We start from the raw sequence: 57,671 nt of genomic DNA, 5'->3' as shown, positions 1-57,671 counted from the left end.
CAAACTTCTTTACCGCGCAACAGTTTATCCAGATCGCCTTTTCCTTTGGTAGCGATGGTCTCTTCTATCTGCATGCTCATCACATCTTCATAGCAGGCACGGTCTGTTTCAAAGAACACACCGAAGGGCCGGGGATAATGGCCGCCTTCTTTATTGGGGTCATCGAACAAACGAACCAGTAACTGTGCTTTGAAGAAATCACGCTCATCGTGTATCCACAGGTCATCAGCGCTGACGCCGTTGCCTAATTCCACCACCACAGGTTTTAAACCATCCAGTTTGATACCCTTGTTTTGGGTAGCACCAAATACCAGTGGTTTTCCCTGTTCGAGGAACAAAGCCTCATCGGCTTTTGATGATTTTTCAGTGAATACCTCAAAAGCGCCATCATTGAAGATGTTACAGTTCTGGTATATTTCCAGGAAAGAAGCGCCTTTGTGCTGGTGCGAACGTGTGAGCATATATTGCAGGTGCTTGGGATCACGGTCCATACTGCGGCCCACAAAGCTGGCATCGGCTCCCATAGCCAGTGCAGCCGGATTGAACGGATGATCGATACTTCCGAAAGGCGTACTCTTGGTAATCTTTTGCTGCTCGGAAGTAGGTGAATACTGCCCCTTGGTTAAACCATAGATCTGGTTATTGAACATCAGTACATTCACATCGAAATTCCTGCGCAGCAAATGAATGGTATGGTTGCCGCCAATGCTGAGACTATCCCCATCACCGGTTACGATCCAAACACTCAATTCGGGCCTGGTGGCTTTTAACCCACTGGCGATGGCTGTTGCACGTCCGTGGATGGAGTGCATGCCAAAAGTATTTATGTAATAAGGGAAACGGCTGCTGCAGCCAATTCCACTGATAATAACAATATTTTCTTTGGGTACGCCTATCCCAGGCATTATTTTTTGTACCTGTGCGAGTATAGAATAATCACCACAACCCGGACACCACCTTACTTCCTGGTCTGTTGCAAAATCTTTCGCGGTGAGCGGAACGCTCGTTGCTGCTGCTGCTGACATCTTAAACCAATTTGAGTCCGCTAAGTTACAAAACCATCAGGCTTGTACTGTCATTTCTTTGTATTTTAACCGCACAAACTGATATATGAAAAAATTAATACTTCTGTTGAGCTGCTGCTACTGCGGTCTTCTCTGTGCGCAAAAAGGTCAGGAGCCCATGAAAGTAACCGACATGCTGAAGATCAGGCAGGTGGGTGCTATTACGTTGAGTCCGGATGGTTCCAAAGCCGTTTTCAGCGTTACCGCTATTGAACCCGATGGCGATGCCAGGTGGGAATACAAGTATGTAAACCAGTTGTACCTGGTACCGGTAGATGGCTCAGCGGTTCCGCGCCTGCTCAGTTCCAAAGAGAACGCTACCCAGCCTACCTGGAGTCCGGATGGAAAACAACTGGCTTTCACCAGGGCGGTCGAAGGCAAGCCCCAGGTATTTTTACTCTCTTTCGATGGCGGCGAACCCCAACAATTGACACATTCGAGATATGGGGCCGCCTCTCCCAAATGGAGTCCCGATGGACATCAGATCCTGTTCTCTTCCAGCATCTCCCTGCGGGAATTACTGAAAGATTCCCTGCTCAATCCAGGTAAAGCCATCCCCCAATGGCCTTATGAAAAACCGGGTTTTGCCGGCAATGAACAACTCAAAGCCTCCAATACCAAGCCCGATCCCGATGGCGACCTCGAGGAGATCAGGGCTTATCTCGACCTCAACACCGTTGATAAAAAGGCCAAAGTATTCAACAAGCTCAACTTCCAGGAAGAGTCTACCACTTCACCTGAAATGTATTTCACCCATTTCTTTTTGATTGGCCTGCAGCCAGACGCGCAACCCGTAGCCGTAACGCATGGGTTTCACCGTTTCAACAATGCCGAATTCACGCCCGATGGCAAACAGCTTGTCATCAGCGGCAATGTAGATTCTGTGCGGCATCCCGACCGTGTACTGGAAAGTGAAATTTACCTGGTTGACCTGAACAGTCACCAACTCCGCAAAATACTGGGTGAGGCCGGAAAGAATTATAACAGTCCAACTGTTTCTCCCTCCGGCAAGTGGCTGGCCTTCCAATATGGTAACACTTCTTTTGTGGATGTGCCCACACTGGCCGTTATGCCGCTGCACGGAACAGCCAACGACATCATCAACATTCCGTTCGATCGCAGCAAGGGCGCACTCGGCTGGAGCAAAGACGAAAAATATTTATACTTCATCGCCCAAAGCAATGGAGGTGCGCCCCTGTACAGGGTAGACATGCAAACACGCAAAGTGGAAGCGTTGTTCGACTTCAACGTGGGCCTCAACAGCTATGCGTTGAAACCGAATGCTATTGTGTTTGCTAAAACAGAAGTGGCTGATCCTTCCGAATTGTATGTAGCAGATAGCAATGGTAAAAATGAAAAAAGGCTCAGCAACTTCAATACTGCCTGGATCAAAGACAAGTATCTAAGCTTCCCCGAGAAAAAAACTTTTGTGAACAGCAAGGGCATGACAGTTGAATATTGGATGATGAAACCGTACAACTATGAAGCCGGTAAAAAATATCCGACCATTTTAAATATTCACGGCGGACCTTCTGCGATGTGGGGCCCTGGTGAATCTTCTATGTGGCATGAGTTCCAGTATTATTGCGCTAAAGGATATGCAGTGGTGTATTGCAATCCCCGCGGATCAGGTGGTTATGGCGCTGCATTTCTGCGTGACAATATCAACGATTGGGGTACAGGCCCCACTTCCGATGTGCTCACTGCACTGGACAAAGCAGTGGAAGAAGGCTTTATCGACACAGCGCGTATGGCAGTGACCGGCGGCTCTTATGCCGGCTATCTTGTTGCCTGGATCGTATCGCACGACCAGCGATTCAAAGCAGCCTGTTCACAACGCGGCGTATATGAGTTGGGTACTTTCTTCGGAGAAGGCAATGCATGGCGATTGGTACCGAATTATTTCGGCGGCTATCCCTGGGAAGAAAAAGCGAAAGCAGTGATTGAACATGAGTCGCCCATCAGCTATGTGCAGAATATCCATACACCTTATCTCATCTTCCATGGCGAAAACGATTTACGCACGGGCGTCATACAAAGTGAAATGTTATACAAGAGCCTGAAAGTATTGGGCCGCACCGTTGAATACGTAAGGCATCCCGGTGGCACCCATGAACTTACCCGCAGTGGCAACAACCGCCAGCGCATCGATCAGATGTTACGTACGATGGAATTTTTCGAAAGATTCATAAAGCATTAATTCGACAATTTGGCAATTCGACAATTCGGCAATGTTTTTTTGATACTGTACGAGCATTTATTAACCCATTGCCGAATTGTCGAATTGGCTAATTATTTCATTGATAACAGCCATTGCGTAATTCCTAAGTATACTTTTTTAGCTACATCGTCGCGGAACTTGGCGTTCAGTATACGCTTTTCATCAGATGCATTGCTCAGGAATGCTATCTCAACAAGGCTGTTGGGAAAATCGGTGGGGCCATTCAATGCAAAATTGAAATTGCCTACGTTGCCGAATTCATCGAGTCCCAGTGTAAGCATATTGCGTAAAATGGCCGTTGTAAGCGGGCGAAAACCGATGTGCTTATAATACGTGCTCACGCCTTTCACTTCTTCGTTATTACTGGAATTGAGGTGAAAGCTGATGAGCAGATCGGGGTTCTGCTGTTGCAGGAACAATACACGGTCTTTGTTATCGAAAGTAGTATCGGTTCTGCGCGTCATGATGATTTTATGAGCGCCACGGAGCTTCAGGTATTTTTCGAATGCTTTGGCAAAAAGCAGGGTGTATGTTTTTTCTTCAGCGCCTGTTCTAACGCCCGATGCGCCTGTATTGGTTCCTCCGTGTCCCGCATCGATGGCTATTTTCAGCTTGCGTATGTCGAGCACAGCCGGTTGTCTTTTGATCCTCACCGTGAGTGCGTTCCCTTTGTAAGCAATATTGTAACCCCAATGTTGCTTGTGTTGCAGTTCAATGGTTACGCGCACCACATCATCTTCTACCTGGTTGTAATACACATTCTTCACTTCTTTCAGCGAACGAAGCTGGGTGATCCAGTTGGTATTGCTCTGCACACCATATATATCCACCATGATCCTGGCCGGATCAATTTCCATCCAGCTCTTGTAAGGCAACTTCCCGTCTACATGAATGCTTACATAATCGAACAGCGAATCGCCTTTGGCCATGAAAGAATTGGTGAGGTAAAAAGGTTTTAACTGCACAATAGTATCGAAGCGAACATAAGGTTTCTCGATATAAGCAGTGTGAGACTTCGACAGTTGTACTTTATAAAGGTCTTTGGTAGAGTCTATCACACGCAGCACAACATTTGAATCGATATAGCCCATTTTGGCGCCGCCCAGCCTGTCTTCACCCAGGCCATAGACCAGCGCAGGCAATTTGCCGGTAGCAAGTCCGGCCACATAAGAAGTATTAGTCTGTGCCTTTAGACTGCAAATACTCATCACCAGGCAGATAAAAAGAAAAAATCGTTTCATCTGTTGAAGGTAGGGAAGATGGGATGATAAAAATTAATGGCCTCACTACCATTTGGTGATGAGGCCACTGTTTGAGCAAGCAACCGTAAAACAAAACAAATATTAACAAAATTTATGAAATCCAAGAATTTTTTTGGGCCTTTTCTCAGATATGATAGCCGTTATCGGCCACCAGCCTGTCGGATATCCTCCTGCGGGCATCTTTGGTATTGAATGGCTCCAGCTTGGTAAAGCGTTTGAGGCCAATATGCATCATCCGCAGTTCATCGCCATCGGCAAAGCCGTTCAGCGCATCTTTACCGGCCTTGTTGATGCGGTCGGCCGCATCGTAGAGGTAAGTGCGTACAATATCGGCCTGCAGGGCAACTGCTTCTATCCCCTTGCTGTCGGCCAGTTTTATCAGCCGCAGCAGGGCGCTTTCGGCATTGAAGGTTTCGATGGCCATATCGGCGATGTTCATGAGTATTTCCTGTTCTTTATCGAGCTGCATCATCAGTTTCTGCACGGCGGCTCCCGCCACCATCAGAATGGCTTTCTTGAAATTGACGATGTATTTGCGTTCTTTGGCAAATGCCCCTTCTTCTTCGGCCCCGAAATCTGGGATGCTCATCAGTTCTTTTTGCACGGCAAGGGCAGGACCCATCAGGTCGAGCTTGCCTTTCATGGCGCGTTTCAATACCATGTCTACCGTAAGCAGGCGGTTGATCTCGTTGGTACCTTCATAAATGCGGTTGATACGGCTGTCGCGATAGGCTTTGGAAATCACGTATTCATCACTGAAACCATTGCCCCCGTGTATCTGCACGCCTTCGTCCACCACATAATCCAGCATCTCGCTGCCATATACTTTCAGCATGGCGCATTCGATGGCATATTCTTCGGCGGCACCCAGCAGCGCTTCGGCAAAAGTTTTACCACTGGCTTCCAGCTCCCGTTCTTTGTCATCAATCCATTTGGCGGCGCGGTATAAAGCGCTTTCACAAACCCACATGCGGATAGCCATTTCGGCCATCTTGTGGCGTATGGCACCGAACCTGGCAATGGGCAGTTTGAACTGTTCCCTTGTTTTGGCATATTGAATGGAAATATCCGCGGCACGCTTCGCACCGCCCAGTGCGGCTGCACAGAGTTTCAGGCGGCCGATATTGAGGATGTTGAATGCAATGATATGACCGCGGCCAATTTCACCCAGCAGGTTTTCTACAGGCACTTTACAATCCTGGAAATACAACTGCACAGTAGAAGAACCTTTGATGCCCATCTTGTGTTCTTCGGGTCCTTGTGTGAATCCCTCAAATCCTCTCTCTACAATGAAGGCGGTAAATTTATCGCCATCGATCTTGGCAAACACAGTGTACACATCGGCAAAACCACCATTGGTGATCCAGCATTTTTGTCCGTTCAGCAAATAATATTTTCCGTCTTCACTTAACTTGGCGGTGGTCTTGGCACCCAATGCATCGCTGCCACTGTTGGGTTCTGTTAAACCATAAGAGCCCTTCCATTCACCGCTGCCCAGTTTGGGGATATATTTTTGTTTCTGCGCTTCCGTACCAAAATACAATATGGGTAATGAACCAATTCCGGTATGTGCTGCAAGCGCAACCGAAAAAGAATGGCCGCCGCCCAATCCTTCGTTCACAATGGTAGAAGTAATGAAATCTTTACCTAAACCGCCATACTGCTCGGGTAAGGAAGTGGACAACAATCCCTGCTCACCAGCTTTTTCCAGTAGCGAAGGCATCAGGCCCGGTTCCATTTTATCGATCTTATCCAGCACAGGTATCACATCGGCATCCAGGAACTGGTGACACATATCCATCACCATATTTTGCTCTTCATTGAAATCTTCGTAGATGAAAGTATCGAACGGATTGCTTTCTTTGATCAGCCATTCGCCGCCATGCAATGCGGTTGTTTGTTTCGTTTCCATGAAATGAAATTTATGCGTTAAAGAAGATCATGCTAATTGCCCGTAAGGTTATCATATACTCTTTGCAAAACTGTTTTCACCGTTTCAATCTCTTCCTTGTTCACGCCCACCAATGCCTCGCTCATCGTTTGGTTGGCCAGTTCAATCGTACGGTCCTGCAATTCTTTGGCTGTCTCTGTTAAGCAAACCAGGTTAATACGCCGGTCTTCTTTGGAAGGCATACGCTTTACCAGTTTCTGTTTTTCAAGGTTATCAATGAGACGCGTGATACTGGGTTTGTCGCGAAATGTTCTGTTGCACAACTCTTGCTGGCTTAGGCAGTCTTCTTTCCACAAATGATACAATACACTCCACTGCTCGATGGTGATATCGAGCCCCGCCCGCCTGAAGTTCTTCTGCATACGGCGTGCCACAGCGGTAGACGCCATATTGTTGATGACGCTGTATAACTCTCCTCTTTTAAATTGGTTGTTTGACATATAGTTAGTTATGCAACTAATTCAAAGTACGGCTGTTTTTGTGATATCTCCAAGAATAAGTTTCTTTGTTCGATGTATACTGCCATAATCATTGTTACAACGCTGTTATTGGCTGTCTACGCTGTACTTATTCTCCAATATCGCAGCTGGTTTTTACGGCTGCGGCCGTTTGAGCCGGCCCCGGTACCCGGCGCTCCCACGCGTTTTTCCATCATCATACCGGCGCGGAACGAAGAAGGGCAGATCGGTAACTGTCTGGCTTCCATATTCGGACAATCATATCCAGGTACCCATTTTGAGGTCATTATAGTGAACGATCATTCTACAGACCGTACCGAAGCTGTTGTAAAAGCATGGCAGGCGCAACATGCCAACCTGTGCCTCATCAATATGGCCGACCATGTGGAGCCCAATGCTTTGAATTCTTACAAAAAAAAGGCCCTGGAACTGGCCATCGCAACGAGTAGCGGGGAATGGGTGGTGACCACCGATGCCGACTGCCAGGCAAAACCCGGCTGGCTCTCCCTGTTAGATGCATATATCAGGCAATACCAACCTGTATTTGTGGCGGCGCCTGTGATGTTCACAACAAAAGGTAATTTTCTCGATACGTTCCAGTTGCTGGATTTTATCAGCCTGCAGGGCATTACTGCGGCGGCAGTATCGGCCGGTTTTCATACCATGTGCAATGGCGCTAACCTGGCTTATCGGAAGGATGTATTTTATGCGGTGGATGGTTTTAAAGGGATCGATGGCCTGGCCAGCGGAGATGATATGTTCCTCATGCACAAGATCAAGCAATTATACCCGAACCGGATGGGATACCTGTTTGCCCAAGGGGCCATCATGGCTACGGCGCCTATGGCCGATTGGCGCAGTTTCATCAACCAACGCATACGTTGGGCCAGCAAAGCAGATGCTTACCAGGACCGGGGCATATTTCGTACCCTGGCGCTGGTATACGCCCTGAATGCCTGTCTGTTCCTGTGGCTTGTCGGTAGCTTATTCTTTACGGGGGGATGGGTGCCCTGGCTGATCTTCATCGCAATCAAGACACTCGTAGAATTGAGCTTTATGATACCGGTAAGCAAATTTTATGGCCATTTGCCTGCCATGTACTGGTTCCTTCCTATGCAGCCCTTCCATATTGCTTATACCGTTGTTGCCGGATGGCTGGGCAAATTCGGCTCTTACCAATGGAAAGGAAGGAAAGTGCAATGATTATTTCAGCTCGTGCACTTCTTTCGATTCGGGCCACCAGGCATACACGATCATAGAGACCAGGGCCAGTAGTGATAGAATAAACGCAAAAATACTTTTCATAGTGCTTAGGATTTATCAGATGATAGACAAAATAGAACTGCAAATGTTTAACCAGCTTTATTCTTTTTCGGCGAAACAAATCCCTGCATCGGTCATTCTTCCTTAATTTTCTTTTTTTACGTTAATCCTTATGCCCGGACCGTTTATTAAAAAGTTGTTAAAGAATAAAGGCGCCTGTTTTGGTATGATCCTAATTGCGGGTAGTTTGTTGCTTGCACTGTTCGCTTTTTTTATCGCGCCCGATCATTCACCCAATGCCAATCGCATGATACCAGAGATCGGCAGTAAGAAGCCGGGATTCACCATGGATCTTTTAAAAATCCGTCGCGACAAAGAATGGGTGCGCACCGGTTTTTGGCAACGATTGATCAATGGTGCGGAAGATGGATGGCAATATGTTCCCGTAACTGCTGTTGCTGTGAAAGGAGATAGTATGGTGTATCAGCAATTTGTAGACGAAGGCATCACCGAACGCAAATCGATTGCATTGTCGCGCATCGATGCTGCATCACCGGTTATACGTGTGCATTATCTGTTTGGTACCGATAAGTTTGGCAGGGATCTGCTCAGCCGGCTCATCATCGGCGTGCGCGTGAGTCTGGGCGTGGGATTGATCGCAGTGCTCATCTCACTCACCGTTGGTATCCTGCTGGGCGCGTTGGCTGGCTATTTCAGGGGATGGGCAGATGAATTGATCATGTGGCTCATCAATGTAACCTGGAGCATACCCACACTTTTGTTGGTATTTGCTATTACACTGATGTTGGGGAAAGGATTCTGGCAGGTATTTGTAGCAGTAGGGCTCACCATGTGGGTAAACGTAGCGCGACTGGTACGCGGACAGGTGCTGGCTGTTCGCGAATTGGAATACATCCAGGCCGCAAAAGCGTTGGGGTATTCAGATGCAAGGATCATTTTCAGGCATGTATTGCCCAATATACTTGGTCCGGTTATGGTGATCGCCGCCAGCAATTTTGCTTCGGCCATTGTAATAGAAGCGGGACTTAGTTTTCTGGGCGTAGGTGTGCAACCACCGCAGCCCAGTTGGGGATTGATGATCAAAGAGAATTATAATTTCATCATCACGCATAACCCAATGCTGGCGCTGGCGCCCGGTATTGCCATCATGTTGCTCGTGCTGGCATTTAATTTATTGGGCAATGGTTTAAGGGATGCATTGAGTGTGCGGAACAAAAATTAATTTTCCTGTATCACTATTACATTCCTGCAAAAGCTTTCTTCCAGCGAAATAAAAGTTTCTGTTCTTTCAATACCCTTGATCTTCTGCAATTCATCGTGCAACACAAAACGCAGCTGCTGGATATCTTTACAAACGATCTCTGCAAACATGCTGTAGTTACCCGTGGTGTAGTTGAGCCGCACGATCTGCGGTATTTTTTTGAGCTCTTTGGCAACAGTATCGTATAAAGAACTTTTTTCGAGGTAAATACCAATGAATGCGATTACATCGTACCCGAGGGCTTTGAGGTCAACCGATAATCTTTTACCTTTAACTATATTTAGTTCTTCCAGTTTCTTGATCCGCACATGGATGGTACCTCCCGACACGAACAGCTTCTTTCCCAGGTCGGCATAGGAAATCTCAGCATCCTCCATCATTTCCTGGATGATCTGGAAATCGAGTTTGTCAAGATTCAATTTTGAAGACATTTTCCTTTATTTTTTTGATAAAATCAATTATAATATGCAATTTATTGAACATTTTCGATAAATACAAAATATTTATTGAAACATTTGCAACAAATCAGGTATTTTATCTAACATTGTGCTGTCAAACAATGACAACCATCTTTAAACGATGGGCAAACGAGTTCTTATCAATACTGTGGGGTGATGAAATCTTTGGCAGACATGCCCTCTTGTCTCGGGGGTGAGGATCACAGGATAAACGTAGTGTAGAGCCGCGCGGGTAGTAATATCCGGGCGACCAGGGTCGACCACTGAACTTTGCGCTATTGCTAACTGCCTCGTGGAGGTTCGAGCCCTCCCCCTACAGCATACCTTTGAAAAACCGCCTTGTAAATCAATCACTTACAAGGCGGTTTTTCTTTTGGGGCAACTTGCGTTGATCAGTTGAGTCAGGTTTCAATATACTGAAGCAAGAACATAATTGTATCATTAATATGTGATGCGCTGCAAGTATAAGATGACGTAATTTTATGAAGAGGGTAAAATGTAGGGCAGTATGCTATTCATTAAAATGCTGGCAGTGATTGAACTTGCTGTAACTGTATGGTCTACAGGTAAGCAGGACTTATACGGTGAACACGCTTCACCCATTGCCGAAAGAGTTACCAGAGAAACCAAATTTTTAGATGACCAGCCGATTATAAATCCCTCGAAATTATTTACTAAAACAGAGGCCGATAAAATAATGGGCCAATCCACTCATTTAGCCGATAGTTCTTCAAAATTTAAAGGACTCTCAGCTTCCTACCTTTGTGCTTACTTGACGGATGACAAAGATGCCCCTACGGGGAAAACAGGAGCGATCTATTTTTTGTTTGAACAATACCGGCAAATTTCGGATGCTAAAAAGAAATACGCAGACATTATGCTGGCGAACAAACCTCATGGCATCGAAAACATAAACAACCTAGGCGATGAGGCGTATTTTCACACGGATAAGGTACACTTTTATTTTATTATGGTCAGGAAAGGTAAAAACGTGTTCAATATAAAAGTGAACAAGATAACAAGCTCCACATCTCTGAAAGAGTTTAACAAGATAGCAAATAGAATAACTGCATTGATTTGAAATACAACTTCAAACAATGTGTAATCGTCGCCAGCGGTTCAAGGTAATCCGTGTTGCTTCAGAAAAGAAGGCAGATTTGAAATATAACGGAGCTGTTGCAGGGCAGCCGTATCATATTTTTCCGGGATATACACGGCGGCATAGGGATGGCTGGAAGCTCCCGGCTCTTTAATAAAAGAATAGCGGGGGCCATGATCGCCCGTAATGATCACAATTTTATCCTTCCATGTTTGTAGCGTATCCAGCAATTGTTGCAGCAAGTGATTGCCATATTCCAGGTAACCGGTATAACATTTTTTGATCAATACACTATCCTTGCCGGTATAGGCTGGTAAAGACACCGGGCCGCCTGCACTGTCTCTGGAGAATGGTTCGTGCGGAATGGCAAGATGCACCCAAATAAAACGCGGGTATTGGGGTTGCTCCGAAAGCGTTGTCTTTAGTTTTTCATATAACCGGTGGTTGTATGCATTACATCTGGCAGCGGTAAACCGTGCTTTTTCGATCATCATACCAAAGAAGGTTCCCGAGATCAGTTGATCCAGGTAGGTACTAGGATAGCCGCTTCTGTCTTCCAGTTTATTTTCGCCGCCTATATCAAACGAACTGAGATTCACGAACCGGTATCCATCTCTTTTGATCCGTTGTATCCAGCTTGCTTTTTTCAACGCATCTATACCTGCATAAAAGTTTGCAGGCCGTATGCTGTCGTCTTCATTGAAAAGCGCATTCAATGAAAGCAAGGTATTGGGAAATCTTGTTTGGATAGAGGGGAGCAAACAAAAACCATGATGCTGTAAAATGGTATCAAAGGGATTCCTGAATGCAAACACTTTTTGTAATACTTTAGAAGATCCGTATTCATCCATCAATATCCATACAATATCTCTTTTCACTCCACTGCCGGGAAGATCAATGGCTGAGGGCGCTGTTTTGACCACATCTTTCTTCTCTTGCCCCACTGTTACTGAGCCATTCACTGCAAACACCAGGCAAATGATCAGCAAAAAAGTATTCAGTAGTGAATTCAGGTAACGCGCATAGTCTTTTTTACATTTCCTGAGCAGGTAGCGGGCTGCTATTAAACTACATAACACGAACACATAGAAAGCATAATAAAAATTCGCGGGTATATAGGCATATTCAAACCCAAGCAGCTGCGCTATTCCTATTACATGCAGCAAAGAAGCCCAGCACATAATCACAAATATTCCTGCATACGCAACCGTTGCCGCCTTTTTAAACGCTTCCAGCAAAAGCCAGGTAATGGCAATGTAAAGCACATAGAGGTTGAAAGCAACAGGCCATGCAAAAGAAGGCATGTAACGAACCGTTTTGAACAGCAAAAATGCCAGTCCGTATAAATACGGATACCATTGCCTGCGGAAAAAGTCCTTTATTTTCTGATCCATAAGAACAATTTCCTTTGAGAAGCCTTACAGCTATACTGCTCCTGCATAGTAAAATAAGTGCTGAAAGCAGCAATGAAATTGGCCTCCGTATAATCATCAAAAATATCTTCCCGGTTGCGAAGCATGGCCTGTACTTTTTCATCTGTTTTCGGAATAAACTCCACGATCGCATGTTTGGTGGTAATGTCTGCAAAAAGTTTTGCCACAAAAGCCAGGGGAATATTTTTTGAGATACATAAATGATGTACCAGTGCGAGTCCCAGTATCATATCTGCTTTTTGCTCCACCCTTTTTATCAACGCTATCTTCTCTTCGTTCTTCCAACCGGTTCCCGGTGTAGGCTGGGTAAGATCGGCAATGATGGCAGTAAGGTTGTTGATTTGCTGTTCTTTGATTTGCCCATACAATTGATCAACGCAGTCATGATCCATTTCAATGGCCATCACTTTTTTTGCATACCGGGCGGCGATCAATGAAAAATAACCGTTGTTGGCTCCTGCGTCGATCACACAGTTCGAAGAACCCGCGCTGATCCATTCAGTTACCTTATTGGTTTTATCGTTGATATAGTCCGTTGATAAGATACCCTCATCATAATAATGCAACCATTGTTGGCGGCGATGCTTACGAGGCTGCCATCGCTGAATGGACCGTTGAAGCATTTGCCACCATAGTTCCAGCTTTTGCCTGTTGAAACCGTTGGTAGTGTCCGCTTGTACAACTCCTTTCCTCTTATACCTGGCATGCAAATGAATATGTATGAGCAAAGTAGGATTCAGCCAGGTTTTGACGGGAAGGTTCCGGCTTACAAAAGGCAAATCCCAGCCGTCTATAAAAGCATTCAGCAACCGGCCCCAGTGCTTATCACTGAAGCACATCAGTGCAAAAGGCCCCAACATGAGCTCGCAAAACTGGCGGTAGGCCATCCAGGGCTGGCCATCTTCATATATCGCGAAAGAAGTAGTGTCGAAAAGCAGGCATTTCCCATCGTGGAAAGTGAAATTGTAGGGAGTGGCGTCCTTCAGTATCATGCCATGCCTGATGGCAAGCAGGTTGATGGATAAAAAACGAGCTATCACATCTTTCCATTGGCTTACCGACCATTCCGATGGATAGCTGATCACAGGAATCCATTCCGGTTCCAATATCTTGTAATAGTGCGGCATCTGCTCCGGGGTCATAGTAGATTCCTTGTGGGCAATCATCCACCCCCTGGTTACCAGTTCTTTGTACAAACCCGATTGCATCAGTAGATCGTACTCCTTTGCGTATGAATACGTTACAAAGCGGAACACAGTGCAATCGTCTGCAATTCTTACAAAACCATGCTTATCACGGTATGAAATAGCCTGCTGCATTACCCGCCCTCTTCTTCCTCTTTAAGTGCAGGACGCGCTTTTTTCAAAGAGAAAATCGTTTTCAGAAAATGGACACCTTTTTTGAAAAATACCAATACGGTAAGGAGTCCGGATACGAGTAATTGAAATAGTAAACTGCCCGATCCCGGGTCAATATACAGGATTGAAACGCTCATTGCTTAGGTAGGGTTTAAATGATAGACTCATAAAAAAGCTTGATGTTTAATTCACATCAAAAAACAAGCCTTTTCCTGTTCTTGCTTAGAATTCAACTATAAGAGGCCCAAACTAAGTAATTTTGCAGCCTCATGGGACAAAAAAAGTTGATCCGTTTCGAAGCTATCAGGCATTTTGACAATGTGCTGGAATATCCAAAGGATATGCCTGGTCAATGGAAACAGTTCTTTAAGAATGAACACCCTATTACCCTTGAGCTGGCTTGTGGTAAGGGGGAATACGCAGTAGGACTGGGCCGTCTCTATCCCAGCCGCAACTTTATTGGTATTGATATCAAAGGCAACCGCATCTGGCGGGGGGCCAAAACGGCGTTGGAGGAAGGGTTGAATAATGTGGCGTTCCTGCGTTCGCAGATCGATAAGGTGGCCGACTATTTCCAGCCCGGCGAAGTGGCCGAAATATGGATCACTTTCCCCGACCCCCAACTCCGTGCTTCCCGTGCCAAAAAAAGACTTACCCATCCCAGGTTCCTGCGTCTTTATCAACGGTTCCTGCAATCCAACGGACTGGTTCACCTCAAAACCGATAGTCCCGACCTGTATGAGTTTACCCTAACAGTGATTAACTTATTTGGCCTCGAGGTTATTGACCAGTCCGGCGATGTTTATGCTAACACAAACGTTAAACAAGAGCTGCAAATAAAAACGCATTACGAAGGATTGGATATCGCAGAAAGCAACCGCATTCACTACCTCTGTTTCCGCTTGAACAAAGAACTGCCGGTTGAGAAAGACGAAGCATTAAAACAACTCATCGGTGAGCAAGCAACTGATTGAAGGCATTGACTTCTACTACGAAGGCCCCTATATGGTACTGACCGAGAAATACCATTTAGAGAAAGGCTATTGCTGTGGCAATGGCTGCAGGCACTGCCCTTTCAACTACGAAGCCGTGCCTGAACCGAGACGGACCGTCATCCTGAGCGAGCGAAGCGAGTCGAAGGATCTGCCGAATACTTGAACAGATCCCTCGGCTCCGCTCGGGATGATGGCCTGTGCGCAATTAATCTTAAATTGCTTTATGCCCAACAAAAAGAAATCCGAAAAATTAAAGACCGTTTTACCCAGCGGCGGCGAAGACATTTCTTTTTTTGAACAGGTATATGATGTGGTCAGGCAAATCCCCAGGGGCAGGGTCACTTCTTATGGCGCCATCGCCGCTTACCTGGGTACCCGCATGAGTGCACGCATGGTAGGATGGGCTATGAGCGGAGCAGGCGCTGTTAAGCCAAAAGTGCCGGCCCATCGTGTGGTGAACCGCAATGGCATGCTCAGCGGCAAAGCCGCATTCGCCACACCTACTTTAATGGAAGAACTACTAGCTAAGGAAAAAATAAAAGTCAAGGATGATACCATCCTTGACTTTGAAAAAAAATTCTGGGATCCCGCAGTTGAACTGGCGCTCTGATCTTTAGGGATAATAAGGACTAATCATACAATATACAATAGGACCTGTTATAGCTACGTATAACCACAGAGGCCAGGTAATCTTTGCAATCTCTTTGTGGAGTGAAAACTCTGCTGTTAACCCCCTGTAAGCAGTAAATAAAATAAAGGGTAGTATGATAGCAGCCAGGAAAATATGTGTGGAAAGGATCAGGTAATACACCAGACGTAATTTGATGCCCACCGCTTCTTTCTCTTCATCACTCAAGATGCCATCATGATTGATATCACCGAACCTGGCTTCCCCGGCCAACAGGTGATGGGCGATATAAGAAAGCAGGAAAATAACAGACAGTACCAGCGCCGTCATCATTATTCTTTTGTGCAGCAGGTACTTTTTCTGTTTGACTGCAATCAGCGCAGCTATCAGCAGCAATGCCACAACGCTGTTGAGCACTGCATTGATTACAGCAAAGATGCGTACGTCGAAATCAGGGTGTACATTCAGTTTTACCCTCCCCATAATCACGACTGCGCTGAATACAACGAAAGAAACAATGGCGATCAGCCAACGGGCTTTTTTATCGTTCTTGACAATAACAGGTTCCAGCATAGTATGTATTAGTTTAGTTAGTCGTTCCCTTTTCTCTTCTTCCGAAGGTACAAGATAAAGAAAGTGATCATCAACGCCACCAACAACCACAACCAACCCAGGTCAATGATCTCTCTGAATACCGTACTGGGTTGCCGTGCATCTTTCTCCAGCATCAGCAATCCTATATCTCTCGCCAGCTTACCTATCGATACCGAATCGAGTCCGTTGTAATATCCCCGAACCACACGGTCTTTATCGAGCAACACATAGCGACTGGTATGCACAAAATCGGGCGATACCGGCTCCTCGCTGAACTTGTCTACTTTCAGTTCCTCGAATGCAAACCGATAGATCGAATCCCTGCTGCCCGTGAGCATCCACCAGTTATCGTGCTGCACACCAAAATGATCGGCATAGTTTTTCAGCACCGGAACAGAATCGCGGTCGGGATCAACAGTAAATGAAAGGAATTGAACAATGGAAGTATCGATCTTGTTGCGCACATCGCCGCCCTTGATGAACGACTGCTGCAACCTGACCATATTATGCGTTAATATGGGACAAATACTTCTGCAACTGGTGAAGAAAAAATCGGCTACGATGATCTTACCGGGATTGTCGTAGAGACTAACCGTATCACCGAGCTGGTTAACCAGGCGGATGTTTTTTGATCTGTGCCAGATGCTGTCGTTCACTTCTTTGCCTTTCTCTACCCGTGTAATCACGGTATCCAGCAAAAAACGGCGGGGCATGTCAACCGCCCGCTCGCTGGCATATTTCAATACCAGGTAACAAAACACCGGCAACAATACCGCTACACATAAACCCAACAGCGCTTTTCTATTCATGTCAGCTCATTTACAAAAGAACCACCGCCATAGCGCCGGTGGTTCTTATCAATTCAGTATGATGATGCTTCCATCAATGTTTAGGTTGTTCCACTGCAGTGCCTTTCTCTTCGGCTGGCTTGGCCTCTTTGCCTTCCACAGCATGTTCTCCTTCCTTCTTCTCTACTTTAATGGTAGCCTGCTCTTTGAAATGGGGGTCGTACGTATTACGCAGGTGACGGAATGAATTACCGTCGTAAAGGAATGCGGTGATGAACCATATAAACAGGGCCAAAGGCACCACAATGGTCATGATCATGTTCCTGATCTCGTGTTTCAGGTGCATGAAATAACCTACGATATAAAAAGCTTTTGCCAGCATCAGCACAATGATGGTTATTTTGGTAACCAGCCTTGATGTGCTTTCCAGCGGCATGCCCATCATCCAGAAACCAAGGGCCAGTTCTATGATGGTTAAAACCGTAAGGATCAGCGTTACCCTTAAAATCTCTTTGGTGCCTCCTCCGCTGTGTTCTTCTGAATGTGCCATAATAATATCTTAATCGATGTGAAGAATGTTTTTAGTTGTTTGTTGTTAGATCAGGTAAAAGCAAGTGAATACGAATACCCATACCAGGTCTACAAAGTGCCAGTACAACCCGGCTTTTTCAATCATCAGGTAATGTCCGCGCTTTTCAAATTTATCCATCAGGGTCATGGTCAGCATCACAATGTTGATGATCACACCTGAAAACACGTGGAATCCGTGGAACCCGGTAATGGTAAAGAAGAAATTGGTAAAGTTGGTAGAAGAAGCGGTACCATCATGGTTGATGAAAGGATTGCGTCCCCACCAGGCGCCTTCATGAAACAGGTGGTTCCACTCCCATGCCTGGCAGCTCAGGAAGGCCAGTCCGCCCAGGATGGTCAGGATCAGGTTTCTTACCACTCCTTTCTTATCCATTTCATGACCGGCTTTCACCGCCAGTACCATGGTAACCGAACTGATGATCAAAATGAATGTCATGATACTCACAAACACCAGCGGCGCATGCACTCCTTCGGAAGCGAAGGGGTAGCTTCTGAACACTTCATTGGGGTCAGGCCAGCCGTTGGTAGAAAAACGGATGGTGCCGTAAGAGATCAGGAATGCACCAAATGTGAAGGCATCGCTCATTAAGAAATACCACATCATCAATTTTCCATACTCTACGTTGAAGGGACTCTTCCCTCCACCCCACATTTTGGATGCTGTTGCAGTTGTTGTACTTGACATGATTACACTGAAAATTTCGTTACAAAAATATTGGGTACGGTTTAAAAAAGCTGCAGAAACCGCAACTTTTTTGGGATCTACCCGATCCAGTTATAAAAAACAAACAAGTATATCCAAAGCGCATCCACAAAGTGCCAGTAAGTGCCGGCTATTTCCAGCGGCATACTGTTGTATTGCTTGATGCGTGTGCTGAAAGCCCTTGCAAAGATCACCAGCAGGGCTATTACTCCACCCAGTACGTGCACCATGTGCAGACCGGTGATCACAAAGAGAAAAGAAGCAGATGAATTGCTTTTTTCCCCTACCAGCGCAATATGCTGTGCTTCCAGGTTGCGGAAGCCCAGGTACTGCAAGGTGATGAACAGGAGTCCCAGCAGGGCCGTGGTGCTGATGAGCATACGGTAACGCCCCATTTCCCTTGCTTTGAAGGCTTTGAGCGCCAGGTGCATGGTGAGGCTGCTTACCAGGATCACCGCGGTGGAATACCGGAATATAACTGGCAGCTGGAATTCAAGCCAGTTGCTCTGGTTCTTTTTCACGATATAAGCACTCGTGAGCCCTGCAAACATCATCACAATACTACCAATGGCCACCCACAAGGTAAACTTGTGCGGGTGCAGCCTTTGCGGCCTATTGGGTTGTTGTATCGCTGTCATCATCATCACATTTATTTTATCGCTCTTTACAATTTATTTGCCAGCAGCGCCAGCAGTACCACCGGCAGGTAGATATAACTGCTGAACATCACGCGCCTGGCAGATTTCACGTCCATTCCCTTATACAGTCGCAGGCATTGTACCACCATGAACAGGTTACATACAAGTACAATCCACATACTGGTCTTTCCTGCTATGCCAAAATAATAAGGTAATATGCCTACGGGTATCATCAGCACAGCATACATCACTGTTTGCATGGCGGTGAACCTCGTAGGACCTTTATCGGAAGGCAGCAGTTTGAATCCAGCCTTGCTGTAATCGGTATGCGCTACCCAGGCAATGGCCCAAAAATGCGGGAATTGCCAGAGGAACTGTATGCCAAACAAGGCCCATCCTCCTGCACTGAAATCATCGTTGCCCGCCACCCAGCCAATCAGGCAGGGCAGTGCGCCGGGAAAAGCTCCTACCAGCACGGCAATGGAGTTGATCTTTTTCAGCGGCGTATAGATATAGGCATAGAGGAATAAACTGAAGGCAGATAACAAGGCAGAAGAGCCGTTGAAAAAATACCACATCATCAACACACCCAATATTCCTGCGATGAGTGCAAAAGTATAGGCTTCCTGCTGCGACATGCGGCCACTGGCCACAGGGCGCCTGGCAGTTCTCTTCATCACTGCATCGGTATCTTTTTCAACGGCCTGGTTAATGGCATTGGCGCTGCCGGTGATGAGCATGCCGGCTATGAAAAGCAGCAATATCATCCACCAGTTGTATTCCACCACTTTGGGTGCCAGCAGGTAGCAAACAACACAGGAGAACACTACTGTCAAGCTCAGTGTGAACTTGGTCAGCTGCATGTAATCTTTCAACCTGGCTGACAGGGAGAAAGGAGCAGGTGTTGATGCGTCTGTTGCAACCATATCATCAGTGGTGTTCGCTTTCGTCAGATCCTACCGGGGTGGTTTGCGGAATGAAATCTTTTCCATCCTTACCATAGTCATAAGCCCAACGGTGTACTTCAGGTATTTCGCCGGTCCAGTTACCATGACCAGGACGGATAGGAGCTGTCCACTCGAGTGTGGTAGCACCCCATGGGTTCTGTGAAGTCACTTTCCTGCCTTTGAAAATAGAATAGAAGAAGTTGAACAGGAACAGGATTTGCACAGCGAATACGATCATCGCCACGGTGCTGATGAACCTGTTCAGTTCCACGAATTGTTTAAAGCTTTCCCAGTTGCTGTAGTCGTAGTAACGACGTGGCATACCGGCCAGACCCTGGTAGTGCATGGGCCAGAAAATCATGTAAGCACCGGCGATGGTTACCCAGAAATGGATATAACCCAGTGTATTGTTCAGGTAACGTCCGTACATTTTGGGGTACCAGTGGTATACACCGGCAAACATACCGAACATGGAAGCCACACCCATTACAATATGGAAGTGAGCGATCACAAAATACGTATCGTGCAGGTGGATATCCAGTGCTGAGTTACCCAGCCAGATACCGGTTAATCCACCGGAGATGAACAGGCTTACAAAGCCGATAGCGAACATCATACCGGGTGTGAAGCGGATATTACCGCGCCACAATGTGGTGAGCCAGTTGAAAACTTTGATGGCCGAAGGAACCGCGATCAACAGGGTAAGCAATACGAATACCGATCCGAGGAAGGGGTTCAATCCCGTTACGAACATGTGGTGCGCCCATACCAGGAAGGCCAGGATAGCGATAGCGAACAGCGATCCCACCATGGCCATATAACCGAAGATGGGTTTGCGTGAATTGATGGATAATATCTCCGATACCATACCCATGGCCGGTAAGAGAATGATGTATACTTCGGGGTGTCCCAGGAACCAGAACAAGTGCTGGTACAGGATGGCGCTACCGCCTTCATTAGGCAATGCGCCCACACCACTGACGAAGATATCTGATAAATAGAAGCTTGTTCCGAAGTTACGGTCGAATATCAGCAGGATGAAGCCTGATAACAATACGGGGAATGACAACACACCCAGTACGGCAGTGAAGAACAGGGCCCAGATGGTCAATGGCAAACGGGTCATGCTCATACCTTTGGTACGCATGTTCAGGATGGTAGCGATATAGTTCAAACCACCAAGCAGCGACGATACCACGAAGAGGGCCATGGCAATCAGCCATAGATCCATACCCGTTTTAGAACCGGGAGAAGCCGACCCCAGTGCGCTCAACGGAGGATAAGCTGTCCAGCCACCGCTGAAAGGACCTGTTTCAACAAACAGGGAAGACAACATCACCACGCTGGCGATGAAGAAGAACCAGTAGCTCAGCATATTCATGAAAGGAGAAGCCATGTCTCTAGCTCCTACTTGCAGGGGAATGAGGAAGTTGGCAAAGGTTCCGCTCAAGCCTGCTGTCAATACAAAGAACACCAGTACGGTACCGTGCGTGGTAACCAGTGCGTAGTATGCAGAGTCAGAAATACGTCCGCCTTTGGCCCATTTACCCAGGATATCTTCCAGCCAGGGGAAAGTGGCATCGGGATAACCCAGTTGCAAACGGAACAACACACTCATCAAACCACCCAGTACAGCCCAAACCATACCCGTGATCAGGAACTGCTTCGCGATCATTTTATGATCCTGGCTGAACACATATTTGGTGATGAAAGTCTCATGATGATGATGCTCGTGATGATCGCCATGAACCTCATGCGCCAGTCCCGGATGTGCATGCACTACTGCTTCGTTACTCATACAAATATTCTTTAAGTTCTAACTTCTGTTTTTACATCTTTGCTGTGCTCTTCACAGCAGTTGCCTCTGTTTTTACAGCAGCTGTTTTGGTGCTGTCTGCGGCCGGTTTGGCATTGGCCGGGTCTTTGTCAGGGAAAGCGGTCAGGTAAGCTGATTTTTGTTTAGCCATCCATACATCAAACTCTTCCTGGTCTACCACTTCTATGGAGCCTTTCATGGAGTAATGTCCATTACCGCACATCTGGTCACAACTGAGCTCATAAACGAAATTGGGGTTGCCGGTAATTTCACGCATTTCTTTGGTGGTGTACTTGGGGGTAAACCACAGTGTAGTAGGTGTACCGGGTACCGCATCCATTTTCATCCTGAACTGGGGCAGACCTACATCGTGTACTACATCCCTTGAACCTATGATCAATTTAACCGGTCTTCCTTTTACGAGATACATGGTCTGTGCAACCACATCGTCGTGACCCATTGCATCATCCCATAACAACCCAAGGGGGTTATTGTTCGCATCATCGATGTTCCTGAAATATTTTTTACCAAAAGTGCCGTCTTTTCCTGGGTAACGGTACATCCAGTTGAACTGGCGGCCGGTTACTTCCACTACCATGGCATTTTTAGGAGGTTCTCCGGTGAATAAGAACCAGTTACGCAAGCCAATCACCACCAATATGGTCAGTGTTACGGCCGGGATGATGGTCCAGATCAACTCCAGGGTATTGCTATGCGGGAAGAAATGCGCTTTACGGTTTTCTTTTTCCTGGTATTTATACGCAAACCAGAAAAGTAATACCTGGGTAAGGATGAATACCAATCCGGTTAAAGCCAATGTAACCCATAACATAGAGTCTACCCGCTCCCCTTCAACGCTGGCAGAGCCATGCGGCAATAAGGTTTTACCATACAATTCCTTGTTGCAGTACCACACACCTATGAGGCCCAGCACCAGGAAGGCAAGCATGAGAAAGCCATTGATCTTGTTGTTCTGCTTGCGGCTGGTTTCCGCACCTTTCAATACTGCTACATATTCGCTGGCTTTGGCAATCTGGAAGATCACAACAAAAATCAGCACGATCACAGCTATGGTTAAAAACATTGTCATAACGCTATCAATATTTTCTTAATTCTAACAAATACGCTTCTATACGGTTTATACCACGTGAATAACACTCTCTTTGATGAAGGGATGGTGTTTCTGCACCAGCGGCTTGCTGGCCAGTGACTTTCCTACAAAATATATCATCATGCCCACAAACAAACTCAGGATACCAAAATCCAGCCAACCCAGGGTTACATGCTCTTTAGACAGGCTTCCCATTACCATCTGGTAGAAATCGATCCAGTGTCCGAAGAGGATCAACACTGCCATAAAAGTCATCAGGGTATAATTTCTTTTTGCAGAACGTTTCATCAGTATCAGTATCGGGCATACAAAGTTGATGATCAGATTCAGGAAGAAAATCCCTTTATAAGGCCCCTGTACACGGTGTTTGAAATAAACAGTCTCTTCAGGGATGTTTGCATACCAGATCAGCATATACTGTGCAAACCATAGGTAGGTCCAGAAGATAGAGAAGGCGAACATGAATTTACCGAGATCCTGCAGGTGTTCCTGGTTGGTGAGTTCCAGGTAACCTTTGTTTTTGAGATAGATCACCCACAATGCGATCAATGACATGCCTGATACGAATGAACTGGCGAAAGTATACCAGCTGTACATGGTAGAATACCAGTGTGCATCGATGCTCATCATCCACAACCAGGGAACGGTAGAACCTACGGTGAGGGCGAACCAAACAATGAACAATGCCGCGCGGATGGTACCTCTCCAGATGAAGCTGGCGCCCTGTTCTGCATCCATCGGCTCATCTGCTTCATTACCCAGCTGGCGCATCCTCCAGCCCAGCAGGCTCCAGAAGCCCAGGGTGAGGGTGGTCCAGATGATGAAAAACTTAGGGTTCAGGAAACCTGATTTTCCTTTCAACAAAGAATCGTTGGCAACGGCATCGCTGTCGAGCCAGTGATAGATATGGTGTTTGTTGCCCAGTACCACATAAAGCAGTACTACAAAAGTGATAGATCCAAAAATAGGCACCATCGTAGAGATCGCTTCACAAACACGACGGAACGTTTGCTCCCATCCGCCCATGGCCAATGTGGTAGCACAGATAAAGAACATGCTCGCATTGCAGATCATGGTCCAGAAGATGGTATTGTACATCAATGTACCCCAGAAATGCGCCTGCTCGTGTTCATCGCTGCTCAAACCTTTGGTTGCCAGTCCGATCACCAATGCAACCAACCCAATGCCGATGAGCGACAATGACCAGGTTTTCATTTTTCCGGGAATCTCAAATTGCGTTCTGATAGATGATGCCATCGTTAATCTTTTATTTTGATCCTCTGATTAGTTATTTTTTCGCGGTTGCATCGGCTGCCGGAGCAGCTGCTGCAGCTTTAGCCGCCAGTTGTTTGTTCTTAATGTATTTGATTACCATCCAGCGCTGTTTGCGAGTCAGTTGAGAAGCATAAGAACCCATCATGTTCTTCCCATAAGAAACTGAATAGAACATCTGTCCTTCCGGCATCACAGAAACCACCGGGTCTCCGATAAAATTCTTGGGTGCAGCCGGATAAGGTCCTTCACCTCCTTTATACAGCGGTCCGTTACCATCCAGTTTGGTACCATGGCAGATACCGCAGTTGATCTGGTACAAACGCTCCGCCTCTTTTGCATCGGTAGTTGATAACGAATCGAAAGGACTCTTCACCTGCTTAGATGCAACATAGTTGGTAGTATCGGTACCCTGGTCTTTGGCATAAGGGAAAGGCATTTCCTCTTCACGTGCAATGGTTCCTGCTACCGGCCTGTTGTCGAAATTGATACCCTTTTCTGCCAGGTTACTGTGGTCTGCATAGGTTTCATACGCGCGGCTATAAGCCATATCAGGCATATAAATATGTCCGGGTGTGCGTTTTACATCGCTACAGCTTACAATCACCGTGGCGGCAGACAAAACAGCTATGATAGATAATTTATTCATCGTCGTTCTATATTGTAATTAAGCAACTACTGCTTGCTTGGTTTCAAAAGGCATTTCATCTTTATCGTACCTGCCCAGCCACCAGCCGGTTTCTGCTACCTGTACATCGGTCTCTACAGCGCCGTTGCTGTGCAGGAATGAACGCAGGTCGTCTACATTGGTCTTGTCGGTACACTCGATCACCATTACAAACAGATCGTCTGTAGCGCGTGGGTGGAAATGGTGCTTCTTCACAAAAGGCGCTATCTGGCAGAGATAGCAGAATGTGAGTACCATGCCCACAGCCGAGAACAATACCGTCAGCTCGAACGTAATGGGAATCCAGGCTGGCAAAGCGAAGTGTGGCTTACCGCCGAAGTTCAGAGGCCAGTCCTTGGCCAGGATCCAGGAGATACCGCTCAATGCCGTGGTGGTACCAGTGATACCATAAATGAAACCGGCGGTATGCAGACTGGTTTCCCTGATGCCCAACGCATGGTCCAGGCCATGTACAGCAAAGGGTGTGTACACATCGTGTATCTTGTAACCTGCGGTGCGTACTTTTTTCACTGCAGGAAACAGAACGGCTTCATCATCAAAACAGCCTACTACGAATTTCTTTTTTGCCATGTATTTCAGTTTACATTCTTATGCTTAGTGATGCGCTTGTTCGTGCGCAAAATGTTCCAGGCTCTGTTCTTCTATAGGTGTCATCTTCGCCTTATAATTTTCTCCCGTTGTCTTCAGCACGTACTTGATCTCGGCAATGGCTATCACAGGGAAATATTTAGCGAATAAGAAGAAGCAGGTGAAGAACAATCCGAAGGTTCCGGCGTAGAAGCCGACCTCCCAAATAGTTGGACTGTAATACACAGACCAGCTGGAAGGCAGGTAGTCGCGGTACAGTGATGTTACGATGATCACGAAACGCTCGAACCACATACCGATGTTCACGATGATACTCATGAAGAAGGTTACGAACAGGTTCCTTCTCATTTTGCGGAACCAGAATATCTGCGGACTCAATACATTACAAGCCATCATGCCCCAGTAGCTCCAGCCATAAGGACTGAACAGGTAAGCACGGCTGTACCAGAAGGTATATCCTTCGTATTTATTCTGGCTGTACCAGCCCATGAACAATTCTGTTAAGTATGCCACACCCACAATGGAACCCGTTAACACAATTACTTTGTTCATCGCTTCAATGTGTCCCATGGTAATGTAATCCTGCAGTCCAAACACTTTACGTACCACCAGCAACAAGGTTTGTGTCATCGCAAAACCAGAGAAGATCGCACCAGCAACGAAGTAGGGTGGGAAGATGGTGGTATGCCATCCGGGTATCACTGAAGTGGCGAAGTCGAACGATACGATGGTGTGTACAGAAAGTACCAGCGGCGTACTCAAACCGGCGAGTACCAGTGATAAGCTTTCATGACGCTGCCAGTGTTTGGTAGAACCGCTCCATCCGAATGAAGCGATACCGTATAAGCGTTTGCGCAGTTTGGTAAAAGCGCGGTCGCGGATGGTACCGAAGTCGGGAATCAGACCGGAATACCAGAACAGCAAGGATACGGTGAAGTATGTAGAGATCGCAAACACGTCCCACAACAGTGGTGAGTTGAAGTTCACCCACAGTGGTCCGCGTGTATTGGGATAAGGTAATACGAAGAAAGCCATCCACACACGTCCCATGTGGAAGATAGGGAACTGTCCGGCACACATTACCGCAAAGATGGTCATCGCTTCAGCCGCACGGTTCACCCCTGTTCTCCATCCCTGGCGGAACAGCAACAGGATCGCAGAGATCAGCGTACCGGCGTGACCGATACCTACCCACCATACGAAGTTGGTGATGTCCCAGCCCCAACCGATCGTTTTATTCAGGTTCCACTGCCCGATACCGTAGGTTACATCCCGGTAAACACTGTACACCCCAAACATCAGTAAGGCAACAGCAGTGAAGAACCCCACATACCACAACCGCGGGGGTTTGGCTTCAATAGGGCGAACAATGTCTTCCGTTACCTGGTGATAGTTCTTATCACCATTCACTAACGGTTCCCTGAGCTGTGATTCATACTTTAAATGCATCTGATCTTATTTTTTTATCCCTGGGCTTAAGCCCAGGACAAATTTTATTAAGCGTGTTCTTTCTTCTCTTCTTTCTCTTCTTCTTTGTTCCGCACTTTGGCCAGGTAAGTTACGTTCGGCAATACGTGCAGCTGCTCCAATGAATAGAACTGGCGGTTCGGATTGTCGATACGTATTTTGGTAATGGCGCTGTGCTTATCGTTGGCGTTACCAAAGTTGATGGCGTTGGTAGGACAAGCCTGCTGACAAGCCACTTTGATATCGCTGTCTATCATCGGCCTGCTTTCGCGCTTGGCTTTCAGCTTAGCTTCCTGCAAACGCTGTACACAGAAGGAACATTTTTCGATCACACCGCGTGAACGTACTGTAACATCGGGGTTCAGTACCATGCGGGTGAGGTCATCGCTCATGTTCAATACCACATCGTTCACAATACCCCTTTGGTTATCGGGGAAGCTGTCGGCACCGGTATAATCGGCCCAGTTGAAACGGCGTACTTTGAACGGACAGTTATTGGCGCAATAACGGGTACCTACGCAACGGTTATAAGCCATCTGGTTCAAACCTTCGCTGCTGTGGTTGGTAGCAGCCACCGGACAAACGTTCTCACAAGGAGCGTTATCGCAATGCTGACACATCAGCGGCTGGAACACCACATTCGGGTTGTCCATATCGCCACTGTAATAGCGGTCGATACGCAGCCACTGCATTTCATGTCCGCGCAGCACTTCGGGTTTACCTACTACTGCTACGTTGTTCTCAGCAGTACAAGCCACCACGCAGGCGCCGCAACCGGTACAACTGTTGAGGTCAACACTCATACCCCATTTGATACCCGGCCTTTCGTATACAGGATAGATGGTACCCTGCTTTTCATATTCGGCCAGTCCGCCAAACGGTTGCAATTCTTTATCGCGGTCTTCACGTATTTCTGAAGGATGTGCTTTGTACTCAGCCAGCGTCAACTCTTTCATCACTTCGGTACGGTTACCTTGTGTAGTATCGTAACGGCTGTGTGTTTGCGTAAGCGCAACCGGGTATTTTTCGCCTGTTACAGTGATCGTAACATCGCTGTTATCGAAGTTCACTACACCATTGCTGAGTGAAGCAAGGGCGAATGCATTCTTACCTACGTTGGCAGCGGACAAACCGATCTTCTCACTGCGGCCATATCCTACTGCAATACCGATGGTATCGGGGTGGGTGCCGGGGATGATCAGCGCAGGTAATTCAATGCTCTTATTGCCAACAGTAACTTTTACTACTTTCTTGGGTGGGTTCACTTCGTAGCTGTCTGCCTGACCACCATTGTTGAGGTCGATGTCCAGCAAAGTCCTGGCCATGGCAGGTGAAACAATCACGTAGTTATCCCAGGTAGCACGGGTAATGGGGTCGGGCATTTCCTGTAACCAGGGATTTGCAGCGCCCTGTCCGGCTCCGATGGCTATTTTTTCATACAGCACCAGTTCAACTTTCCCGCCTTTTTTAGCAGAAGCAATAGCAGATACTGCATTAGCCAGTGAAGCGCCATTATAGCTGGCAGCTTTAGCAGCTGTTTCACCAGTGGGGTTGATCACACCGTCTTGCAGCGCTTTATCCCATCCGGCAGCACCACCCAGTTTGGTGCTCCAGTAATTTTTGAGGAAGGCCAGGTAATCGGTAGCAGCGCCGCTCCATTTGAGCAGGCTGTCTTGCCACTGGCGTGTTTTGAACAAAGGATAGATCGTAGGCTGGATGAGTGAGAAATGACCGGTTTTGGCTTCTGCATCGCCCCAGCTTTCCAAATAGTGATGATCGGGCGCTACGAATTTGCAGAGCTCCGCGGTTTCATCCACCTTACCGGCGAAAGAAATAGTCGTTTTTACTTTTTTCAGTCCGGCTTTGAACTTATCTGCATCAAACCAGCTATATGCGGGATTGGCACCGTAGATCAGCAGGGTGTTCACCGCACCTGCATTCATGTCTTCCACCAGTTTCACAAAATCGGCGTCGATGCCCTGGCGGGTATTGTTCAGTACCGACCAGTCGATGGTAGTACCATTCGCATTGATGGCGTTGTTGATGGCGTTCACCACTGTTTGCACGTTCACATCGTTGCTGCCGCTTACTACCAGCGCTGCACCTTTGTTGGCGTTCAGTTCTTTGGCTGCTTTTTCAATAGCTGCTTTCAGTTTGGCATCGCTGATACCAGTTGCACCCTCGCCGTTAACGGCATTCAGCAGGGCTACTGCTACCGCACCTGTTTCTGAGGGGCGGTGTAAATATTTTTCATCTGCGTTGGAACCGGTGAGACTGGCTAAGCTTTCAAAATGAATGTGCTTGCTCATCTCAGGATTCTTCTCGTTGATCTTTTTGCCGGTGGCATATTGTTTGGCAAATTCAACCGGGCTCAACCAGGTGCCGAGGAAATCGGCATCGAGGCTTACAATTGCTTTTGCTTTGTCGAAGCGGTAAGAAGGAATACCCCTTACACCGTAAGATGCTTCATTGGCCAGCAACAGGGCTGAATAAGAAACCGCATCGTAAGTTACGTGTCGGCTGCCGGGATATTTGGCCAGCAACTGGTTGATCGCTTCTTTGGTGGAAGGAGAAACCACGGTGCTGGTAAGCACTACTACGGGACCGTTCAAAGAAGCGGCTACCGCTTTATCTATTGCTTCAAAAGTTACTTCTTTACCATCGATGGTGGGGAAACGCAGGCGTGCGGTATCATAGAGGTCGAGCACCGATGCCTGTGCACGGGCAGAAGTACCGCCCTGGGTGATAGGGCTCAGTTCGTTACCCTCGATCTTGATGGGGCGTCCGTCGCGCACTTTGGCCAGCACACTCACCACATCTCCATCCTGCACATAAGTGGTAGCATAATAATTGGAAACACCGGGAACAATATCTTCCGGTTTATTCGCAAACGGGATGGCTTTCTTTACAGGCATTTCGCAACTCGCGGCCACAGCGGCAGCGGCGGTGCTGAATCCCAGGTATTTCAAAAAGTCCCTGCGTGGCGCTTTGGCGTCAAGGAAGCTTTTGCTTTCATCGCCAACAAACGGCAGTTCTTCCCTGAATTCGTCTTTTACGTCTTTATTGTAAGCCTCAGACTGATTCAGCTCTCCAAAACTTTGCCAGTGCTTTTTTTGCTCCATAATTATTAGTTGACAGTTGGCGGCCCACCGTTACCGGTTAGCCTGCCTCGTTCTTTGTGTGTTTTTTGTTACTGTTCTAGTAGTGACATTTCTGACACTCTGTACCGCCGATCTTCTCTACGGTAATACCCTTGGCGCTGTCGATCTTTCCGCTCTTCAGGTCCTGGTGGTATTTCTCATAAATGCTGTAGAATCCGTTGTCTTTGAACTGCACCTGTGTTTCGCGGTGGCAGTTGATACACCAGCCCATGCTCAGGTCGGCAAACTGCTTCACTTCCGACATTTTGGTGATCTCTCCGTGGCAGGTCTGACAAGCAACCTGGCCTGCTTTCACGTGCTGTGAGTGGTTGAAATAAACGTGGTCGGGCAGGTTGTGGATGCGCACCCATTCAATGGGTTTGGCTTTGGTTTCGTCCCAGGGTTTACCGGACTCATAACCTGCATACTTATATAATTTCTGGATCTCTGCTGTTCCGTTCACTTCGTCGCCGGCCTCGTTGAAGATCTTTTCGCCTTTGTATTCGTTGATGGCTTTGTGGCAGTTCATACAGATGTTCACCGAAGGAATGGTGGCCTGCTTGCCCTGGTATACACCGGTATGGCAATACTGGCAGTTGATCTGGTTGATGCCTGCGTGTACTTTATGCGAGTAGAAAATGGGTTGTTCGGGTTGGTAATCTTTGCTGCGGCCCAATGCCATCGCGCCCTTCGACACAAAATAACCACCGATCACGAACAGGATCACGGTGAGCATGGCAATATAGCTCTTGTTCTTCCAGAAAGGAATGGGTTCGGCGGTATCGTGACCTTCGTGCTTATCGGCCAGTTTTTTCAGGTTTGAGTTCACCTGTAACAAGATCAGGGCTACAACGGCCAGGATCAGGGTGAGAACGCCAAAAAGGAGACTGTTATCGCCTTCACTGGTTTTGGCATCGGCAGCCGGGTTAGCGGCGCCTGCTGCGCCGGCAGCGGGAACGGTTTTGATATAATCCAGTACGGCGTCGATCTCTTTTTCAGACAGGTTCGGGAAGCCGGTCATTACAGTAGGACTGTACTCCTTCATCAGGTTGGCCGCATACGCGTCGGTTTTGGCAAAACCTGCAGGATTGTGTACCCATGCATGGATCTTTTTCCTGTCGGACCAGCGATCTTCCACACCAGCCAGGGCAGGACCGGTCAATTTTTTATTTACTGCGTGACAGGAGGCGCAATTGGTATTAAAAACGGTCTTACCATCCTGTGCGGAGGCGGGATTCACTAAAGAAAGGCCCATTAAAAGAACTGCACTGAGGAAACTGGTTTTGGCTATACGACTAAGAGATATCATATTCACAAACGTGGTTCTTGGTGTGGAAAAATATCCGTGAACGGCTGCAAAAATATGACACGTAGCTGACAAAAACCAAACCTTCTCAAAAAATTATTTACCCTTATCAGGGTTGAGTTTCAGCGAATTTGGCTGCTTTTATTTCTATTTACGGAATGTTTATGTCAGACGTTTTAGTGTAGATTTGACTCATGTCTAACTACTCTCCCATTCGTATTGCCATTTTTGCTTCGGGTACTGGCTCCAATGCCGAAAAGATCATCGAACATTTTACCGGTCACCCCCGGATCAAAGTGGCGTTGGTAGTTTGCAACAAACCTGATGCCGGAGCGCTAAACATAGCTGCCCATCACCAGGTTCCGGTATTATTGATTGAAAAAGAACCTTTTTTCAGGGGCGATGCCTATGTAGCTGCCCTGAAACAGCAGGAGATCGGGTTCATTGTGCTGGCCGGCTTTCTCTGGAAGATTCCGGCAGCCCTTATACAGGCTTATCCCAACCGCATCATTAATATACACCCGGCCCTTTTGCCCAAATACGGGGGCAAGGGTATGTATGGCAGGCATGTGCACGAAGCGGTGATTGCCGCCGGTGAAAAAGAGAGTGGCATTACCATACATTATGTAAATGAGCATTTCGATGAGGGGGCGCCCATTTTCCAAGCCGCTTGTGTTGTTGAACCCGGCGATACCCCCGAAAGCCTGGCTCAAAAAGTGCATGTATTGGAGCACCTGCATTTTCCCCGGGTGGTGGAAGAAGTGGTACGGCGGTATGAAGAATAAAAGTCTATCTTAATACCATGAAAAAAGCCATTGCATGCCTGTTGCTGGTTGTTTGTTCTTATCAAACAATATCAGCACAAACCTCCGCATCCGTAGCAATCCCCGAAAACAAAGGATTTTCTGTTGAACGTTTACAAAGGATCGACAAACTGATCCAGCGATACATCGATAGCGGGTGGATCGCCGGCGCTGTTGCGCTTGTTACCCATAACGGACATACGGTATATTATAAGGCATTGGGTTATGACGATAAAGAACAACACAAGAAGCTGGAGAAAGACGCCATCTTCCGTATTGCTTCGCAAACCAAGGCCATCACCAGCGTGGCCATCATGCAATTATATGAAGAAGGCAGGTTGCTGCTGGATGATCCTATCTCCAAATACATTCCCGGGTTTAAAAACCCTGCCGTACTCAACCAGTTCAATAAAGCCGATTCCAGCTATACCACTGTTCCCGCTAAAAGGGAAGTTACCATCCGCGACCTGCTTACCCATACTTCAGGTATCTCTTATGCGCAAATTGGTACGCCCGTTGCCAATGCTATCTATGCCAAAGCCGGCGTGGTGGGCGGCATCGGTTTGTTAGACGGCACTTCTGCCGAAAACATAGAGCGGTTGGCACATCTTCCGTTGATGCACCAGCCGGGCGAACATTTCACGTACGGATTGAACACCGATGTACTCGGTTACCTGGTAGAAGTGTTGAGCGGACAAAGTCTCGCCGAGTATTTCCGGGAACATATTTTTGAGCCGTTGGGTATGAAGGACTCTTATTTCTACCTGCCCAAAGAAAAATACACCCGCCTGGCCATGCTGCATTCGGAAGATAAGAGCAAACATGTGGTGAACATGGAACCGAAAATAGTTATCAATGGCGAGTTTTACCGCGACTATCCGCTTGACCCGGATGGGAAGTTTTATTCCGGTGGCGGCGGACTGGTCTCTACTGCTTACGATTATACCCTTTTCATGGAAAGCCTCATGAATGGCGGCGTACTCAACGGCAAAAGAATATTAAGCGCGCATTCTGTCCGGCTCATGACGCAAAACCAGATCGGCGACCTGTACGTGAACGGATCGCGCCTTACCAAATTCGGGTTGGGCTTTGAAATTGTTACCGATGCCGCCAGTGGCAGGAGCACTTCCCCGCCGGGTACTTTCAGTTGGGGTGGTATGTTCAGTTCTACTTACTGGATAGACCCGCAGGAAAAAATCACAGCGCAATTTGTATTACAGCAGTTTCCCAACAGCCATGGAGATCTTGGTGAAAAATTCAAAGTACTGGTGTACCAGGCATTGCAATAAAGTAGTTACATAAGGTGCCGCAAAATGCGACACTTTTACGTATCTCTACACTTAAAACTTCACATACATCGAAAGATTCAACACCCTTCCCTCCAGTGGCGCCCATATTTCGGGGAAACGGGGATTGGTATAGGGCGGGAAAACGACCGGGTTGTTTTTGCTCTGCCGATAATCTAACAGGTTTTCGCAGTTCAACACGAAGGAGGCTTTGCCTATTTTATATCCCAGCATCGCTGCCATGAAAACATAGGGAGTGGTGGTTTGCCCGTTGTCGAGATGCTGCACACCGGTATAGGCCGTTTCAAAACCTGCCTTGAATTTTTCAGTGAATTTATAGGCAATGATGGCGGCCAGTTTGTGACGCGCAATCAGGGGCAGTGCTGTATTTACTGCATCGTATTTTCTTCTGGCATCTGTATACACATAGCCCAGGTATAGTTCCAGCTCGTCTTCCTTCGCTTGTATATACGTTTCAAAACCGGTGGTTTCAATGGGTGCACCGGCATTTTGATACCGGAGTATCGCAGGTGTTGTTCCCATGCTATCGAGCAGCAGCGGTTGGTTGATGCGGTTGTAGAAAAACGACTGGTTGATGGTGAGGCTCCATTCGCCCATATTGCGTTTGTAGTTGATGTCGAAATTGGCGCCGGCAGACCGCTCTGCTTTGATTCCGGTTGAATAGCCAGCGAGATAATGATAATCCCTTTCATCGAGCTCTGCATTGAAGAGCGTGGGTGTTTTGTAACCGAGTCCGCCGCCCAAACGCATGGTAATGTTCCGGTTCATTTTATACATGAGCGATAAGCGGGGGAGCACGAAAGTACCATAGCTGTTGTTGACGTCTACCCGCAGTCCGCTTTGTAAGGTGAAGGCATTGGCGAACTTCCAGTCGTCTTGTGCAAAAAAACCAAGGGTATTGGATGATTCGTTGGGTATGAGGCTGCTGTCGGGGTGTTGTTTTTTAAAATCATCGCCGTTGAAGTTGATGCCCATCACATAGTTGTGTTGTCCTTTTCGCTGCGAATAGGCTACTTCACTGTACCAGCTGAACTGGTTTCCCTTCATACCAAAGACATTGGTGTTCACATCGCGGTTGAAAAAACTGGTACTCGCTTTGGCTGTGAGTTGTGCGCTGTTGGGCAGTTGTTGCTCCCAGGTAATATCGGCCACATTGCGCAGGCTTTTGTTCTGTATGAAGAATTGGTTTTGCGGGCCTGCTGTTTTGTCGAGCACTTTCATATCGCCACCTTTGCGGTCTTCGTAGTTGAGTGTGTAGCCCAATATCACGGTAGATTTTTCTCCTCCGTATAAAAACACGCGCGGGTGAATGAATACACTTTTAACATCGGGTACATCGGAGAAGCCGTCGTTGTTTACATCTACTGCATTTTGCAGTGTGCCACCTGCAAACAAAGTATAGCCGGCATTTTTATTCCTGTTAGAAAAGAAAAGGTTCGGGTTGTTCTCTTTTAAGGTAGAGCGGTTGAGTGTGAAGCTTCCTTCCGGTGTGCCCAGCTTTGGTTTTTTAGACACCAGGTTGAGCATACCGGCAATGGCGCCGCCACCATACAAGGTAGAGCTCGATCCTTTTACCAGTTCTACTTGTTGCAGATCGAGCGGTGGTATTTGTAAAATGCTGAAGCTGCCCGAGTAGCCGCCAAACAGCGGAATACCATCGCGCAGTATCTGCGTGTATTTTCCCTGCAAACCTTGTATGCGCATATCGGCATTGCCGGTAGCGGCGTTGGTTTGCTGTATTTGTATGCCGGCGATATCGCCCAATAAGCTAACAATATTGCCGGGCTTGATGCCATTCTCTTCGTGCATTTCTTCGGCACCCAGCACTTCTACTTTAGTAGGCAGGTCTTCGATGCGCGAGTTAGTGCGGGAGGAAGAAACAACGATCACTTCCGATTCGCCTTCGAATGGTTTTTTTGAGGGGGTGAGAGTTGTATCTTTTTGGGGTTGAGGGGGAATGGTATCTTTTTTTATCGGGACAGGAACTGTTTTAACGGTATCAGTTTTTTTCTGCGCAAGAATGATTGTTGTAGGCAGGAGTAAGTATAGTATTACGATTGCTTTTTTCATTGTCCATTCAATTTGATAAGGCCCTCACTTTCGCGACTTGTTCGCTACAAGCGAGGGCCGTTTATTTACATCAGTTTACCATCGGAAGCCAGTTTAGCTTCTTTGGTTTTTCCACCTTTCACCTTGTACTCGATCTCAAAATAGTTTTGTCCCTTTTTGGTTTCTATTTTATAGATTGCTGCAATGGTGGCACCGGTGTGCGCTTTTTTAAACCCATCCAGCACAGCCTGTGGTGTGGCGCTTTGCGGGATGGCCATTTCGGTTTCCAGCCATTCACCTGAAGCGGAGAAATTGGCTGATCCCTTTTTTCCATCCAGCACAAATGATGCCTCATATTCATGCTCGTTTTCTTTATCCCACTTCACTTCTTTGGCGTTGGGAAATTGTTGGCGGAATGCTTTCTCCGCCGCTTCGGTTGGTTTGGTGTTTTGTGCAAACGCAACGGTAATGAGGCCCATGTATATGAGCATCATTGAAAAAATATTTTTCATGATCTGATTGTATTAGTTGAAATAAAAGATATGCTACCACACAGCGGTGTTGCCGTTGGTATTTTTAATACAGGTAAATGGTCTTATGCGCGAGCCGGGGGATGAAATATACCGGGGCGATAATCCTGGGGAATGTAATCTGTGTTGGTAACGGGTATCAGCGTTGCGGGAACAAGGGGTTGTTCCAGGGTGATCTCGGTAACCGGCTGTTGGTAGAGGGTGCCGGTTTGTATTTGAACGACCAGGTTGGTATTATTTGGATGTTTGGGTTGAGGCGGCGTGTCTTCCTTGTCATTTTCCAGCGCCATGCCGGCCGATAAAAAGTTTTCGGCTATGAATTCCACAAAATTGGTGTCGCCATCCATGTTGAGGCAGTTGTGATAAACTGCCTGGAGCGATGTTACATCATCGTAATTGGCATAGGGCATTACCAGGATGGATAATGAGAACAATACCAGGGTGATTATGATGAGTGCCTTTTTCACTGATGGAAAGGTAAGCCTTATTTTTTAGCCAGGCATCCTGGAGATATACTTTTCAATTTCTTTAATCTGGTCGAGCACCTGTTTGGTGGTGGGTTTGCAGGCTTTGGCTCTGCGGAAGAAATCCTTCGCAGCGCGGAACTCACGCTTGTTCATGAAGATCTGGCACATGCTCAGGTAAGCCACGGCTTCGCTTTCTTTATCGGGTATGCCGGCGCGGATAGCGGCGCGGATATAGGATTCGCCTTGTTTCAGGTCGCCACGTTGCATGGCCATCATACCCAGTTGCAATTTATTGGCGCCTTCGGCTTCGGGCATGGGTGCGCCCAACTCGGTACTTTTCTTCAGGTGTTTTTCGGCGGTGTCGAAGTCCTGCTTCATCATGGCCAGGTTGCCCCTGATGGTATAGTAGGTAGAGCGTACGGGTTTGAACAGCAGGCCGGGAAACCAGATGGTGTTCAGTATTTTTTCTACTTCTTCAATATTGCCCTGCTCCATAGGTTCCTGGATAAGGCGCAGCGGACCAATGAAGAAATGACTGAACAAGCCTATTACGGCCACGAAATACAAGGGGAAAGTAGGCCAGAAACCGGTTCCGGTAACATTGAGTACCACAGCCACTACCAACAGCAACAAACTCAGCCAGAAACGGTATTTGATAATGATATTATAAAACTTCATAGTCCATTTTGAGGCTGCAAAGATATAATACTTCCGTCATCCCGGGCGTAGCCGAGGGACCTCATTAAAATTTCAGCAATTTATGATCTGTCATCATTGATCTCAATCCAATACCCGTCTGGATCTTGTAGCCATATTTGCAGGATACCGTCGGGCCTCCTGGTAATGCCTTCCTCTTTTCCTGACACATCTTCCCATTTGATATGGTATTCTTTCAGTTTTGCGGTGAAAGCCCTTACTGAGGGCACACTGAAGCAGATGTGGTTGTTCTTAAAATGTTTGATGGGCGCATCTGCTCCCTGGATGATGTGGAGGGCGGCGTGTAGTCCGATGCGCATCCAGATATGTTTGCCATCGTGGAAGGGTTCGGAAATGGTGTCGAGGCCAATGATGTTCTGGTAGAAGTTGCCCGATTTTTGCAGGTCTACTACGAAAATGGCCAGGTGGTTGATATTGGCTTTTAAGCGATTGTCCTGTGCGTTGGCAGATTGCGTGCAGCAGCCTGCAACCAGTAATGCCAGGAGCATGGTAAGCAGATAGTTACGGTTCATTCCCATAGGTTTAGAACTCAAATTACACAATCGCCGGTTAATTCATACATTATCTCCCTGTGAATAAGATAATCCATTATTTTTGCAGCCGCTGAAACCGGATGGTATTGTGTTTCAGCAGGTTTGGTCCCGTAGTTCAATGGATAGAATAGAAGTTTCCTAAACTTTAGATACAAGTTCGATTCTTGTCGGGACTACATTTCATGGTTAAGAAAATAACCCCTGATTTAAGAAACCCGTGTAAAACTCAATGTTTACGCGGGTTTTGTCATTTTAACGCTTCCTTACTTAACTCACCTTAACCCAATAAAACGCCTGGCAAAAGGTGTCCAAAAAGGTGTCCAAAATTTTTTGGAGCTTTGGACACCTTTTCGCCTGTAACGCTTTACCAGTATGCGTTTCCCGGGATAAATGAAAGAGGAGAAAGAATTGTGCTGTTGGTAAAAATCATTAAAACCGGTGACTAAAAAGTGACCACAAAAAAGCGTTATGAAAAACATCAGACCTATGAATTTGTCAACCATTTTCCGGTTGAACCGCAAGCGTGTAAAAAATGGAGTGACTACTATTTATCTCCGAATTACTGTAGATAACAAACGTGCCGAACTCGCCACCCGGTATGCTGTGATCAATAAAAAATGGAACCAGCGATCACAAGCTGTGATGAGCGACAATGAAGAAGCCACTGAGATAAATAAAGGATTGGCGATCATCAAAGCAGATATTCTGAAGCATTACAACCGAATGGTAGCACTTGACAAAACCATAACAGCCGAGTTACTAAAAAACGAATACCTCGGCATCAGGGAGAAAGAGAAGACATTAAAAGAGTTGTTGGATTTCTATCATGGCAGATTCAATGAAAAAGTATTGATCGGTAAGAAATCGCCCAACACGCTTAAGTGCATTAATACAACCAATGATAAAATAAAAGCTTTTATCAAATATAGGTTTAAGGTTTCTGATATGAATCTATCCGAGATAAGACTATCATTTGTCACTGAGCTCGAACATTATTTGGTTACAAGAGACAAATTATCCAATAATTCAGCCATGAAATACATACACACTTTCAAGCGCATCATCCAATTTGCGATTGACCAGGAGTGGCTGGAGAAAAATCCGGTTTCGCAATTTAAGTGCACCTACAATCCTCCGCAACGCGAACGTTTAACGATGGAGGAAATAATGAAATTGTATAACAAGAATTTACCGACTCGGCTTGCTGAAGTAAGGGATGTTTTTGTTTTCTGCTGTTTTACCGGCTTCGGTTATATTGATCTTTACCAACTAACCCCAGAAAATATGGTTATCGGCATTGATGGCGGTAAGTGGATCGCAAAAGACAGGGAGAAAACAGGGAACAATGAAAGGGTTCCTTTGCTTCCTATCCCTCTCGAAATAATCGACCGATATAAGAATGATCTCTATTGCCAAACCAAAGGTTGCCTGCTACCGGTCAATACCAATCAATGCTACAATGCCTACCTGAAAGAAATAGCGACTGTTTGCGAGATCAACAAATACCTAACGACCCATATTGCCCGGCACACTTTTGCAACCACGGTAACGCTTGAAAATGATGTTCCGATTGAAACGGTTAGCCAGATGTTGGGGCATAGAAGCATTAAGACTACGCAATTGTATGCCAAGGTGACGCAAAAGAAGATCAGTAATAATATGAGGGAGTTAAAGAGCAAAATCCATCAACAAGTAGAAGCACTTACTAAAACCAGGTAAATGAATTTCGATTTTATATCCAGGTTTGAAAGCAATGATCATTATATAAGATTTATTACCTTTCTTGCCTTCCAATTTTAATAATATGTCTGAACAACAAAACATAGAATATAAACAAAGCTGGCGGGATGAATACCTGAAATGGATATGCGGCTTTACCAATGCCCAAGGCGGCAAAATATTTATTGGAATAGATGATAAAGAAAATATTACAGGAATTGAGGGTTATAAAAAATTAATGGATGATATCCCTAACAAAGCCGTTAATCATCTCGGTCTGGTCGTTGATGTTAATCTGCATAAAAAAGATGGCAAACATTATATTGAGATAGTTGTGCCAGTCAGCACAGTTCCGATTTCATATCATGGAATTTACCACTACCGCAGTGGTAGTACTAAGCAGGAACTGAAAGGCGCGGCGTTACATAATTGGCTACTTAAAAAGAGTGGCAAGAATTGGGAGGATATTCCTGTTCCTGGGGCTACCACTGAGGATTTAGACCTTGAAACCATACGGGTCTTTTTGCAAAAGGCTATAAGTAAAGACCGCATTCCCGCCAATGCTGTCAGTGAAAACCCTGAAACTATTTTACAAAGGCTTAACCTGCTCTCAAAAGATGGTGAACTAACGAACGCCGCAATATTATTGTTTGGTAAAAGGCCTTATGCTATTTCACCAACCACCAGTTTTAAGATTGGCAGGTTTGGGAAAGAATTAAGTGATTTACGCTTTCAAGATATAATTGAGAGCAATCTTCTTACAATGGCAGACAAGGTGATGGAAAAGTTAAACGATCGTTACCTCATACGGCCAATTTCTTATAAAGGCCTTGAGCGTATGGAACCTTTGGAATATCCTGAAACTGCTTTACGGGAAGCAACACTTAATGCTATCATTCATAAAGATTACTCCAGCACATGGGTATTTTTGAGGGTGTACGACGATAGGTTGGAAATATGGAACCCCGGTGAGCTACCTGAAGAATTGACGATTGAAAAATTGAAAGGTACGCATTCCTCCTACCCACGTAACCCTAATATTGCAGGAGCATTTTTTAAAGCGGGTTACATAGAATCTTGGGGACGCGGAGTAAACAGAATAATAGAAGATAGTCTTCAGGCTGGGTTGCCCGAACCTGTTATTGAGGAAGATATGAAAGGGCTACGGGTTACTTTTTTGAAAGATATTTATACCGAAGAATATTTACGTAAACTCGGGCTGAATGAACGGCAGTTAAAAAGCGTGTTCCATATTAAAGAATTCGAAAAAATTACTAATAAAAAATATCAGGCGCTGTTTAAAGTATCAAGAGAAACTGCTTCCCGTGATTTAGCAATGATGGTCGAATTGGGAGTCATTTATAGTTCAGGAAGCAGGGGTGCCGGTTCGTATTTTAAGCTAAGAAAATAATTGCGTCATAATTGCGTCAATTGCGTCATAATTGCGTCGTTTTTGCGTCAATTTGAAATAGTCGGCCAGATGCTGTCTTGTCCGGATATAGGTTGGCCGCCTAGATATGGATTCACCAGTTCCAGAAACAATTGGAAAACAACTTCAATTATGACTTTAAAATTTCTCTGAAAGATTCAATTCCTCTTGATCCTTCATCCTGCAATAAAATCCTCTGCCGCAGAAGCCTGCACGAGTTCACTGAGCCTTCAAAGATGCTAAAAGAAATCCGCCGGGTTTTAAAAGATTCCGGGGAAGTGGTTATTATTGAGGCCCTGCCAAAAAGAAAAGGAATTCGTGACGACTATTGCGGGCTACCTTATTTAATGCCGGATGAGATCATCAAAATGTTTACAGATCATAAATTCATACTTAAGAACCAGCAAAAGGAAGAAATGAACCTCATCGGAAAAGGCACTTTTTCAGTGCTAACATTTACAAAATAAATTACTCACAAGCTGTCCTCTACTATCCCAGGTTAAAACGCATTTCTACCATGTGTTTGGCAAACCCTATTTTTTCATACGCCCTGATGGCCGGTGCGTTATTTTCGTAGACCTGCAGCCGGAGTTCATGCAGGTTCTGCTCCTTTGACCATTGTTTCAATGCGTCCATTATTTTTTCATTGACACCCCGCCCGCGAAACTCAGGCACCACATACATGAAGCCAAGGTAGGCATGATGCGTGTGCCGCAAATAAGGCTTCGATTCATCGATGCGGGCATAACCGGAAGCAATAACCTTGTTGTCCGATTCAGCAACTACCAGGTGCGCCTTCGGTGAATGAATCAATGCTTTTAGATCGTAATAATGTATCAATCCTGGCCGCAGGGTTACGTCGAACGGGCGCTCTGCGTTTATAACGCCTTGCTCGAACTGGTACAGCATGTCCAAATCTGCTTCCGTGGCCTTTCTTACCGTAATTGCTTCCATAAAATTTGTGTTTTACTGGGGTTCCCGGTTAAGCTGTACAATCCGTTTGGCAGCTCATAGAAAGCGGCTCCCTGGTTGTTTGTTTTATAGCGATGATTTTAAGAGCGCGCATCAAGACTCCATCTATAATCGTTCAGCGTTGATAAAAGGAAACTTCCGGCGCTCAGTGTAAAAACAGAGTAACTAAGGGGAGAAACGATCCCAAAAGAAATGGTCATGGAAACGGCAAACAGCAAAGAAAGTATGCCGCTGCCCAGCGCAGCCAGCCGCGTCCACTTTCCCAAAAGGAGCAACACCCCGAAGCCAATTTCTCCAATGGTTGCCAGTACGGCGAATACAGAGGCAACAGACACTGGTAAGAAACCCATTACTTCGGTCGCATATTTTAAGAAGGTTTCCCAATTGCCCCATGAAATATGCTTGCCGCCCGGCGGGCCCCAAACGCCGAGCCGGTCCAGGCCTGGTACCAGGTAGCCGATACCAATGGCAATGCGTAAATACAGTTGGCTGATTTGAGCAGATTTTTTCATAGCAGGTTTTATTCGTTGATGAATATTCTTTCTGATTCCTGCAATAAAAGTAACGCTACCCTGGCATATCTTAGTAGTCCATATTCAACATATCAAGTCTACCAGATATGATCCCTTTCAAAACATTGGTGGTGATTAATAAGGCTACTGCCTCACCGGCCTACATACAAATTACAAATTGCATTATTCATATAGAATAAACAATGTACAAACAGGCCCGCTTGAAACGCAGGCCTGTTTGATCAACCGATTACATCTCAGACAGTAAGCCCCGCTTCTGCACCAAACGCATGGTCTATCAAGACCTTCCAGGTGTCATCTGCCTGTTGCTTCATCACTTCCACTCCTTTGGCGCTCACCTTCGTTTCATCTCCTTCTGTAATGCTCCACTCCGATCTGCCCACTGCAACATCGCCGGATTGAAGGCAATAAACAGTTTTAATTTCCATCTTCCCCTTGATGGCGAGGATGGCTTTTACTGCATCGGTGAATTGTTCTTTTCCCGATACCGGGCTGCCGGGTGCAGCTACAATAATTCCGTTTACATCGTACATGCTTAACACCGTATCGATGTCGCCCGTGTTATAGGCTGCTGCCAGCATGGCATGCGTGTCTGTTGCTTTTTTAGATACAATCATAATGGTGGTTTTTAATGAATTAAAGAATAGAAGAAAAGTTTGCTTTTTCAATAACCTTCTGTGCCAGCTCTCCTGCCTTCTTATATGTTTTATTGAACAGGAAAGGCCCCATGCTGGCGCGTTTCACGCCAAGCTTATTCAGTGTATCAAAATCGGGAAGGCCCGGTGTGCACATGACATTGATGGGGAGTTTGGTGTTGTTCACAGCTTCATTGATATCCTCTTCCCGGCTGATGCATGGCAGAAAAATACCGTCCGCCCCCGTTGTTTCATAAGTCTTTAACCGGCTGATTGTTTCTTTGGGTGCATCTTTTACATGGAGGATATAAGTGTCGCAACGGATATTGATAAAAAGAGACAGGTTTTTAGCAGCCAGTCCGTTCTTACTATATTCAATCGTTTTTGCAAATGCTGCTGCGTTTTTCAAAGAACGCTTTGACTGAATGATCTCAGAATCTTCGATATTAATGCCGGCTACGCCCAGTTCAGCCAACTGCTGCATGTTTGCAAAAATCTGCTCATTGGTTTTCCCATACCCCATTTCCATATCAACGGTTACCGGAACGCTTACAGAAGCCAGTATCCGTTTGATGATCAGCAGGTAATCTGAAAACAACATTCCTTCTCCATCTTCGTAACCCAGGCTGGCAGCTACGGCTGCGCTGGATGTACCAATGGCGGGAAATGCATTTTCCTGGAAAAGCTGCGCACTCCTGGCGTCCCAGGCGTTCGGGAGTACGAATAAATGGTTCGCCTGGTGCAGTTTCTTGAATTTTTCAAAATGTGATGACATGGTTTTCTATTTATGCACAAAGTTGGACATGCACAAAAAAGAAAAATTGTACAAAACGGAACAGCTTATTTATTGGGAGAAGCGAGTACAGCCGTAGTATTGGCAAAGTCGTATCCAGATGGCACCGCACCGGTAAAACGCCTGAACTCTTTTATAAAATGTGATTGATCGAAATAACCGCACTCGTATGCAATGGAAGTAAGAGATTGATTCCCTTTTGATAGGAGCAAAAGGCTGTTCTGAAAGCGGTTGATCTTGCTGTACAACTTGGGTGTGAGCCCGGTGTATTGCAAAAATATTTTCTGAAGATACCTCGAACTGATACCATACCTGCAGGCTACATTTTCAATATTATCAAAAAAGTCCTCCTGCTTCAATTCGTGCATCACTTGCTGCACAAGGGTTATTTTATCGATCTTCCCGGCCGTTAACAACCTGTTCAACAGAAAAGCTTCCACGCAATCAATTCTTTTTGCTAACGATTCCGTTTCGAGCAGCTTTGAGTGCAATTCTTCAATGGGTTTTCCCAGTACATCTGTAAGGTTCAGGATCTTGTCGTTGAACAACTGAATATCTTCTTGTAAAAAAACAGCAGCTGAAAAGGGGTAAAAGCGGATGCCTAACATGTAATTTTTACCCGCTGTTCTAAAAGAAAGCGGGTCCAGGACCTGTCCCCATAATTCAACTTTCGGAGTAGCCGCAAATGCGCCATTTGCCTTTGTTTCCCACTGAACACCACTTAGATTAAACATCACTTCAACACAGCCGGTGGCAAAAGCCTTATCCTCCATTACAGTATCTGTATCAGATTCATAAATGTAATAGCATTGAACGTATTTCCTCAATGCCTCAGAAGGTATGTATTCCTTGTATTGCAACTGACATATCAGTTTATCGACAAATCATCAGTAAAGTTATGACATGGGGTGAAGTGCACATTGTAAAAATCGGAACAAAAATTGGTAATTTTAAAGGGGTTCCTTATCCTCTACTACTTCCTTTATCTACCCTTGCAGCAAACGCGGAAGAACTTACCTGCATCGTGCTTGATTTTCGCAATAAATTCTTTGAAATTTATAATAAAAGAGTGGCAAAGAAAAAATATCTTTATAGGTATCTCTTACAGTAATATTCATCGCATATGATTTCATTAAACGTAAACCGGCACAACTATGAGGTAGATGTAGATCCGGATATGCCATTATTATGGGTCATAAGGGATGTGCTGGGTCTTACCGGCACCAAATATGGCTGCGGCGTAGCCCAGTGTGGCGCCTGCACCGTTCACCTGAACGGGGAAGCCGTTCGCTCCTGTGTTACGAAAGTCAAGCGTGCCGAAGGTCAAAAAGTAATCACCATCGAAGGTTTATCGGAAGCCAACAACCATCCACTACAACAGGCCTGGGCCGAAATTGATGTGCCGCAATGCGGGTATTGCCATTCAGGCCAGTTGATGTCGGCAGCGGTGCTGCTCAGGGAAAATCCCCATCCTACCGACGAGGATATCGACGATGCCATGGCAGGCAATATTTGCCGGTGCGGTACCTATCTGCGCATCCGAAAAGCCATTCACATAGCGGCAGAGATGCAGCAAAAAGGAAGCTAGTGCATGAACATCGACTGGTACAGTTTTGAATACAAATTTGATACTGTGAAATTCATTTATACTTTATGAAACAACATTCGGAACATAAAGCGCATTATTTCCAGCCTGTAAAAACGGCTACTGTTTTATTGATCATGCTTTCGGTCATTGCAGTGGTAAGTTCCGGGTTCAATAACTACAGTGCAACAAATAGCAAGTACGGCAATAGGGATAGCGTTGAATCGGTGAAAGCTTTTATGCAAGTATATCAAGTGCTCATGAGTCCCCGTTGCATGAACTGCCATCCCTCAGGAGATGTTCCGTTGCAGGGCGACGACAGCCACCTGCATACCATGTTCCCCAAGAGAGGAGCCGATGGCAAAGGTCTTTATGCCATGAAATGCGCGAATTGCCATCAACCAGAGAATACAGCCGGCGTGCATACACCACCGGGTAATCCGAACTGGCACCTGCCCCCCGCTAATATGAAAATGGTATTCCAGGGCAGGTCGGCACATCAATTGGCCAAACAACTCATAGATCCAAAACAAAACGGTAATAAAAACCTCAACCAGTTATTGGAACATGCCCATGATGGTTTGGTGTTAGCAGCATGGAGCCCCGGCGAGGGCCGCTCGCTGCCGCCGATGAGCCATGCAGATTTTACCAAAGCATGGACCACCTGGATCAAAAAAGGAGCGTATGCTCCCAAACAATGATAATAACCTTCATTCACTAAAAGATATTGTATATGTCTGTACCAGCCAGTCCTAAAAACATATCGAGAAGGGATTTTCTCAGATCATCCGGCCTCACCGGGGCCGCGCTCTGCCTGGGTTTTTATTTCCCGGCAAGCGCTGAAGCGCCAAAGATCATCAACCAGGCGGAAGCGGAGCAATTCGGTATTGAGATGAATTCCTGGATATACATAGATACTTCCGGAAAAGTGACGCTCGTAAGTCATCGCGCAGAAATGGGACAGGGTGTTTATCAATCGATACCCCAGATCATTGCAGAAGAACTGGAAGTGAACCTCAACGACGTCAACATCATATTCGCCAAAGGCAACAAAGAAAAATACGGTAACCAAATAACAGGCGGTAGCTCCACCATCCGCGGTTCTTATAAGCATTTATTGAACCTCAGCGCAACGGCACGCGAAATGTTGATAGCAGCGGCAGCAGCCAAATGGGATGTACCTGCTTCGGAATGCCATGCAGAAGCGGGTACCGTTATACACAAATCTTCGGGCAGAAAATTACATTATGGCGAACTGGTAGTGGATGCATCGAAATTACCGGCGCCCAAAAACGTGACACTCAAAAAAACTTCGGAATATAAATTGATCCGTAAACCGCTGCACCGGCAGGACACTGCGCTGAAAACAAACGGAACAGCGGTGTTCGGACTGGATAAAAAAATTCCGGGTATGCTCTATGCCATGGTAGAGCGTAATCCACGCTTCCTTGGAAAAGTAAAAAGCTTCGACGATACGGATACCCGTAAAATACCAGGCGTTACACATGTTTTCAAAGTACGCATGGGTGTTCACAATACTTTTCGTGAAGGCGTAGCAGTAGTAGCTAATTCCACATGGGCTGCTTTGCAGGGAAAAAAAGCGTTGAAAGTAGAATGGGATGACAGCGGGTTTGAGCATGTGAGCACGGAAGACCTCTACAGCCGCATGAAAACCATTTTGAACACACAGGAAGGTTTGTCGTTCCGCAAAAAAGGAGACCCGACCCCCATCATTGAACAGGCGCAAAAGAAGATCGATGTGGTGTATGAAACGCCCTACCAGTCACACAGTTGCCTGGAACCTTTGAACTGTGTAGCGCATTACCAGGGAGATCAGATCGAGATCTGGGGGCCGATACAGGCGCCCGACTGGATACAGGATTATGTGAGCAAGGACCTGGGACTACCAAAGGAAAAAGTGATCGTTAACATGACTTTCCTGGGTGGAGGATTCGGGCGGAAAGCTTTCATGGATTACCCGCACGAGGCGGCCGTTATTTCAAAAGAGATAAAAGGGCCTGTGCAAGTAGTGTGGACACGCGAAGATGATATGACCCAGGGCCCATACCGGCCCGGCATCTGTTACCGTTGCGAAGGTGTGGTTACCAATGGTGAGATCGATGCTTTCAAAGTACGGTTTGCCGGACAAAATATAGGGCATTGGCAGGGAGCGCCGAAGGATAAACCCAACGGAAGCACCACCGAAGGATTTCTCAAAGCTTACTACGATAACATTCAAAACATCAGTTTTGCAGATGTGCCTTTTGAAACACCCATCCCTCCGCTCTGGTGGCGTTCGGTGTATGCTTCCACCAATGGATTTGCGTATGAAAGTTTTATGGATGAACTGGCCATTGCAGCAGGAAAAGATCCATTGGTGTTCAGGAAACAATATGCAAAAGAAGAACGCTGCCAGCAACTGATCAACAAACTGGAAGAAGTATCGGGCTGGAAGAACAGGAAAAAAGGGTATGGCGTAGCCATCACCGAATGTTTTGGCACTACTGTAGGCCAGGTGGTAAAAATATCGCGGCAGGCCGATGGAAAAATAAAGATCGACCAGGTATGGGCCGTGATCGATTGCGGCTGGTATGTAAACCCCGATACGATCAAAGCACAGGTGGAAGGAAGTATCGTGATGGCCCTCGGCGCTGCTACCATACACGAGATCACATTCGACAATGGGATGGTAGTTCAAAAAAACTTTTACGCATACAATATGCCGCGTATAAGCGATGTGCCTCCTGTTGAAGTGCATATCATGGAGAATAGCGCAGATGCAGCTGGCGTGGGCGAACCCGGACTGCCTCCTTTTGCGCCTGCACTTACCAATGCCATTTATGACCTCACAGGCAAGCGGATAAGAAAACTTCCTTTCAGCATGGCCGCGATTTAACATTGTTCGTTATACCATGACGAAAGAAATAAGCGATATCCTCACCGCGTTCAAAGAAGCGCAGTCCAGCGGCCGGCAGATGGCCCTGGCAACGGTTGTGCATGTGGAAGGCTCTTCCTACCGCAGGCCGGGCGCCCGCATGCTGGTGGAAGACAACGGAAAAATCACCGGCGCCATCAGCGGCGGATGCCTTGAAGGTGATGCTTTGAAAAAAGCATTGCTCGCCATCAACCAGCAACAAAACAAACTGGTTACCTACAATACACTGCACGAAGACGATGTGGAGTTTGGTGTGCAACTGGGCTGTAATGGTATTGTTCATATTTTATTTGAACCCATTGATCCCATGCAAGCCAATCACCCCATCGCCCTATTGGAAAAATGTTTTTTGCAGCGGAAAGACGCCGTGGTAGTTACGCTCTTTTCATTGCAAGACTATCATGGTCGCCAGCCAGGAACCTGTTTCTTTTTCAATGGAGAAAATACATACAGTTCCATCAACGATAAGAATCTCAAAAACGCTGTACAGGAAGATGCGGCGTCTGTACTGGCCCGCAAAACTTCGTTGCACAAACAATACCCCGAAGGCAATAGCCTTACCGCCTTCATTGAACTGTTGCAGCCGCCTGTTTCATTGATCCTTGTTGGAGCAGGCAACGATGCTTTGCCCATGACAGCAATGGCTGCTGTTTTGGGCTGGCAGGTAACAATAGCAGATGGAAGGGCTACACATGCCAACACACAACGTTTTCCCAACGTGCACAAGATCATTGTTGGAGAGCCTGCAACCATTATCAAGCAAATAACAATAGATCCAAGAACTGTTTTTGTGTTGATGACGCACAATTATAATTACGACCTGGCCATGCTGGAGCTGCTCCTGCCCATGCAATGCAGATACATTGGTACCCTGGGACCAAAGAAACGATTGGAGCGCATGATGGCTGCATTTCAGGAACAGGGCATACATATAGGCGATGAACAAAGTGCAGTTATACATGGTCCAACAGGTCTTGATATCGGTGCAGAGGCAGCAGAAGAGATCGCCTTATCAGTGCTGGCAGAAATAAAAGCGGTGCTGGCAGATTGCGAAGGCGGTTTTCTGCGTAACAGGTTGGTGAGCATTCACCCGCGCACAGCATTCATGCTGCTGGAAGCAAGTACTGCACACTAAACACCAGATCAATGGCAGAAGAGAAAATGCATACCGGCAATATTGGAGTTATCATACTCGCCGCAGGAGCTTCTTCGCGATTGGGCACTCCCAAACAGTTACTCTTATATGCCGGCAAAACACTGGTACAACATGCATGCGAAGCAGCCATCAACGCCAATGCAGGTGCTGTTACAGTTGTTTTAGGAGCCAATGCCGGTCTTATCCAGGAAGCACTTAACAACAACGCGGCACATACGGTCATCAATACTGGGTGGCAGGAAGGAATAGCATCTTCCATTCGTCATGGGATAAAAACATTCACACAACTGAACCCGCTTGCAGAAGCAGTGGTGCTGCTATTGGCCGATCAGCCTTATGTAACCACTGCATCATTGAAGCATTTAATCACCACCTATCAGGCAACCGGCAAGCACATTGTTGCGAGCGCGTACGGTGACAGCTTTGGTACACCCGCGTTGTTTCACAAAAATATTTTCCCCGAATTACTGCAACTGACCGGCGATGCGGGAGCCAAAAGCATCATACGCCGTCACCTGAATGAGGGTGCGTTCATCCCCTTTCCCGAAGGGAACATAGATGTAGACACAGCAGAAGACTACCGGAAATTGATCGGCTGATTACGTGTGTAGTATCGCCGCTATTTTTTTGCCTTCGTTTGATCCAGGGCCAATCTCAATCCTTTTGCCAACTGTTCAACAGGTCCAACGCCCCAGTAATGCAGGAAAAATATACGCGGTTGCTCGTGTACCATGTGGTTGTGCACGGCTACTACTTCGATGCCATTTTCAACCAATGCTTTTATTACGGACGCTACTTCCGATTCCAGCATGGTGAAATCGCCGGCTACGGCCGCTCTCTCAGGGGTACCCTGCCAGGCCGCCCAGGTATTGAATCCCATGAAGGCGCTCACCACAATGCCGTGTTCACTTAATGTTACATCCGGCCGGCCGATGGTGTATTTATAAACGCCTTTGCTCTTCTCTCCTTTATAACCCATCACAGAATCGAGCGTGGGAATATTCAATTTATTTACTACGCTATCTGGCTTGCCTTCTTTGGGGTCTTTGCCACGCACCTGTTTTACTCTTTCGAATATGGCCTTGGCACCGCTGCAAACAGTTTCCATATTACCTCTGCGATCCACGTGCATATACATGATATTGGGATGGTTGCGCACAAAATGGTTGTGGATGGCGGTAATTTGAAAACCCTGTTTAATTACTTCTGCCTGTACCGGCTTTAAATCGGTCTCTGTTACAATAATATCACCCATGGCCATTACACTGTCGGCACAGGAAGTGAATGCGATCCAACTGCCCAGTCCCATCGGCGGAATGATCTTGAATCCATCCACTACAATCTTCAGGTCGTTTTGCGGTACGGTAATTTTATAGTCGCCGTTCTTGGCCATTCCTTTCATGCCGGTAAGCTGTTCTATTTTCGCCACATCCAGTTTGCTGCTGCCGGGCGGACAAGCAATGGTGTCTTTTTTACCAGCATTATGCATAGCGCTTTCGCCTGCCGGCTGGTTATTGCAACTTGCTAAAAGAATGGAAACTACTGCTGAAATGAATAGGGTTTTCATAGGGCGATACTTTTTTGCGAGGCTAATGTAGCAAGTAAATTGAGAGAAATTTAGTACTAAATCCGGCCTGGTTTTTTATATACACCCTGTATAAGCCAGCGCCGTGCTTGTTGATCTCCGGTGCAAATTCACCTGAAAAAGCACCCAGTTCTTTGCCGGTCCACAGGTCTTTGATGAAGCAGCGGGAGTTGAAACCTAACGCTTTTAAATTAACGGGGATTTTATCAGCACCACTTCTATCGGCCTTGTTGAATACCGCCAGGTATTTGGCGCCGGATGCGGGATCATCGGCTATCCAGGCCGCTTTATCGGCCTCATTGAATAAAGGTTTGTTATTAGCGCTCTTCTTTAAAACATCCAGCACCGCTTGATTGGTGATCAAAGAATCGGTGAACGCATCATTATCGGGAAGGTTGCCACCGAACATCAATGGCGATTTAAAAATGCTCCACAAAGTCATCAATGTATATTGTTCGTCTTTGTTGAAAGCGGTCATGCGCGTATCTCCGTTCTCTGCGCGGATTCCGATGCGTCCGAGCGGCAACATATCTCCATCGGGATATGCTCCGTAACTCCTCCATGGGTTCCATCTTTCGAACACTTCGAAATGCTCTTTCAACTGTTTCCAGTTGTCCCAGAAATCACCCACCGTGCGCCACATATTGGCGTGCGCCTGCACGTGGGCCGCATGCTGAATAGGTGTTTCGCCGGGAGAAGTGCTCAACACAATCTTACGCCCGGTACGATCGATCGCCTGCCTGATCATTTCTACCTCGCCATCAAAATAAATAGGAGAAGAGAGATCATCTACTTTCACAAAATCCAGTCCCCACGATGCATACAGCTCAAAAAGCGAATTATAATATTCCTGTGAGCCCGTTTTTCCGGGAACGATGGTGTACATATCGCGCAGCCATTTGCACTGGTCTTTTTCGGAATAAATATCCGCTGCATGTGCAGTGCTTCCTTTGATGGGCAAATTTTGTTTCACTGCCAATACCGGAATACCGCGCATGATGTGTATGCCGAATTTCAACCCTTTGCTGTGCAGGTAATCGGCCAAAGGCTTGAAGCCCTTGCCTCCTTTTGAAGAAGGGAAACGGTTTTCGGCGGGGAGCAGCCGCCCGTAAGGGTCTATATTGTATTGCGGATCTTTTTGGTTATAACCATGCGATTTGTCGTTCGCAACATACCATCGTATATCCACTACGATGTATTCCCACCCTGCTTTTTTTAAATGAGCAGCCATATAATCTGCATTGGCTTTCACTTCTTTTTCGGTAACAGTGGGACCAAAACAATCCCAACTGTTCCAACCCATGGGCGGTGACGCAGCCCAGCTATGAAAATCCTGTTTGGGTAAAATACCTGTATGGGTAGGTATCACCTGGCGGATGGCGCCATCTGCATTGAACTGCAGTTTATCGATACATACTTCTCTATTGTATCCTGCCGCGTGGCCCAATTGAATGCCATTGGGATAATTGAAGCGGTGATACACCATATACCATTCATCTTTGCCCGGCGCCTGTATCACTGAATTGTGGCCTGTTGCATAAATACCCGATGCAACTGATTTTTGCAATACGATGTTGTTGGCAGGTATATGAATGGGACCTTGCGGCGCATCGGCAAAGCCATAACGCACACGGTAATTTTCGCTGCGGGTATCATCTTCCGACCACATAAAATAATACCTCCCCTTGCGGTAAAACACATAAGTGCCTTCCCTGAAAGTAGCATCAGGTGTAATGATACGCGTGGTTCCCGGCTTCAACGATACCATATCATCGGCCAGTTCTGCGCAGGCCATAAATCCATTGCCCCAATACAGGTAATTTTTACCGGATACGGGATCGGCAAATACAACCGGGTCGATCGTTTGCCCATGCGTAATACCTGCGGGAAGCTGGTCTATCAACGGTTTGCCCGAATCGGTGAAAGGTCCTGCCGGATCATCCGCCACCGCCACACCGATCTTTTGCGCGGCAGTGAAATAGAAATAATATTTATACCCGTTGCCATGTTTTTTCTCAATAGCCGTTGGAGCCCATGCATTGCGCTTGGCCCAGCTTACATGTTTTTCGAGATCGAGTATGGTTCCTTCGTCTTTCCAATGAACCAGGTCGGGCGAAGAAAAAGTTTTAAAGAATGTGCCCGACCAGTTATTAAAACCATCGCTGGTGGGATAGATATAATACCGTTTTGTTTTTTGTGAAAATAAAATATCAGGATCGGCATAGAGGCCATCCAGCACCGGGTTGGCATTCACTTGTGCGTATACATTCCACTGCTCTGGAGTTTTACCGCCAACCGAAAAGCTATACTTAACCGGCCCTTTGCTGAAATCCTGCGGACCCACAGGTTGTTGCCGTATGCCGGGCATGCTGAAAAAATGCGCATCGAGTTGGTGGAGGTCATAACCCGGTTTAACAGACAGGTACAAGTTATTGCTTATGGTATCTACACACGTGTTCCCTTTTCTTATAGCCGCTGATACGGTAGTGTTGGCAATATCTGCTCCTGTTCCCCATGCCTGCAATAAACGGTTCGCTTCCTGCGAAGTGATGGGCATAACGGTTCCATGGCGGGGATGAAAATTCATCAGTACGTCTTTATCCACTACTTTAAAATCAATCAGGTCTTTGCTGTAAGTGAATTGATAGCGGCCTTTCGTGTATACGTCGTACATGAGGATGTACCCTTCTTTATCATTCAGTTTAAATACACCCGAACCTTCAACAGGGTCCTTGGTTTGCTGTACATAGTGGTCGTTGAGTGTATAGCCTGAAGTGAGTTTATCAGATACAGCTATTTTGATGCCAGAACCCGCGCCTTCTGTTTTGAAGAAAAGATGGTATTTGCCGTCTTTGTATATGATGTCTCCATCTATGCAAGCGCCGTTAGTAGGACTGAAAAACAATTGCCGGGGTTCTGTTTCCAGATCAGTGAAATCTGCATTGGCATACGCGTAATAGATTTTATCGGGATCCTTGCCGTGTTTCATCGACCAATAGATCATATACTTTCCTGTTTCCTTATCGTAAATGGTCTGTGGCGCCCATACACGCTGGAGGGTTTCATTGCCGGGAAAACGTTGCCGGATATTTACTACGGCAGAAGTCCAATGCACCAGGTCGTTCGATTTCAATAATACCATCGCCCGGTTGGAATCCCATCCTTTGGCTGATACCATATCGGTAACCACCATATAAAATATTTTACCATCGGCCGACCTGAGTATGTGCGGGTCTCTCACGCCACCGCTGCTGCTGATGGTTTTGCTGTTGATCACTGCATTGTTGTGATTCAATGCAATAAAACGGTAACCGTCTTTGCTGATGGCAAAATGAATGGATTCATCGTTGATGCTGTTTCCTGTGAAATACACAAATAGGTAAGCGGAATACTGGCCCTGGGCCCATCCTGCAACAAACAAAAGAAAACAGCAGGCAATCAAACGCCTGAATCGGGTCCCTGGCATGGTCATTTATTTTTTATAATTAAAATAATACCAACCGTAGAAACGGCTGGTTGTAACTGCCTGTCTTCTAAAACCAAATACAGTTATTACTTCTTTACCCTGATCACGGTAAGCGAATAAGGTATTACATCGTATTGCATCTTTCTCCCCGGTTGTATTGCGGCCATTTTGGGTACAATCGTTTCCGGATGTTCCCAGGTATTTTTCATGCCCGGTTCGCCTGAAAGGACTTGTACTTCGGCTGATGCATTCTTAGCCAGCAATGAACCCAGTTGTATATCTGCAACCGTTTGGGCCGGTCCTGCATTCACGATCTTGATGATCAGGTCGCCCGTACGGGTATCTTTTACACAAGACGCCGCCAGTACAGAGTCTTTCTGTGCAAAAGACACCAGGCCATCATAATAAAGATCTCCCTGGTTGCGTGAGAAAAGTTGCTGCACATAATAGTTCACTGTTGGCAGGATGCGGGTATTGGTAAAATAAATAAGGTTGGGATTCCAGGAAGTATGTTGCTGGTTAGCCAGTAGGGGTGCATAGGATGCCATGCGTACCACATCGGCATTTCTTTCCAGTGATGTCATGTAAACGGCTTCTGCCAGCGCATTACCCAATGTATTACCGCGCGATGCATATTCCCCGATATACACACCGGAAAGATTCCTGTTGTAGTGATCGTAGCGATGCTGGTTACTGAGAAACCAGGCGGGTGCTTCATAATAATGTTCATCTACTATGGGCACTTTTTGTTCATTGGCGAATTGCCATCCCAGCTCGAAATCCTCGCCGGCTGGCGCGGGACCAACGGTTCCAATAACTGTAACGGCAGGATATTTTTCTTTTACAGCAGCATATATTTTCTGGAACCTCTCTTTGAAAACCGGTGTGATCTTGTCTTCATTGCCAATGCCAATGTATTCCAGGTGAAAAGGCTCCAGATGGCCTGCGGCGGCTCTTTTGGCCCCCCAATAACTATCTTTTGAACCATTCGCATATTCAATCAGGTCCAGTACATCCTGGATATAAGTTTTCAGTTCATCCGGTTCCAGGCCACGCTGACCTGTTCCGCCAATGCGCCAGGTGCCGCCCGAGTTCTGGCAGCTCACAGCGGCCGGCACTACCGGCAGCGGTTTGGCGCCAATGTCTTCGCAGAATTGGAAATATTCAAAATAACCCAGTCCGGCCGACTGGTGATAGTTCCAGCTATTTTTTTGTTCGATGCGCTGCTCAACAGGACCGATCGTATTTTTCCAGCGGTACATATTACCCAGGCCATCGCCGTGCACCAAACAGCCGCCAGGGAAACGCATGAATTTGGGATGCAGGTCTGCGATCGTTTGTGCCAGATCGGCCCTTAGGCCATTGGGTCTGTTGTGAAAAGTTTTTTCCGGGAAAAGTGAAACCATGTCCAGTGCAACGCTGCCCTTTGAGGTAAAGCGTATCACAAGTTGCGCACTATCGGTACTGCCATCTGCTGTTAAAGTGAGTTCATATTTTTTCCATTCCTTGTTGTTGATGGAGCATTTTGATGCTGCCAATATTTCGCCTTTGTTGTTCTGCAAACTTACCTCAGTAGCAATCCCCGCACCTGGTGATTCCTGTTTTGCAAACAAAGAGAAATGGTATTGCGCTCCTTTACGGATCACCATACCGTCAAAACCATTATTCCGGATACCGATTCCTTTTTGTCCGGGTTCCTCTATCGTGAGCAATACATAATGCTTGTTATTAGGATGCAAGGGGGAAGAAGATTCAACAGAGATATTGCCATATCCAAAACCATCTGTTAGATAATCCCACGATGTTAATGCATTCCAGCCTTTGCGGTCAGTAGGAGAATATTCGAAAGAACGGTTCTGCACCATTTCAGCGTAGAGACCGCCATCTGCAGCATAGCTGATGTCTTCAAAAAAAATACCGAACAGATCCGGGCTGATCTTTTTCGGTTGTTGGGCAAGGGTAGCTGCCTGTAGGCACAAGCAAAAGAAGCAGGCTGTAAGCAATCGTAACGACATGGTTTAATAATTGTATTTTTTACATTTATTAACGAGCGGCTACGAATATAGCGCTATTTGATAATAAATGTCATTTATACGCTTATTTTTTCTTTTGCAGCAGAATACCACGCAGATCAATGCATGATATATTACTAATTGACTGTATAACTGAACTCCTGTGAAAGGACCGTATTTAAAATGAATGCGGGTGATACGCATTATGCATCGTTCCATCATCAAATAAATCGATGATGGCATAACCGGGAGGGGTCTGCTGGCAATACCCTTTACCAGCAGAATTTTTATCTCCATCCTCCCACCAGAAACCGCTTAAAGCGCCATTACAACAGTACTGCACATTATTGTACACAACATTGTCGAGCAAATGAATGTGACCGCTGATACAGGTCTTTACTTTTTCCTTATGCTTATAAAACAAGTTCACCAGGTATTTGTAATCGGTATGCATGCCGCCTCCATCCATATAACAACAGGCTGCCAGTAAAGGATAGTGGCTCATTAGTAAAGTAGGGGTTCCGGCTGGCAACGCCGCCAGGTCTTTCTCCAGCCAGTCTCTTTGTTCATCATCGAGTGAACCGGCGTTTTTGTTGTTGCTGTCGAGCACAACAAAGTGCCATCCTTTTTTATCAAAACTGTAATAGCGATGCGGAATGTTGAGTTGTTGCACCACATAATCCTTTCCATACATGGCATCGTTTTTATCAGGCGCAGCCCACCACATATCGTGGTTGCCCAGGCAACTGTACATCTCATACTTGTTGAATTCCTTGCGCAGCTCGTGCCATATATTCCATTGTTCGTTCACTCGCTCCCTGGTGATATTGCCGTAATCGGCAGCATAAATGGTATCGCCTCCATTCAAAAAGAAATCTACTTTGTGTTTTCTGATCAATTCCAAACATTTCCTGAAACGGTTGGGCGCATCCAGTTCGGGGCGCATATGTATATCGGTAATATGCGCAATACGCAATACCTGCTTCTTTTTAAATGGTTTTGCAGCCGCTTCAGTTGTAACAGCCCCAACAGCACTCAATGCCACCGTACCTGCTGTTAATCCTATGTTCTTTAAAAGATCTCTTCTATTCATAAAATACCTGGTTGATACAAAATGAAAGGACCCCGGTGAGACGGGATCCTTTTTGATAGCTTTTCATTACCAGCCGGAAGGCTGTTTTAAATTCGTGTTCAGCACGGTTTGCTGCAAGGGTATTGGGAAATAATAATACTTGGGATCGATAAAATTGCGGGGCTGACTCACGTCTTTACTGAACATGATGTTGCCCGATGTTCCATTTGACAAATAATAGCTGCTGCCATC

At 46.4% G+C, this 57,671-nt stretch carries 54 protein-coding genes and 1 tRNA gene (2 of these 55 only partly in view); 18 read left to right on the top strand and 37 right to left on the bottom strand.

The genetic code is table 11. The features are described 5' to 3' along the window. On the bottom strand, positions 1-1,025 hold the 5' portion of the coding sequence (locus tag BLU98_RS07775; protein ID WP_092723465.1) for a 2-oxoacid:ferredoxin oxidoreductase subunit beta. Its footprint begins 13 nt before the window's first position; only the first 1,025 of its 1,038 coding nucleotides appear in the window; the start codon lies at positions 1,023-1,025; the stop codon falls past the left edge of the window. 85 nt (positions 1,026-1,110) lie between these two features. Here BLU98_RS07775 and BLU98_RS07770 point away from each other — a divergent pair, with 85 nt between their 5' ends. Then, on the top strand, positions 1,111-3,264 hold the full coding sequence (locus tag BLU98_RS07770; protein WP_092723464.1) for a S9 family peptidase: 2,154 nt from the start codon (positions 1,111-1,113) through the stop codon (positions 3,262-3,264). A 92-nt stretch (positions 3,265-3,356) separates the two neighbouring features. On the opposite strand, the gene BLU98_RS07765 is transcribed toward BLU98_RS07770, so the two are convergent. From BLU98_RS07765 to BLU98_RS07755, 3 genes are all read right to left on the bottom strand, one after another. Then, on the bottom strand, positions 3,357-4,526 hold the full coding sequence (locus BLU98_RS07765) for an N-acetylmuramoyl-L-alanine amidase (RefSeq protein ID WP_092723463.1): 1,170 nt from the start codon (positions 4,524-4,526) through the stop codon (positions 3,357-3,359). A 145-nt stretch (positions 4,527-4,671) separates the two neighbouring features. Further along, positions 4,672-6,459 carry an acyl-CoA dehydrogenase FadE gene (locus tag BLU98_RS07760; protein ID WP_092723462.1) on the bottom strand — a complete coding sequence of 596 codons (1,788 nt, stop codon included), beginning with the start codon at positions 6,457-6,459 and terminating at the stop codon, positions 4,672-4,674. Positions 6,460-6,491: 32 nt separating this feature from the next. Beyond that, complete coding sequence (locus BLU98_RS07755) at positions 6,492-6,938, bottom strand: MarR family winged helix-turn-helix transcriptional regulator (protein WP_092723461.1); 447 nt, start codon at positions 6,936-6,938, stop codon at positions 6,492-6,494. A gap of 72 nt (positions 6,939-7,010) precedes the next feature. Between BLU98_RS07755 and BLU98_RS07750 the strand changes: the two genes are divergently transcribed. Beyond that, on the top strand, positions 7,011-8,159 hold the full coding sequence (locus BLU98_RS07750; protein WP_092723460.1) for a glycosyltransferase: 1,149 nt from the start codon (positions 7,011-7,013) through the stop codon (positions 8,157-8,159). 232 nt (positions 8,160-8,391) lie between these two features. After that, positions 8,392-9,462 (top strand): ABC transporter permease, encoded by a 1,071-nt coding sequence (locus BLU98_RS07745; RefSeq protein ID WP_092723459.1) that lies wholly within the window; start codon positions 8,392-8,394, stop codon positions 9,460-9,462. On the opposite strand, the gene BLU98_RS07740 is transcribed toward BLU98_RS07745, so the two are convergent. After that, positions 9,459-9,932 (bottom strand): Lrp/AsnC ligand binding domain-containing protein, encoded by a 474-nt coding sequence (locus tag BLU98_RS07740; protein WP_026768849.1) that lies wholly within the window; start codon positions 9,930-9,932, stop codon positions 9,459-9,461. The genes BLU98_RS07745 and BLU98_RS07740 overlap by 4 nt on opposite strands. Before the next feature lie 535 nt (positions 9,933-10,467). Here BLU98_RS07740 and BLU98_RS07735 point away from each other — a divergent pair. Next, positions 10,468-11,040, top strand: coding sequence for a hypothetical protein (locus BLU98_RS07735; protein WP_092723458.1), 573 nt, complete (start codon positions 10,468-10,470; stop codon positions 11,038-11,040). 38 nt (positions 11,041-11,078) lie between these two features. Here the strand turns inward: BLU98_RS07735 and BLU98_RS07730 are convergent, their stop codons facing one another. From BLU98_RS07730 to BLU98_RS17755, 3 genes are read right to left on the bottom strand one after another with little or no spacing between them, the layout of a single operon-like run. Continuing rightward, the gene (locus BLU98_RS07730; protein WP_092723457.1) at positions 11,079-12,452 is read right to left on the bottom strand and encodes a sulfatase-like hydrolase/transferase; all 1,374 of its coding nucleotides are present in this window, start codon (positions 12,450-12,452) and stop codon (positions 11,079-11,081) included. After that, positions 12,437-13,810 carry a class I SAM-dependent methyltransferase gene (locus BLU98_RS07725; protein WP_092723456.1) on the bottom strand — a complete coding sequence of 458 codons (1,374 nt, stop codon included), beginning with the start codon at positions 13,808-13,810 and terminating at the stop codon, positions 12,437-12,439. Before BLU98_RS07725 ends, BLU98_RS07730 begins: the two co-directional genes overlap by 16 nt. Beyond that, positions 13,810-13,986, bottom strand: a complete 177-nt coding sequence (locus BLU98_RS17755) for a hypothetical protein (RefSeq protein ID WP_257574806.1) — start codon at positions 13,984-13,986, stop codon at positions 13,810-13,812. Before BLU98_RS17755 ends, BLU98_RS07725 begins: the two co-directional genes overlap by 1 nt. 132 nt (positions 13,987-14,118) lie before the next feature. On the opposite strand from BLU98_RS17755, the gene trmB reads away from it, so the two are divergent. The 3 genes from trmB to BLU98_RS07710 are packed head-to-tail and all read left to right on the top strand — an operon-like array spanning position 14,119 to position 15,454. Next, positions 14,119-14,823: a tRNA (guanosine(46)-N7)-methyltransferase TrmB gene (gene trmB / locus BLU98_RS07720; protein ID WP_092723455.1), complete on the top strand. Its 705-nt coding sequence runs from the start codon at positions 14,119-14,121 to the stop codon at positions 14,821-14,823. 31 nt (positions 14,824-14,854) lie between these two features. After that, complete coding sequence (locus tag BLU98_RS07715; protein WP_257574810.1) at positions 14,855-15,007, top strand: DUF5522 domain-containing protein; 153 nt, start codon at positions 14,855-14,857, stop codon at positions 15,005-15,007. 60 nt (positions 15,008-15,067) lie between these two features. Next, positions 15,068-15,454 (top strand): MGMT family protein, encoded by a 387-nt coding sequence (locus tag BLU98_RS07710; RefSeq protein ID WP_092723453.1) that lies wholly within the window; start codon positions 15,068-15,070, stop codon positions 15,452-15,454. 3 nt (positions 15,455-15,457) lie between these two features. Here BLU98_RS07710 and BLU98_RS07705 read toward each other — a convergent pair whose 3' ends face one another. The 14 genes from BLU98_RS07705 to BLU98_RS07640 all read right to left on the bottom strand — a co-directional run bounded on the left by BLU98_RS07705 (position 15,458) and on the right by BLU98_RS07640 (position 31,124). Then, a complete protein-coding gene (locus tag BLU98_RS07705) occupies positions 15,458-16,045 on the bottom strand; it encodes a DUF420 domain-containing protein (RefSeq protein WP_092723452.1) in 588 nt (195 codons plus the stop codon). A 17-nt stretch (positions 16,046-16,062) separates the two neighbouring features. After that, entirely contained in the window at positions 16,063-16,875 is an 813-nt protein-coding gene (locus BLU98_RS07700; protein ID WP_092723451.1) for an SCO family protein, read from the bottom strand. 73 nt (positions 16,876-16,948) lie between these two features. Next, positions 16,949-17,404 carry a cytochrome C oxidase subunit IV family protein gene (locus tag BLU98_RS07695; RefSeq protein WP_092723450.1) on the bottom strand — a complete coding sequence of 152 codons (456 nt, stop codon included), beginning with the start codon at positions 17,402-17,404 and terminating at the stop codon, positions 16,949-16,951. Positions 17,405-17,449: 45 nt separating this feature from the next. After that, on the bottom strand, positions 17,450-18,130 hold the full coding sequence (locus tag BLU98_RS07690; protein ID WP_092723449.1) for a cytochrome c oxidase subunit 3: 681 nt from the start codon (positions 18,128-18,130) through the stop codon (positions 17,450-17,452). 77 nt (positions 18,131-18,207) lie between these two features. After that, positions 18,208-18,792, bottom strand: a complete 585-nt coding sequence (locus BLU98_RS07685) for a cytochrome c oxidase subunit 3 (RefSeq protein WP_257574805.1) — start codon at positions 18,790-18,792, stop codon at positions 18,208-18,210. Positions 18,793-18,812: 20 nt separating this feature from the next. Then, positions 18,813-19,712, bottom strand: a complete 900-nt coding sequence (gene cyoE / locus BLU98_RS07680) for a heme o synthase (protein ID WP_092723448.1) — start codon at positions 19,710-19,712, stop codon at positions 18,813-18,815. A 4-nt stretch (positions 19,713-19,716) separates the two neighbouring features. Further along, positions 19,717-21,531: a cytochrome c oxidase subunit I gene (locus BLU98_RS07675; RefSeq protein ID WP_092723447.1), complete on the bottom strand. Its 1,815-nt coding sequence runs from the start codon at positions 21,529-21,531 to the stop codon at positions 19,717-19,719. 31 nt (positions 21,532-21,562) lie between these two features. After that, positions 21,563-22,639 (bottom strand): cytochrome c oxidase subunit II, encoded by a 1,077-nt coding sequence (locus tag BLU98_RS07670; protein ID WP_092723446.1) that lies wholly within the window; start codon positions 22,637-22,639, stop codon positions 21,563-21,565. Between the two features lie 48 nt (positions 22,640-22,687). Further along, on the bottom strand, positions 22,688-23,917 hold the full coding sequence (locus tag BLU98_RS07665) for a quinol:cytochrome C oxidoreductase (protein ID WP_092723445.1): 1,230 nt from the start codon (positions 23,915-23,917) through the stop codon (positions 22,688-22,690). A gap of 31 nt (positions 23,918-23,948) precedes the next feature. Further along, a complete protein-coding gene (locus BLU98_RS07660) occupies positions 23,949-24,581 on the bottom strand; it encodes a c-type cytochrome (protein WP_092723444.1) in 633 nt (210 codons plus the stop codon). An 18-nt stretch (positions 24,582-24,599) separates the two neighbouring features. Then, the gene (locus tag BLU98_RS07655; protein WP_092723443.1) at positions 24,600-25,190 is read right to left on the bottom strand and encodes a DUF3341 domain-containing protein; all 591 of its coding nucleotides are present in this window, start codon (positions 25,188-25,190) and stop codon (positions 24,600-24,602) included. A gap of 24 nt (positions 25,191-25,214) precedes the next feature. Continuing rightward, a complete protein-coding gene (gene nrfD / locus BLU98_RS07650; protein WP_026768828.1) occupies positions 25,215-26,657 on the bottom strand; it encodes an NrfD/PsrC family molybdoenzyme membrane anchor subunit in 1,443 nt (480 codons plus the stop codon). A gap of 47 nt (positions 26,658-26,704) precedes the next feature. Continuing rightward, positions 26,705-29,797 carry a TAT-variant-translocated molybdopterin oxidoreductase gene (locus tag BLU98_RS07645; RefSeq protein WP_092723442.1) on the bottom strand — a complete coding sequence of 1,031 codons (3,093 nt, stop codon included), beginning with the start codon at positions 29,795-29,797 and terminating at the stop codon, positions 26,705-26,707. A 76-nt stretch (positions 29,798-29,873) separates the two neighbouring features. Beyond that, entirely contained in the window at positions 29,874-31,124 is a 1,251-nt protein-coding gene (locus BLU98_RS07640) for a c-type cytochrome (protein ID WP_092723441.1), read from the bottom strand. A 191-nt stretch (positions 31,125-31,315) separates the two neighbouring features. Here BLU98_RS07640 and purN point away from each other — a divergent pair, with 191 nt between their 5' ends. Both purN and BLU98_RS07630 read left to right on the top strand, forming a co-directional pair. Continuing rightward, positions 31,316-31,906: a phosphoribosylglycinamide formyltransferase gene (gene purN, locus BLU98_RS07635; RefSeq protein WP_092723440.1), complete on the top strand. Its 591-nt coding sequence runs from the start codon at positions 31,316-31,318 to the stop codon at positions 31,904-31,906. A 17-nt stretch (positions 31,907-31,923) separates the two neighbouring features. Then, positions 31,924-33,213, top strand: coding sequence for a serine hydrolase domain-containing protein (locus BLU98_RS07630; protein WP_092723439.1), 1,290 nt, complete (start codon positions 31,924-31,926; stop codon positions 33,211-33,213). 51 nt (positions 33,214-33,264) lie between these two features. Here the strand turns inward: BLU98_RS07630 and BLU98_RS07625 are convergent, their stop codons facing one another. The 5 genes from BLU98_RS07625 to BLU98_RS07605 form a co-directional block, all read right to left on the bottom strand. Then, on the bottom strand, positions 33,265-35,301 hold the full coding sequence (locus BLU98_RS07625) for a TonB-dependent receptor plug domain-containing protein (protein WP_092723438.1): 2,037 nt from the start codon (positions 35,299-35,301) through the stop codon (positions 33,265-33,267). A 65-nt stretch (positions 35,302-35,366) separates the two neighbouring features. Next, the gene (locus BLU98_RS07620) at positions 35,367-35,774 is read right to left on the bottom strand and encodes a PepSY-like domain-containing protein (RefSeq protein WP_257574804.1); all 408 of its coding nucleotides are present in this window, start codon (positions 35,772-35,774) and stop codon (positions 35,367-35,369) included. A 101-nt stretch (positions 35,775-35,875) separates the two neighbouring features. Next, positions 35,876-36,277: a hypothetical protein gene (locus BLU98_RS07615; protein WP_092723436.1), complete on the bottom strand. Its 402-nt coding sequence runs from the start codon at positions 36,275-36,277 to the stop codon at positions 35,876-35,878. A gap of 24 nt (positions 36,278-36,301) precedes the next feature. Further along, on the bottom strand, positions 36,302-36,955 hold the full coding sequence (locus BLU98_RS07610; RefSeq protein WP_092723435.1) for a tetratricopeptide repeat protein: 654 nt from the start codon (positions 36,953-36,955) through the stop codon (positions 36,302-36,304). 80 nt (positions 36,956-37,035) lie between these two features. Further along, positions 37,036-37,506: a VOC family protein gene (locus BLU98_RS07605; protein WP_092723434.1), complete on the bottom strand. Its 471-nt coding sequence runs from the start codon at positions 37,504-37,506 to the stop codon at positions 37,036-37,038. A gap of 125 nt (positions 37,507-37,631) precedes the next feature. Between BLU98_RS07605 and BLU98_RS07600 the strand changes: the two genes are divergently transcribed. The 4 genes from BLU98_RS07600 (at position 37,632) to BLU98_RS07585 (ending at position 41,142) form a co-directional block, all read left to right on the top strand. After that, a tRNA-Arg gene (locus BLU98_RS07600) sits at positions 37,632-37,703 on the top strand. A gap of 292 nt (positions 37,704-37,995) precedes the next feature. Continuing rightward, positions 37,996-39,246, top strand: a complete 1,251-nt coding sequence (locus tag BLU98_RS07595) for a site-specific integrase (protein WP_092723433.1) — start codon at positions 37,996-37,998, stop codon at positions 39,244-39,246. Between the two features lie 85 nt (positions 39,247-39,331). Further along, positions 39,332-40,657 carry an ATP-binding protein gene (locus tag BLU98_RS07590; protein WP_092723432.1) on the top strand — a complete coding sequence of 442 codons (1,326 nt, stop codon included), beginning with the start codon at positions 39,332-39,334 and terminating at the stop codon, positions 40,655-40,657. Between the two features lie 131 nt (positions 40,658-40,788). After that, a complete protein-coding gene (locus BLU98_RS07585) occupies positions 40,789-41,142 on the top strand; it encodes a class I SAM-dependent methyltransferase (protein ID WP_257574803.1) in 354 nt (117 codons plus the stop codon). Between the two features lie 22 nt (positions 41,143-41,164). Here the strand turns inward: BLU98_RS07585 and BLU98_RS07580 are convergent, their stop codons facing one another. From BLU98_RS07580 to BLU98_RS07560, 5 genes are all read right to left on the bottom strand, one after another. Next, on the bottom strand, positions 41,165-41,629 hold the full coding sequence (locus BLU98_RS07580) for a GNAT family N-acetyltransferase (protein WP_092723430.1): 465 nt from the start codon (positions 41,627-41,629) through the stop codon (positions 41,165-41,167). Positions 41,630-41,727: 98 nt separating this feature from the next. Beyond that, complete coding sequence (locus tag BLU98_RS07575) at positions 41,728-42,159, bottom strand: DoxX family protein (protein ID WP_092723429.1); 432 nt, start codon at positions 42,157-42,159, stop codon at positions 41,728-41,730. A 257-nt stretch (positions 42,160-42,416) separates the two neighbouring features. After that, positions 42,417-42,797 carry a YybH family protein gene (locus tag BLU98_RS07570; RefSeq protein ID WP_092723428.1) on the bottom strand — a complete coding sequence of 127 codons (381 nt, stop codon included), beginning with the start codon at positions 42,795-42,797 and terminating at the stop codon, positions 42,417-42,419. Positions 42,798-42,816: 19 nt separating this feature from the next. Then, a complete protein-coding gene (locus BLU98_RS07565; protein WP_092723427.1) occupies positions 42,817-43,590 on the bottom strand; it encodes an isocitrate lyase/PEP mutase family protein in 774 nt (257 codons plus the stop codon). Positions 43,591-43,655: 65 nt separating this feature from the next. Further along, positions 43,656-44,468 (bottom strand): helix-turn-helix transcriptional regulator, encoded by an 813-nt coding sequence (locus BLU98_RS07560; RefSeq protein WP_307777212.1) that lies wholly within the window; start codon positions 44,466-44,468, stop codon positions 43,656-43,658. A gap of 263 nt (positions 44,469-44,731) precedes the next feature. Here BLU98_RS07560 and BLU98_RS07550 point away from each other — a divergent pair, with 263 nt between their 5' ends. The 5 genes from BLU98_RS07550 (at position 44,732) to BLU98_RS07530 (ending at position 49,883) form a co-directional block, all read left to right on the top strand. Further along, the gene (locus tag BLU98_RS07550; protein WP_092723424.1) at positions 44,732-45,196 is read left to right on the top strand and encodes a (2Fe-2S)-binding protein; all 465 of its coding nucleotides are present in this window, start codon (positions 44,732-44,734) and stop codon (positions 45,194-45,196) included. Between the two features lie 65 nt (positions 45,197-45,261). Continuing rightward, on the top strand, positions 45,262-45,894 hold the full coding sequence (locus BLU98_RS07545; protein WP_092723423.1) for a cytochrome c family protein: 633 nt from the start codon (positions 45,262-45,264) through the stop codon (positions 45,892-45,894). Between the two features lie 32 nt (positions 45,895-45,926). Further along, positions 45,927-48,089 carry a xanthine dehydrogenase family protein molybdopterin-binding subunit gene (locus tag BLU98_RS07540; RefSeq protein WP_092723422.1) on the top strand — a complete coding sequence of 721 codons (2,163 nt, stop codon included), beginning with the start codon at positions 45,927-45,929 and terminating at the stop codon, positions 48,087-48,089. Positions 48,090-48,105: 16 nt separating this feature from the next. Continuing rightward, a complete protein-coding gene (locus BLU98_RS07535; protein WP_092723421.1) occupies positions 48,106-49,263 on the top strand; it encodes an XdhC family protein in 1,158 nt (385 codons plus the stop codon). Between the two features lie 11 nt (positions 49,264-49,274). After that, the gene (locus BLU98_RS07530) at positions 49,275-49,883 is read left to right on the top strand and encodes a nucleotidyltransferase family protein (protein WP_257574802.1); all 609 of its coding nucleotides are present in this window, start codon (positions 49,275-49,277) and stop codon (positions 49,881-49,883) included. Positions 49,884-49,903: 20 nt separating this feature from the next. Here the strand turns inward: BLU98_RS07530 and BLU98_RS07525 are convergent, their stop codons facing one another. The 5 genes from BLU98_RS07525 to BLU98_RS07505 form a co-directional block, all read right to left on the bottom strand. Beyond that, positions 49,904-50,851 (bottom strand): DUF1259 domain-containing protein, encoded by a 948-nt coding sequence (locus BLU98_RS07525; RefSeq protein WP_092723420.1) that lies wholly within the window; start codon positions 50,849-50,851, stop codon positions 49,904-49,906. Positions 50,852-50,873: 22 nt separating this feature from the next. Beyond that, positions 50,874-54,335, bottom strand: a complete 3,462-nt coding sequence (locus BLU98_RS07520; RefSeq protein ID WP_257574801.1) for a family 43 glycosylhydrolase — start codon at positions 54,333-54,335, stop codon at positions 50,874-50,876. Positions 54,336-54,421: 86 nt separating this feature from the next. After that, complete coding sequence (locus tag BLU98_RS07515) at positions 54,422-56,350, bottom strand: alpha-L-arabinofuranosidase family protein (protein WP_092723418.1); 1,929 nt, start codon at positions 56,348-56,350, stop codon at positions 54,422-54,424. A 175-nt stretch (positions 56,351-56,525) separates the two neighbouring features. Beyond that, positions 56,526-57,440 (bottom strand): metallophosphoesterase family protein, encoded by a 915-nt coding sequence (locus BLU98_RS07510; RefSeq protein ID WP_092723417.1) that lies wholly within the window; start codon positions 57,438-57,440, stop codon positions 56,526-56,528. A gap of 66 nt (positions 57,441-57,506) precedes the next feature. Further along, positions 57,507-57,671, bottom strand: partial view of a RagB/SusD family nutrient uptake outer membrane protein gene (locus BLU98_RS07505; RefSeq protein ID WP_092723416.1) — the final stretch only. It continues 1,626 nt past the right edge of the window; 165 of the gene's 1,791 nt are visible here — the last part of the coding sequence; the start codon falls outside the window, past its right edge; the stop codon is at positions 57,507-57,509.

The sequence above is a fragment of the Hydrobacter penzbergensis genome, from assembly GCF_900106985.1.
Taxonomy (GTDB): domain Bacteria; phylum Bacteroidota; class Bacteroidia; order Chitinophagales; family Chitinophagaceae; genus Sediminibacterium; species Sediminibacterium magnilacihabitans.
Note: the sequence above shows the minus strand (reverse complement) of the source record. Positions and strands in the feature narration are given on the sequence as shown.

Excerpts from the sequence above, each read along its gene's own strand:
- BLU98_RS07685 (WP_257574805.1), bottom strand. The coding sequence starts at position 18,792 with ATGATGATGACAGCGATACAACAACCCAATAGGCCGCAAAGGCTGCAC.
- BLU98_RS07675 (WP_092723447.1), bottom strand. The coding sequence starts at position 21,531 with ATGAGTAACGAAGCAGTAGTGCATGCACATCCGGGACTGGCGCATGAG.
- BLU98_RS07750 (WP_092723460.1), top strand. The coding sequence starts at position 7,011 with ATGTATACTGCCATAATCATTGTTACAACGCTGTTATTGGCTGTCTAC.
- BLU98_RS07540 (WP_092723422.1), top strand. The coding sequence starts at position 45,927 with ATGTCTGTACCAGCCAGTCCTAAAAACATATCGAGAAGGGATTTTCTC.
- BLU98_RS07605 (WP_092723434.1), bottom strand. The coding sequence starts at position 37,506 with ATGAACCGTAACTATCTGCTTACCATGCTCCTGGCATTACTGGTTGCA.
- BLU98_RS07705 (WP_092723452.1), bottom strand. The coding sequence starts at position 16,045 with ATGCTGGAACCTGTTATTGTCAAGAACGATAAAAAAGCCCGTTGGCTG.
- BLU98_RS07640 (WP_092723441.1), bottom strand. The coding sequence starts at position 31,124 with ATGATATCTCTTAGTCGTATAGCCAAAACCAGTTTCCTCAGTGCAGTT.
- BLU98_RS07655 (WP_092723443.1), bottom strand. The coding sequence starts at position 25,190 with ATGGCAAAAAAGAAATTCGTAGTAGGCTGTTTTGATGATGAAGCCGTT.
- BLU98_RS07570 (WP_092723428.1), bottom strand. The coding sequence starts at position 42,797 with ATGATTGTATCTAAAAAAGCAACAGACACGCATGCCATGCTGGCAGCA.
- BLU98_RS07770 (WP_092723464.1), top strand. The coding sequence starts at position 1,111 with ATGAAAAAATTAATACTTCTGTTGAGCTGCTGCTACTGCGGTCTTCTC.
- BLU98_RS07700 (WP_092723451.1), bottom strand. The coding sequence starts at position 16,875 with ATGAATAGAAAAGCGCTGTTGGGTTTATGTGTAGCGGTATTGTTGCCG.
- BLU98_RS07545 (WP_092723423.1), top strand. The coding sequence starts at position 45,262 with ATGAAACAACATTCGGAACATAAAGCGCATTATTTCCAGCCTGTAAAA.
- BLU98_RS07510 (WP_092723417.1), bottom strand. The coding sequence starts at position 57,440 with ATGAATAGAAGAGATCTTTTAAAGAACATAGGATTAACAGCAGGTACG.
- nrfD (WP_026768828.1), bottom strand. The coding sequence starts at position 26,657 with ATGCATTTAAAGTATGAATCACAGCTCAGGGAACCGTTAGTGAATGGT.
- BLU98_RS07525 (WP_092723420.1), bottom strand. The coding sequence starts at position 50,851 with ATGAAAACCCTATTCATTTCAGCAGTAGTTTCCATTCTTTTAGCAAGT.
- cyoE (WP_092723448.1), bottom strand. The coding sequence starts at position 19,712 with ATGGTTGCAACAGACGCATCAACACCTGCTCCTTTCTCCCTGTCAGCC.
- BLU98_RS07730 (WP_092723457.1), bottom strand. The coding sequence starts at position 12,452 with ATGGATCAGAAAATAAAGGACTTTTTCCGCAGGCAATGGTATCCGTAT.
- BLU98_RS07550 (WP_092723424.1), top strand. The coding sequence starts at position 44,732 with ATGATTTCATTAAACGTAAACCGGCACAACTATGAGGTAGATGTAGAT.
- BLU98_RS17755 (WP_257574806.1), bottom strand. The coding sequence starts at position 13,986 with ATGAGCGTTTCAATCCTGTATATTGACCCGGGATCGGGCAGTTTACTA.
- BLU98_RS07630 (WP_092723439.1), top strand. The coding sequence starts at position 31,924 with ATGAAAAAAGCCATTGCATGCCTGTTGCTGGTTGTTTGTTCTTATCAA.
- BLU98_RS07760 (WP_092723462.1), bottom strand. The coding sequence starts at position 6,459 with ATGGAAACGAAACAAACAACCGCATTGCATGGCGGCGAATGGCTGATC.
- BLU98_RS07755 (WP_092723461.1), bottom strand. The coding sequence starts at position 6,938 with ATGTCAAACAACCAATTTAAAAGAGGAGAGTTATACAGCGTCATCAAC.
- BLU98_RS07620 (WP_257574804.1), bottom strand. The coding sequence starts at position 35,774 with ATGATGCTCATATACATGGGCCTCATTACCGTTGCGTTTGCACAAAAC.
- BLU98_RS07625 (WP_092723438.1), bottom strand. The coding sequence starts at position 35,301 with ATGAAAAAAGCAATCGTAATACTATACTTACTCCTGCCTACAACAATC.
- BLU98_RS07715 (WP_257574810.1), top strand. The coding sequence starts at position 14,855 with ATGGTACTGACCGAGAAATACCATTTAGAGAAAGGCTATTGCTGTGGC.
- BLU98_RS07565 (WP_092723427.1), bottom strand. The coding sequence starts at position 43,590 with ATGTCATCACATTTTGAAAAATTCAAGAAACTGCACCAGGCGAACCAT.
- BLU98_RS07725 (WP_092723456.1), bottom strand. The coding sequence starts at position 13,810 with ATGCAGCAGGCTATTTCATACCGTGATAAGCATGGTTTTGTAAGAATT.
- BLU98_RS07575 (WP_092723429.1), bottom strand. The coding sequence starts at position 42,159 with ATGAAAAAATCTGCTCAAATCAGCCAACTGTATTTACGCATTGCCATT.
- BLU98_RS07745 (WP_092723459.1), top strand. The coding sequence starts at position 8,392 with ATGCCCGGACCGTTTATTAAAAAGTTGTTAAAGAATAAAGGCGCCTGT.
- BLU98_RS07610 (WP_092723435.1), bottom strand. The coding sequence starts at position 36,955 with ATGAAGTTTTATAATATCATTATCAAATACCGTTTCTGGCTGAGTTTG.
- trmB (WP_092723455.1), top strand. The coding sequence starts at position 14,119 with ATGGGACAAAAAAAGTTGATCCGTTTCGAAGCTATCAGGCATTTTGAC.
- BLU98_RS07660 (WP_092723444.1), bottom strand. The coding sequence starts at position 24,581 with ATGAATAAATTATCTATCATAGCTGTTTTGTCTGCCGCCACGGTGATT.
- BLU98_RS07765 (WP_092723463.1), bottom strand. The coding sequence starts at position 4,526 with ATGAAACGATTTTTTCTTTTTATCTGCCTGGTGATGAGTATTTGCAGT.
- BLU98_RS07710 (WP_092723453.1), top strand. The coding sequence starts at position 15,068 with ATGCCCAACAAAAAGAAATCCGAAAAATTAAAGACCGTTTTACCCAGC.
- BLU98_RS07595 (WP_092723433.1), top strand. The coding sequence starts at position 37,996 with ATGAAAAACATCAGACCTATGAATTTGTCAACCATTTTCCGGTTGAAC.
- BLU98_RS07535 (WP_092723421.1), top strand. The coding sequence starts at position 48,106 with ATGACGAAAGAAATAAGCGATATCCTCACCGCGTTCAAAGAAGCGCAG.
- BLU98_RS07645 (WP_092723442.1), bottom strand. The coding sequence starts at position 29,797 with ATGGAGCAAAAAAAGCACTGGCAAAGTTTTGGAGAGCTGAATCAGTCT.
- BLU98_RS07740 (WP_026768849.1), bottom strand. The coding sequence starts at position 9,932 with ATGTCTTCAAAATTGAATCTTGACAAACTCGATTTCCAGATCATCCAG.
- BLU98_RS07590 (WP_092723432.1), top strand. The coding sequence starts at position 39,332 with ATGTCTGAACAACAAAACATAGAATATAAACAAAGCTGGCGGGATGAA.
- BLU98_RS07515 (WP_092723418.1), bottom strand. The coding sequence starts at position 56,350 with ATGTCGTTACGATTGCTTACAGCCTGCTTCTTTTGCTTGTGCCTACAG.
- BLU98_RS07670 (WP_092723446.1), bottom strand. The coding sequence starts at position 22,639 with ATGACAATGTTTTTAACCATAGCTGTGATCGTGCTGATTTTTGTTGTG.
- BLU98_RS07735 (WP_092723458.1), top strand. The coding sequence starts at position 10,468 with ATGCTATTCATTAAAATGCTGGCAGTGATTGAACTTGCTGTAACTGTA.
- BLU98_RS07530 (WP_257574802.1), top strand. The coding sequence starts at position 49,275 with ATGGCAGAAGAGAAAATGCATACCGGCAATATTGGAGTTATCATACTC.
- purN (WP_092723440.1), top strand. The coding sequence starts at position 31,316 with ATGTCTAACTACTCTCCCATTCGTATTGCCATTTTTGCTTCGGGTACT.
- BLU98_RS07580 (WP_092723430.1), bottom strand. The coding sequence starts at position 41,629 with ATGGAAGCAATTACGGTAAGAAAGGCCACGGAAGCAGATTTGGACATG.
- BLU98_RS07695 (WP_092723450.1), bottom strand. The coding sequence starts at position 17,404 with ATGGCACATTCAGAAGAACACAGCGGAGGAGGCACCAAAGAGATTTTA.
- BLU98_RS07520 (WP_257574801.1), bottom strand. The coding sequence starts at position 54,335 with ATGCCAGGGACCCGATTCAGGCGTTTGATTGCCTGCTGTTTTCTTTTG.
- BLU98_RS07665 (WP_092723445.1), bottom strand. The coding sequence starts at position 23,917 with ATGGCATCATCTATCAGAACGCAATTTGAGATTCCCGGAAAAATGAAA.
- BLU98_RS07690 (WP_092723449.1), bottom strand. The coding sequence starts at position 18,130 with ATGTCAAGTACAACAACTGCAACAGCATCCAAAATGTGGGGTGGAGGG.